The sequence below is a fragment of the Paraburkholderia sp. HC6.4b genome (genome assembly GCF_014200875.1).
GTDB lineage: Bacteria > Pseudomonadota > Gammaproteobacteria > Burkholderiales > Burkholderiaceae > Paraburkholderia > Paraburkholderia tuberum.
This window is the reverse complement of the sequence record NZ_JACHDC010000013.1, coordinates 1-57,671: the sequence shown is the minus strand read 5'-3', so window position 1 is coordinate 57,671 and position 57,671 is coordinate 1. Positions and strand designations below refer to the sequence as shown.

Below are 57,671 nucleotides of genomic sequence, written 5' to 3'. Positions count from 1 at the left end.
AAACCGCAGGGGCTCGGATTGGGTCTTTCGATCAGCCGCACGATCGTCACGGCGCACCGCGGCCGGCTGTGGGCGGAAAACAACGAGGGCAAAGGGGCATCGTTTCACGTCACGCTTCCGGTCGCGACCGATATCCGACAGAGACTCGTGCCCCGATCATCATGAACCAGACCAACACTCGCGTCTTCATCGTCGACGACGACGACAGCGTGCGCAGCGCGCTCGCCCGCTTGCTGCGCGCCTCCGGCTACCAGGTCGAATGCTTCGACAGTCCTGAGGCCTTTCTCGAACGAGCCGATCTGACGAGCATGCCAGCCTGCCTCGTTCTCGATCTGCAGATGCCGGGCATGACGGGACTCGAAGTGCAGCGCAAGCTCGATCAGCTGCTGCCGATCGTATTCCTGACCGGGCACGGCGACATCGGCTCGAGCGTCGACGCGATGAAAGGCGGAGCGGTCGACTTTCTGCCCAAGCCGGTGCGCGACTCGCTGTTGCTCGCCGCGGTGGATCGCGCGCTCGCGCGCGCGTGTGTGGAAAGCAGGCGGCGCCACGAACGCGAGGAAATAGAAGAGCGGATGCGGCATCTGACCCGCCGCGAACGCGAAGTCATGGAACTCGTCGTGACTGGCCGCCTGAACAAACAGGTTGCGAGCGATCTGGGCGCGGCCGAAAAAACGATCAAGATTCATCGGGCCCGCGTGATGGAGAAGATGAAGGCCCGATCGATCGTCGACCTCGTTCATCTGGTGCGAAAGGGCGGCGTTTGTACGGCCGACGAAGAATAATCGCCCGAACCAGGCGCCGACTCCCGCGTTGCGCCGCCACTTTCAGCGGCGCTGGCCGACACCGCTAGTGGACCAAAGTCTTATATCTCATCGGGGTTTCAACCAGTACGCTAAGGCATCAGTGGTCCACTTTCCGGAGCGACTGCGCGTTCGCGCTGTCATATGGTCAACCCTAACCAATTCGTTGCGGTGGTCGACGATGACGAGTCGGTCTGCCGAGCCATCAAGCGTTTGCTGCATTCCGAAGGTATCAGGGCGGAGACGTTTTGCAGCGGTGACGAGTTCTTGAATGCGCTTGTGGCAATTCCGTCGTATCGGCCTGCCTGCGTGATTCTGGATGTCCAGATGCCGGGAACCAACGGCCTGGAAGTCCAGCGTCAGCTTGCGCAAATGGGCGTGCCGGTCATCGTGATTACCGCCTATGACGATCTCTCCGTCCGCCAGAGCGCGCTCGCGGCCGGTGCGGCCGCGTATCTGCGCAAGCCTTTCACCAGCGCGATTCTGTTCAAGGCGGTCGAGGTGGCCATCGGCGGTCCGCCGACACCCTGAACGCGCGTCTTCGCGCCGGATGATATGAGACCAAGGTCCGATTGTCGCCGTTTCTTCGGACCACCAAACTGAACTCAGTCAACGCGTCGAACCGAACACCGGCTGCGCCGCACCGAATTCGAAACCGGACAGGTTGCGGCGCGTGCGTGCCTTTGCGCGTGCGATGCGCCGCGCGGAGTGCGGCAGCGTTCAAGGATAAAAGCGGGAGCGCACGTGATGAAATCAATTTCGGTTTGTCTCGCGATTCTTCTCGGTACCGCTGCGATGCAGGTGGGCGCGGCGGACTTCGACGGCAGCAAGCGGCTGATCTGCGCGACGATCGACGCGCACGCCTGCGATCCGGGCATCGCCTGCACGCGCGCGTTGCCCGCGGATCTCGGTCTGCCGAAATTCCTGACTCTCGACTTCGACAAACGCGCGGTCGTCGGTCCCGCGCGCACGACGCCGATGCTGTCGGTCACCAAGGAGGCGGATCAGCTCCTGATCCTCGGCAATGAGTTGGGCTTTGGCTGGACGCTGGTCGTCGATTCGACGGACGGCGAGATGACGCTGACGATCGCGAACAGAAACGATGCCTTCGTGCTGTTCGGCAACTGCACGCCTTTGTGATCAGGCGGAGTGCGCGATGAAAACCGTACCCGTTTCCCTGGTCTCGCCGCGGCCGGATTCTCGCGGCGCTCTGCCATTGCTCGCCGTCGTCGCGGCGATGACGCTGCTCACGTTGCTCGCGTCGTGCAAGAAGGCGCCACCGCCGCCGGTCGCCGCCGCGCCGGAAGTGACCGTGATGACGGTGACGCAACAGGACACGCCGGTCGACTTCGAATTTACCGCGCAAACGCAGAGTTCGCGTGAAGTCGAGATCCGCTCGCGGGTGGACGGCTTCCTCGACAAGCGCATGTACACCGAAGGCGCGTTGGTCAAGACGGGACAAACGATGTTCCAGATGGACCGCAAGCCGTTCGAGGCCGCGCTGCGGACCGCGAAAGGGCAACTGGCCCAGCAGCAGGCGCGTCTCGAAGTCGCCAAGGCCAATCTCGCGCGCGTGGTGCCGTTGGCGGCGCAGAACGCGTTGAGCAAGAAGGATCTCGACGACGCGGTCGGCAACGAGAAGCAGAGCGCCGCCGCGGTGATCGCCGCCCAGGGCGAAGTCGACACCGCACTGCTGAACCTCGGCTACACGACGATCAAGTCGCCGCTGAACGGCCTGTCGAGCTTCGCGCGTCTGCAGGATGGCAGCTACGTGACGGCGACCTCGAACGGTTTGCTGACCTACGTGTACCAGCTCGATCCGATGTGGGTGAATTTCAGCATCTCCGAGAACGAGATGCTGAAGTACCGGGATGACATCGCGGCAGGACATCTGCGATTTCCCGCGCACGACAATTTCTCCGTGCATCTGATTCTCGCCGATGGCTCGCCCTATGCCGAGCAAGGCCAGATCAACTTCGCGAACCCGGCGTTCAATACCGAAACGGGAACCTTCCTCGTGCGCGCGACCTTCGAAAACCCGAAGGGCACCTTGCGCCCCGGCCAGTTCGTGCGGGCCCGCGTTTCCGGCGCGATCCGGCCCAATGCGACGCTCGTGCCGCAGCGCGCGGTGTTGCAGGGCGCGAAGAGCAACTTCGTGTGGGTCGTCGATAGCGCCTCGAAGGCGCATCAGCGCGTCGTCGAAGTCGGCGACTGGCAGGGCGATAACTGGTTTATTTCCGACGGACTCAAGGCGGGCGAGCGCATCGTCGTGGACGGCGCACTGCGCGTCACCGCGGATTCGCAGCTGAAAATCATCAAAACCCTGGCGGCCGGCGGGAAAAGCCAGGCGGCGGTGGCGACCGCTGCATCGCAAGGCGCCGCGGCAGCGCCCGCCGCCGAGTGACGGGGCAGTCGCCATGAACATTTCGCGCTACTGCATCGATCGGCCGATTTTCGCGTCAGTCATTTCGATCGTCATCACGCTCGGCGGCGCATTGGCGATGTTCTCGCTGCCGGTCGCGCAGTATCCCGACATCACGCCGCCGCAAATCACGGTGTCCGCCACCTATCCGGGCGCCAGCGCCGAGGTCGTCGCGAACAATGTCGCCGCACCGATCGAGCAGCAGGTCAATGGCGCGGACAACATGATCTACATGAACTCGTCGAGTTCGTCGACCGGCAGTATGACGCTCAACGTGTACTTCCAGATCGGCACGAACCCCGAACTGGCCCAGGTCGACGTGCAGAACCGCGTGAATCTCGCGCTGCCGCAACTGCCGCAATCGGTCCAGGCGCAGGGCATTCAGGTACAGAAAAAGTCACAGGCGTTCATGATGGTGATCGCGATCTATTCGCCCACCAACCGCTACGATTCGACGTATATCGCGAACTTTACGAACATCTACGTGCTTGACGCGATCAAGCGGATTCCGGGCGCGAATCAGTCGAGTATTTTCGGCAATCCAGACTACGCGATGCGCATCTGGCTGAAGCCCGACCGAATGGCGCAGCTCGGCGTGACGGCCGCCGACGTGCAACGGGTCGTCGCGAACCAGAACCAGCAGTTCGCGGTGGGCAGTATCGGACAGTCGCCGACCAGCGGAGAGGTCCAGCAGTCGTTCGCCGTCACGACCACGGGGCGCCTCGCCGAGCCTTCGCAGTTCGACAACATCATCGTGCGCGCCGCGAACGGCGGCGCGGCGATCGTGCGGCTCAAGGACATCGGCCGCGCCGAGCTCGGCCAGAAAGACTACTCGATTCGCAGCCGCTTCCAGGGCAAGCCGGCCACCGTGCTCGCCGTGTATCAGCAGCCGGGCGCCAACGCGCTCGACGTGGCGAAGCAGGTGCGCACGACACTCGCGGAACTGAAGAAGTCGTTTCCGGAAGGCATGACCTACGAAATCGCGATGGACACGACCGAGTTCACGCGAGCGTCGATCTCGGACGTGATCCATACGTTCTTCGAAGCGCTGGTGCTCGTCGTGATCGTCGTGTTCGTATTCCTGCAAAGCCTTCGCGCGACGCTGATTCCGATCATCGCGGTGCCGGTGTCGATCGTCGGCACCTGCATGTTCATGCTGCTGCTGGGCTTTTCGATCAACATGCTGACCTTGTTCGGCATGGTGCTCGCGATCGGTATCGTCGTCGACGATGCGATCGTCGTGATCGAGAACGTCGAGCGCAACATGACGGTGTACAAGCTGTCACCGAAAGACGCCTCGAAGAAGGCGATGGACGAAGTCGCCGGCCCGGTCGTGGCGATCGTGCTGGTGCTGTGCGCGGTGTTCGTGCCGGTCGCGTTTCTCGGCGGCATCACCGGCCAGATGTACAAGCAGTTCGCGATCACGATTGCGATCTCGGTGGTGCTGTCCGGCATCGTCGCACTGACCTTGTCACCGGCGCTCGCCGCGTTGCTGCTGAAAAGCACGCACCACGAGAAGAAGGGCTTTTTCCGCTGGTTCGACAATCAGTTCGCCCGCATGACGTCGGGCTATACCCGCGCGGTCAAGCTCATCATCAAGCGCTTTGTCATGGGGCTCGTGTTCTTCGCGGCGATGATCGCGCTGGCGGTGCTGATGGTGCGCTCGATTCCGTCGGCGTTCCTGCCGCCTGAAGACCAGGGTTATCTGCTCGGCGCGGTCATCATGCCGGACGCGGCTAGCCTCGACCGCACCGGCCAGGTGTCGCAAGTCATCACTGACTATTTCATGAAACAGGAGGCGGTCGGCAGCATCACCACGGTCGATGGTTTCAGCCTGCTCGACAGCCAGAACAAGAACAATGCCGGCACCTTCTTCGTCGGTCTGAAGAGCTTCGACGAACGCTATACGCGCGCCAACCGCGCGACGCAGAACGCGCGCCAGGTGCTGCTCGACGCGTATCGCCACTTCGCGAACGTCCAGGAGGGCATTATTCTGCCGGTCAACCCACCGTCGATTCCGGGGCTCGGCACGACGGGCGGCACGGAGGTGTGGATTCAGAGCAAGGGCGACGCGACCATCACACAGCTTGCGGGCGTGACCGACCAGTTCGTGCAGAAAGCGCGGGCGCGCAAGGAGTTGACCGGCGTCACGATGACGTTCAATGCGGCGTCGCGGCAACTGCTGGTCAACGTGGATCGCGACAAGTCGGAGACGCTCGGCGTGCCGGTCGAAGACGTCTATAGCGCGATGCAGACGATGTTCGGCTCGCTGTACGTATCGCAGTTCAATCGTTCGAGCCGGCTGTGGCAGGTGATCCTGCAGGCGGAGCCGCGGTATCGCCTGAAGCCTACTGATCTCGATCAGATCTTCGTGCGCAGCACGAACGGCACGATGGTGCCGATCAAGTCGGTGGCAAGCTACCGCTTTACGACGGGCCCGGACCTCGTCACGCGATTCAATAATTTCCCGGCCATCAAGGTCACGGCGAACGCCGCGCCGGGCTACAGCTCCGGACAGGTGATCTCGACGCTGGAACAGATCGCCGCGCAGATGCCGGAAGGCTACGACGTGGCATGGAGCGGCGAAGCATTCGAGGAACGGCAGTCGGGCGGCACGTCCGGGCTCGTCTTCGTATTCGGTCTCGTGATGGTGTTCCTGATCCTCGCCGCGCAGTACGAGAAGTGGTCGCTGCCGTTCGGCGTGCTGATGGCGGTGCCGTTCGCGTTGTTCGGCGCGCTGCTCGCGATCATGCTGCGCGGCCTTTCCAACGACGTCTACTTCCAGATCGGTTTGACGATGCTGGTCGCGCTCGCCGCGAAGAACGCGATCCTGATCTTCGAATTCGCGGTGCTCAATCGCGAGACCGGCGCCTCGGTGTTCGACGCGACGATGACTGCGGCGGAAGAACGGCTGCGCCCGATCGTGATGACCTCGCTCGCGTTCATTCTCGGCTGCGTGCCGCTCGCGATCGCGACGGGCGCGTCGGCCAACAGCCGTCATTCGATCGGCACCGGTGTGATCGGCGGCATGTTGGGCGCGACGGCGATCGCCGTATTCTTCATCCCGATGTTCTATTACCTGCTCGAAACCATGTCGTCGCGCTCGAAGGGTGGCAAAAAGCCGACGCCGGGCGTGGAGCCCAGCGGCGGCGCAGGACGCGAACCCTCGGCGGTGCCGGGGCCCGGTGCGTCGAGCGAGGCGCCGTCCGCGCCGCAGGAAGGTGAATGAGATGCACGGCACTGCACCGGCGCGTTTGCTCGCATCCGTCATGCTGCTCGCGCTGAGCGGATGCCTGCTAGGCCCCAACTACCAGCGCCCGGCGGTCGACGTGCCGGCCACTTATCGTTTCGCCCAGGGCGAGGCCGCGGGCATCGCCAACGCCGTGTGGTGGGAGCAGTTTCAGGACCCGGTGCTCGATCAGCTGATCGCCGCCGCGCTGCAGGACAATCGCGACGTGAAGGTCGCGGCCGCGCGGGTCGACGAGTTTCGCGGGCAGTTCGTGACCACGCGCTCCGGGCTGTTCCCGCAGCTTTCGGCAGGCGCCGACGCGTCGCGTCAACGGGTCTCGCAGGACGAAGGCGTGCCGGTGCCGAAGGGCGTGAGCCCCGTCTACAACCAGTTCGACGCGACGCTGGCGGTGTCCTGGGAACTCGATCTGTTCGGCAAGGTGCGCCGGGAAACCGAGGCGGCACGCGCGAACCTGCTCGCAAGCGAAGAGGGCCGCCGCGCCACGATTCTCACGCTGGTGAGCTCGGTCGCGTCGGCCTACATCAATCTGCGCAGTCTGGACCGGCAGCTAGTGATCGCGAAGGAGACCGTGCAAAGCCGCGCGGAATCGGTGCGCGTGTTCGAGGCGCGCTTCCGCTACGGCGAGGTCTCGCAGATGGAACTCGCGCAAAGCCAGTCGGAGTATCAAGCCGCGCAAGTCACGATTCCGCAGCTCGAAGCGCAGATCGCCCAGCAGGAAGACGCGTTGTCGGTGTTGATCGGCAGGAATCCCGGCGCGATACTGCGCGGCCGTGAGCTGTCGCAGATGGGCACGCCGCCGATTCCCGAGGGGCTGCCGTCCGATCTGCTCGAACGCCGTCCCGACCTGCTGGAGGCCGAGCAGACGCTGGTCGCGCAAAACGCGCTGATCGGGGCGGCGCGCGCGCTGTACTTCCCGTCGATTTCGCTGACCGGGCTGTTCGGTTCGGTCAGCGCGCAGTTCTCGAATCTGTTCACCGGCCCGGCGCGTGTGTGGTCGTTTGCCGGCAGCGTCACGCAGCCGATCTTCACGGCGGGCAACATCACCGGCCAGGTGCACCAGGCCGAAGCGCGCCAGCAGGAATCGCTGTACTCGTACGAAAAGGCGATCCAGGTAGCGTTCCAGGAGGTCGAGGACGCGCTCATCTCCGTGCAGAAGACGCATCAGGCACTCGATGCGCAAAACCTCCAGGTCGAGGCGCTGCACACCTATGCGCACCTCGCGCGGCAGCGCTACGAAGGCGGCTATACGAGCTACATCGAAGTGCTCGATGCGGAGCGCAGCCTGTTCAACGCGCAACTGAACTATGCGCAAACTCAAGGCGCGGTGCTGGCCTCGTACGTCACGCTCTACAAGGCGACGGGCGGTGGCTGGGTGGCCGAGGCGGAAAAACTGACGGCGCCGCCGCCCGCGCCGCAAAACTCGCCGGCGATGGCGCCGGTCTCGCAGAACGCGCCCGCGCCGGCTGGAACGTCGGGTGCAGTGGAGGCGAGATGACGGGCAACGAGCTGATTGCGTGCGAAGAGTGCGACCTGCTTCAACTCGGCGCGCCGCCGGCCGCCGGCAATGCGTTGCGCTGCCAGCGTTGCCGCGCGGAGCTCAGGCGCGGACGCTCGAACGGGCCGGAGTATGCGCTCGCGTTCTCGTGCGCGTCCGCGGTGCTGCTCGTGATCTCGAACGTGTTTCCGATCGTCGGTCTGTCGCTGAACGGCCATGTCGTGCAGACGACGCTCGCGGGTTCGGTGCGCATGCTGTACAGCCACGGCTCGTGGCCGCTCGCCTTGCTGGTCGGCCTCACGACGATCGTCACGCCGGTGCTGCAAACCGCGGCGATGCTGTGGCTGCTGCTGCCGCTGCGCTTCGGGCGCGTGCCGTGGCGGCCGGCCGAGTGCTTTCGTCTGTTTCAGCTCGCGCGGCCGTGGGGCATGACCGAGGTGCTGATCCTCGGCTTGCTGGTCGCGCTGGTCAAGCTCGCGCATATCGCCAAGGTGGTGCCGGGCACTGCGCTGTGGTCGTTCATCGCGCTGATGCTGCTGCTCGCGGCCGCGGCGGCGACCTTCGATCCGCATGAGGTGTGGGCGCGCATCACGGCAGCGCGTGGCGCGCAGGCGTGGCAGTTGCCGCCGATCCGCGTGCGCCGCAACGCCATCACGGCGTCTGCCTACGGGCTCGTGCTGTGCGAAGAATGCGGCCTGCTGCTCAAGCAGCCCAGCGGCGCGGTCAAGCACGTCTGTCCGCGCTGCAAGGCGCCGTTGCACCAGCGCAAGCCCGCGAGCCTGTCGCGCACGTGGGCGTATCTGGTGGCCGCGATGGTGCTCTACATTCCGGCCAACGTGCTGCCCGTGATGGACACGAGTTCGCTGTTCGGCACGCAGAAGGACACGATCCTGAGCGGCGTGGTGTATCTGTGGGTATCGGGCTCGTGGCCGCTCGCCGTGCTCGTATTCATCGCGAGCATCGTCGTGCCGATGCTGAAGATTCTCGGCATCGGGTATCTCGCGCTGTCGACCCAGCTTCGTTGGCAATGGCTGCCCGGGCAGCGCACGCGGATCTATCGCCTGATCGAGCTGATCGGTCGCTGGTCGATGCTCGACATCTACGTGATCACGATGCTGGTCGCGCTGGTGCAATTCCAGGCGCTGGCGACGATCAAGGCGGGGCCGGCGGCGATCGCGTTCGGCGCGGTCGTCGTGCTGACCTTGCTCGCCGCGATGGCGTTCGATCCGCGCCTGATGTGGGACGCTTTGGAGACCGAACGTGTCCACTCCGACTGAAGAGCCCGAGCTGCCCGCCGCGGAGCCGGTGCCGCGCTCGCGCTGGCGGATGCAACTGGTCTGGCTCGTGCCGATCGTGGCGATACTGATCGGCGGTTGGCTGGCGGTGAAGGCGGTGATGGAGCGCGGCGAGCAGATCAGCATCAGCTTCAAGACCGGCGACGGTCTCGAAGCGGGCAAGACGAAGCTCAAGTTCAAGGACGTCGATATCGGTGTGGTCGAAGCGGTCTCGCTGACGCCGGACCACAAGCGTGTGGTGGCCAAGGCCGAGGTGACGCGCGACGTGTCGGACCTGCTCGTCGACAACACGCGCTTCTGGGTCGTGCGTCCGCGCATTTCGGGCGGTACGGTGTCGGGGCTCGGCACGCTGCTGTCGGGCTCGTATATCGACGTCGACGTCGGCAATTCGCCAAAAGCGCGCCGCGGTTTCGTCGGCCTCGAGGAGCCCCCCGTGATCGCGAGCGACGTGCCGGGGCACGAGTACACGTTGCACGGCACGGGACTCGGCTCGCTCGACGTGGGTACGCCCGTGTTTTTCCGCAGAATTCAGGTGGGCCAGGTCGCGTCGTACCAGTTGGACCCCGACGGCCACGGCGTCACGGTGAAGGTCTTCGTCAACGCGCCGTATGACCGCTTCGTCAGAACCGACACGCGCTTCTGGCACGCCAGCGGTGTCGACATGTCGTTCGACAGCAGCGGCTTGCGCGTCGAAACGCAGTCGATCGTGTCGATCATCATCGGCGGGATCGCGTTCGAATCGCCGCCCGATTCGCAGGTAGAGACGAGCGCCGATACCAGCACCCGTTTCGAGCTGTACACCACGCGCGCCGACGCGATGAAGATGCACGATCGCATCGTCGTCAAATACGTGGTGAACTTCGCGGATTCGGTGCGCGGTCTGACAGTTGGCGCGCCGGTCGATTTCCGCGGCGTCGAAATCGGCGAAGTGACGGCGATCTACACGCGCTTCGATCCGGACACCCGCCGCTTCAGCAGTCCGGTCGAGATCAATCTCTATCCGGAGCGGTTCACGTCGCGCTATCAGAACGACGGCGCCGGCGGACACCTCACCAACGACCCGCGCGGTCTCGCGAACTATCTGGTCGAGCACGGCTTCCGCTTCCAGTTGAGAACCGGCAATCTGCTGACCGGCCAGCAGTATCTCGCGCTCGACTATTTCCCCGACGCGCCGAAGGCGTCGATCGACTGGAGCAAGACGCCGCCCGAAATGCCCGCGATTCCGCGCACGCTGCAATCGCTGCAGGAATCGGTCACGCGACTGCTCGCCAAGATCAACAACATACCGTTCGAGGATATCGGCAAGGACGCGCGCTCGACGCTGCGCACCACCAACGCGATGCTCGGGCAGCTCAACACGCAGGTCGTGCCGAAAGCGCGCGACACGCTGCTGTCCGCGCAATCGACGCTCGATTCCGCGAATGCCGCGCTGCAGCCCGACTCGTCGCTGCAGCAATCGACGGAGGACGCAATGCGTGAATTGACTCGCACCGCTGCCTCGCTGCGCACGCTGGCCGACTATCTGGCGCAGCATCCGGAATCGCTCGTGCGCGGCAAGTCCGAGGACAGGAAGCCATGACAGATGCGATGCGCCGCTTCGCGGCCGGCCTGATGCTCGCGCTCGCCGGCGCTCTGCTCGGCGCCTGCAAGTCGCCGGCGACGAACTTCTACACGCTGAGCCCCGACGAGTCGTTGAGCAGCACCGGCGCGAGCCGGCCGATCGCGGCGGTGATCGGTCCGGTCACGATACCCGAGATCGTGGACCGGCCGCAGATCGTCACGCGGATCGCTAACAACGAGGTCGCGGTCAACGAATTCGACCGCTGGGCGCAGCCGCTCGGTGGCGACATCGGCCGCGTGATCGCGGCCGATCTCGGCGCGCTGCTGAACTCGCAGCAGATTTCGGTATTCGATGCGGTACGCGATCCGTCCGTCGTCTGGCGCGTGCGGATCGACGTGATGCGCTTCGAGTCCGTGCCGGGGCGCGACGTCACCGTCGATGTGCTGTGGGCCGTGCGGCCGCCCGGCAAGGTCCGCGCCGTCACCGGCCGCTCGGTCGCGCGCGAGAGCGTATCCGGTCCCGGATTCGAGCCGATCATCGCCGCCCACGATCGCGCGCTCGCCTCGGTGAGCCGCGATATCGCCGCAGCGGTGCAGGCGAAACCCGTTCAATGAGACGTCGCGCTGCGTCACGTCGACACGCGCCGCGCCCGAACCCGTGCGCTGCACCGGGTCGCGCGCATAATAAGACCTTGGTCCGATTGCTAGAGCTCTGGCCCAACTCCACGATTCAATCAATGCACGGCGCGTGCCTCGGCACCGATCGTGACGCGCACCTTTCAGGAGTCTTCCGATGGACGCTGAAACGCTGTTGTCACAAAGCCAGGACATTGCCTCGAAAATCACCCACGTGCTGCAGAAGCGCACGCAAATCGCCCAGCGGCATCTGAATGAACGGGTCACCGAAACGCTGGGGCTCGATCACGATGGCGCCCCGACCGCAAGCGCGATGCCCGCGCCATTCGATCCGCTCAGTGCGTGGCAATACACGGTAGATGCCGCGCAGCGCTCGCTGCTGTTCTGGGACACGCTGTACCGGCGCGGCAACGAGTTCGTCGAACGCAGCGTCAGCGGTCCCGCGCCGGTGCTGCATTTCGAGTACGACATGGTGCTGGACGGCCGCAAGTTCGAACGGCCGGTCAACTATGCGCTGCTGCAACTTCGTCCGCTCGAAGGCGTGGGCGTGGACGTGCGCAAACGCCCGTATCTGATCATCGATCCGCGCGCGGGGCACGGCCCCGGCATTGGCGGCTTCAAGGACGATTCGCAGGCGGGCATCGCGCTGCGCGCGGGCTATCCCGTCTACTTCGTGGTGTTCTTTCGCGACCCCGAGCCCGGTCAGACCCTGCTCGACGTGTGCAACGCCGAGCAGCTATTCGTGCGCAAGGTGCGCGCGCTGCATCCCGACAGTCCGAAGCCCGCGATCATCGGCAATTGCCAGGGCGGCTGGGCGGCGATGATGCTCGCCAGCTCCGACCCCGAGGAGACCGGCCCGATCGTCATCAACGGTGCGCCGATGTCGTACTGGAGCGCGGCCTGGAGCGAAGGCGAGGGCGACAACCCGATGCGTTACGCGGGCGGCATGCTGGGCGGCGCGTGGCTCGCGTCGTACGCGGCGGATCTTGGCAACGGCAAGTTCGACGGCGCCTATCTGGTGGAGAACTTCGAGAACCTGAATCCCGCCAACACGTTCTGGGACAAGTACTACCACCTGTTCTCGAACGTCGATACCGAGCCGCCACGCTTTCTGGAATTCGAGCGCTGGTGGGGCAGCTACTACCTGATGAATCGCGAGGAGATCGAATGGATCACGCGCAACCTGTTCGTCGGCAACAAGCTGTGGTCCGGCGGAGTGACGAACAGCAGCGGCCAGGCTTTCGATCTGCGTGAAATCCGCTCGCCGATCATCCTGTTCGCGTCGATGGGGGACAACATCACGCCGCCTCAACAGGCGTTCAACTGGGTGGCGGACCTTTACGGCAGCACCGAGGAGATCAAGTCGCGCGGCCAGGTGATCGTCGGTCTGACGCACCAGAACATTGGGCATCTGGGCATTTTCGTGTCCGGGAAAGTCGCGAAGAAGGAGCACAAGCAGATCATGTCCGTGCTCGAGACCATCGAAACCTTCCCGCCGGGACTCTACGGCATGACCATCAACGAGGCCAGGAACGCGGCCGGGGAGATCGAATACGAAGTCGAATTTCATGAGCGGCGGCTCGAGGAGATTTCCGCGCATCTCAACCGCTTCGGCCGCATCGACGAAAAGCCGTTCGAAGCGGTCGCCGCGGTGTCCAATCTGAATCAGCGCATGTATGAACTGCTCGCGCAGCCGTTCGTGCGGGCGATGTCGAACGAAACGAGCGCCCGCCTGCTGCGCCAGTTTCATCCGCTGCGCTGGCAGCGCTGGGCCGTGTCCGCGATGAACCCGTGGCTTGGCTGGCTGCCGGCGGCCGCGCAGTCGGTTCGTGAGAATCGCCAGCGGGCCGCCGCCGATAACCCGTGGAGCAAGCTCGAACACAACGGCTCGCAAATGATCAGCGCATCGCTGGACTATTACCGCGCGATGCGCGACGCGGGGACCGAGGCCAGCTTCTTCAGCGTGTACGCGAATCTGTATGCGACGTATCTGAGCAAGCCGGCCGCCGATGGCGTGGCCGCGCAAGCCGGCGCGATCGATCCGCGCGAGCTGCCGTTCGTGCGCACGGCGTTGCAGGCGATCGGCGACGGCGGCTACACGGAGGCACTCGCGCGCGCGGCCTATCTGTTGTCGCGCAAGGGCGGGTCATTGCCGCTCGCGCGCCTGGAGATGCGCAAGGAGATCGCCGAAAGTTACGCGGAGTACCTGCCCGACATCAGCCCCGATCACTGGCGGCGGATCCGGGGCGAGCAGGAAATCATCGTCAGCTTCGAACCGGACGAGTCGATAGCCACGCTGCCGAAGCTGCTTTCCCACAGCGAGGACCGCGAGCGCTTTCTACAACTGCTCGACAAGCTGGCGAGCGACGAGCGCGTGTTGAACACCGCGCCCGACGCCGCGCAAAAGGAGGCGTTCGAACGCATCCGCGCGGTGCTGGGTTCGCGCGAGAGCCGCAAGCGCAACGCACGTTTGCCTGACTCTACTCGCACGTGAGCAACTGGCGCGATGCGCAGCAGGACGCAAGCGTGACGGAACCGTGTGCACGGCGCCCGTATGCACGGCGCCCGTCAGCATGGCGTGCCACGCGTCACGAATCCAACGCACCGTACACACGAGGAATACGCCGATGGAAAAGCACGCGAAGTATCAGCGTCTGATCGATTTCTGCCGGACGCTGCCGGCGATGCCGACAGCGGTCGCGCATCCGTGCGACCAGAGTTCGCTCAATGGCGCGGTCGAAGCAGCCGGGATGGGACTGATCGCGCCGCTGCTGGTCGGGCCGCGCGCGCGCATCGAAGCGATTGCCGCCGAACACGGCATCGACATTTCGAACTTCACGATCGTCGATGCGCCGCATAGCCATGCCGCCGCGGCAGCAGCCGTGCAACTGGTGCGCGAAGGCAAGGCGGAGGCCCTGATGAAAGGCAGCCTGCATACGGACGAGCTGATGGCCGAGGTGATTCGCCGTGACACCGGCCTGCGCACCGAGCGGCGCATCAGCCATTGCTTCGTGATGGACGTGCCCGGGTACGAGAACGCGCTGATCATCACCGACGCCGCGATCAACATCTTGCCGACGCTCGAAGAGAAGGTCGACATCCTGCAGAACGCGATCGATCTCGGGCACGCGCTGAAACTTGACGAAGTCCGCGTGGCGATCCTGTCCGCGACCGAGAGCGTCAATCCGAAAATTCCATCGACGGTGGAAGCGGCGGCGCTGTGCAAGATGGTGGACCGCGGGCAGATCACCGGCGGGCTCGTTGACGGTCCGCTCGCACTCGACAACGCGATCAGCATTGAAGCCATGCGCATCAAGCAGATCGAGTCGCGGGTGGCCGGTCGCGCCAATGTATTGATGGTGCCGGACCTCGAAGCGGGCAACATGCTCGCGAAAAGCCTGTCGTTTCTCGCCGGCGCGGACGCGGCGGGCATCGTGCTCGGCGCGCGCGTGCCGATCATTCTGACGAGCCGCGCGGATTCCCTGTCGACGCGTCTCGCGTCGTGCGCGGTCGCCGCGTTGGTGGCCAAGGCACGGCGCGAGGCCGGCAAGGTGGTCGGGTGACGTCATGGCGGATGTGATCCTCGTATTGAACGCAGGTTCGTCGAGCCTCAAGTTCAGCGCCTTCGACGCGCAACAAGCGCAACTCGAGCTCATTTTGCGCGGTCAGATCGAAGCGCTCTACACGAGCCCGCGTTTTCGCGTGACGGACCGCGACGGTAATGCCAGCTCGCACGAATGGGGCGATGGCCATCGGCTCGGCCATCAGGGCGCGATCGAATATCTGGGCGGTTTTTTGCGCGACCACGGCGGCGGCAATCAACTGAAGGCGGTCGGGCATCGCGTCGTGCACGGCGGGCAGCGCTTTGCCGGCCCCGTCCTCGCGACTTCCGAGGTGATCGACCAGCTCGACAGCCTGAGCCCGCTCGCGCCGCTGCATCAGCCGCATAACCTGACCCCGATCCGCATCCTCGCGCAGCTGCGTCCCGACCTTCCACAGGTCGCGTGCTTCGACACCACGTTTCATCGCACGCAGACCGAGACCGCGCAGGCCTATGCGCTGCCCCCCTCGATTACCGACCGCGGCGTGCGGCGCTACGGTTTTCACGGGCTCTCGTACGAATACATCGCGAGCGTGCTGCCGGACATCGCACCGGCCGCGGCGGCGGGGCGCACCGTCGTCGCGCATCTGGGCAACGGTGCGAGCATGTGCGCGATGGTCGCGGGCAAGAGCGTGGCGAGCACGATGGGCTTCACGGCGGTGGAAGGCCTGCCGATGGGCACGCGTTGCGGCAGCCTCGACCCCGGCGTGATGCTCTATCTGCTCGACGAGCTGAAGATGGATACGCAGTCGATCGCGGACCTCATTTACAAGGGCTCGGGGCTGCTCGGCATGTCGGGCATCTCGGGCGACATGCGCGTGCTGCTCGACAGCGACGACCCGCGTGCCCACTTTGCGATCGACGTCTACACCTACCGGATCGGGCGCGAACTCGGCAGTCTCGCCGCGGCGATGCAAGGTCTCGACGCACTGGTGCTGACGGCCGGCATCGGCGAGCACGCCGTCGCGATTCGCGAGCGCATCGTGCGCGATGCCGCGTGGCTCGGCGCCGAACTCGACGAAGCGGCCAATCGGGCGGGCGGCCCGCTGATCACCCGCGCCTCGAGCAGGCTGCCGGTCTGGGTCGTGCCCACCAACGAGGAACTGATGATCGCCCGCCATACGCGCGCTGTCGCCCCATAGAGGAGTTTCACCATGTCTGTCGAGCAACCGAGTTTGATTCTGCGAGGAGCGAAGGCCCTCGTGACCGGCGTCGCCAACGAGCATTCGATTGCCTACGGATGCGCGAAGGCGTTTCACGACCTCGGCGCGAGCGTTGCGCTCACCTATGCGAACGACAAGGCGCTTCCTTATGTGGAACCGATAGCCAAAGCACTCGACGCCGAGATCTTCATGCCGCTCGACGTAACGGGCGAGGACGAAATGGAGGCCGTGTTCGACCGGATCGAGAAGACATGGGGAAGCCTCGATATTCTCGTTCACGCCGTTGCATGGGCGCCGAAAGCGGATCTGCAGGGCGGCTTGCTGCGATCGTCGCGCGAGGGCTTCCTGAGCGCGATGGACATCTCCTGCCATTCGTTCGTGCGGATGGCGCGCCTCGCCGCGCCGCTAATGAAAGACGGCGGCACCATGCTGACGATGAGCTACTACGGTGCGAACAAGGTCGTGCCGAACTACAACCTGATGGGCCCCGTCAAGGCGGCGCTCGAAGCCTGCGCGCGCTATCTGGCGTTCGAGCTGGGACCGAAGGGCATCCGCGTGCACGCGATTTCTCCCGGGCCGCTGCAGACCCGCGCCGCTTCGGGCCTGAAGGATTTCGAGCTGCTGCTCAACGAAGCGGTGCAGCGCGCGCCGCTCGGCGAACTCGTCGACATCATGGATGTCGGCTATACCTGTGCGTTTCTGGCCACGCCGTATGCCCGGCGGGTGTCCGGTTCTACCTTGTATATCGACGGCGGATTGAACATCGTCGCATAGAGCCTGGAGGAGTAAGCATCATGGCTGAACTGTTTCTTGGAAACGTCGAGGAAAGCGTCTCCGACGAAGAGATCGGCGAGTTCCTGATTCGCTACGGGTTCCCGCGCTTCAGCTCGATCCAGCGGGTGCACGGCACGGGCTCGCGGCCAGGCGCGGTGGTCGTCTTCGACGACGTGTCCGCGGACGGGCTGCGCATACTGCAAAGCCGCGTCCATAACCTGTTCTGGAAGAACCACACGATCGTCGCGCAGCTGCTGCCGGAGCGCGACGAATCGTGACGGGCGACGGGAGCCGGGCATGGGTCTGCTGTCGCGGTGGCTGACCAGGCGCAACGCTTCCGAAGAGAGCGACGATCAGCAGACGAAGGAAATCGTCGAGCGGATCGTCGGGCTCTGTCCGTCGTTGCGGCTCGCGCGCAACTATGCGTCGCGCCTGCGGCCCGCCGTGCAACACACGACCGCCTATCTGCTCCGGCTCGCCGATGAAGTGCCGCCGACGCGCGAAGCGAACGCGGGGGCGTGGGCGACAGACCCGTATATCCACGCCTTTTTCGCCACACCCGACGACGTCTGCCCGGTCTTCAACCGCTCACACGAGCTGAACACGTTCTTCAGCGACCATCCCGCTGCCGATCAGGTATTCGCGGTGCTCGGCATGGCCATGGACGAGCGGCGTATTTTCGGCGTCGGGCAACACGGCGAAACGACGCAAACCGATCTCGCGCAGACGACCATCAACTTCAGCGATCACCAGGTGCGCGTGTGCGAAGAATCCGAAGCCGCGTTGCGGCGCCAAATCGTGTTGCGGATCGTCGATCAGCTCGTGCTCGAAGCCCTCGGCAAGATCGAGGCCGACACCTCGCGGCAGGACGAATTGCAACGCGAAAGGGCGCTGCTGAAAACGCGCCTGACGATTCTCGAACGGCAAGGGGCGGGCGTGCGCTCGCTGCTTGGTAGCGACGCGACGTCGAATTACGCGGAAGTGGCGAAGCTGCAGGTGCAGATCGAAGAGAACGATCAGGCTCTGGCGCAGTTGGGCCTGAAGACAGAGGCGCTGGAGCGGCATCTCGACGTGATGTGCGGTGTACTGGGGGCGCCGGATGCGCATTTCTACGTGCGCAAAAGCATGTACCGGCTCGACCGGATGAACGTCGTCCTGGGAGAGGGAGATACGCGGCCCGCGCACGAAATCGAGTTTCGCCTTGCGCGTCTGCCGGCGAGTGCCAATGCGATACGGGTTTTCTCGACGGTGCGTTTTCGACGCGCGGACTTTACGCCTCCCCTCAGCGGCCTCGCGCAAGCGCACCGCCTGATCTGACGCGAGCCATGCTCGCTATTTGCCGGCGACCGGCTCCACGGAGATGGCCACGGCCTCGGTATAGACCGCTTGGATCTGGTCGCCTTTTTTGATCCGCTTGAGCTGTTCGGGATCCTGCACGATCAGATCCACCGTATTGCCTTGCGGGCCTTTTAGCGTGACCGCGCCGCTCTGGTGATTGACCGCGATGACGTTAGCCATGATCGTGACTTCACGCGAGGCCGAGCCGCCGGGTTTCGCGCCCGCCGGTGTGCGTTCGAGCGTCTGCGTTTCGTTGGCGGTCAGCGGCGCGTTGCCTTTTTTCAGCATGATGGTCAGAGCCTGCGAATACTCGGCCTTGACCACGTCGCCGACCTTGATCTGATCGAAGTTGCGCGCTTCCTCGCCGACCACGACCTGCACGACCTTGCCCTTCGGGTCCTTGAGCAAGACGGTGCGCGTTGCCGGCTCGATGCCGACGACCGTCGCGGTCGTTTTGACCGTGCCCGACACGGTGACTTTGCCGGGCTCGCTCTTGACCGTGACGGGTGCCTCCGTCTGAGCGAACCCCGTATTCGCGAGACACACGAGCGCCGCCGCGATGATCAGTTTGTGGTTAATCATTCTGCTCTCCTTGCGCGATCAATTGACCGTGTAACCCCGCCCCGACATGCAGGCGGCGAAAGCGCGATTGAACGTGTCCATCGAGCCCTGCGTTTGCGACTGCGATTGTGCCGCGGCCGCGCGCCGGTTCTGCCGCGCGCGCGACCCGCCGACCATCGTGCCGGTCGCCGCGCCGATCGCCGCGCCCTTGCCGGCGTCGCCCGCAATCGCGCCGATGATCGCGCCGCCGGCCGCGCCGCGCGCGGCGCCCTGCACGCGCTCGCCGCCTCCCACCGCGGGGCCGGAAGGCGGGGGCGGGGCATTGGCGACCATGGTCGGGTCGATGCCGGTATTGCTCTTCGCCCACGAATAGCAGGCGCCTTCGTCCTGCTGCTGTTGCTGCGGGCTTTGCCCTCTGGCCGGATAGGCAATCGGCCTCGATTGCGCCAGGCCTTCCAGCGATAGCGACGCGCTCAACGCGGCGACAACGGCATATTTCGTAGACTTGTTCACGACAGCTCCTTGCGTGGGCACACGCGGGTGCGAGTCGCCGGCTTCCTGTTTGCTCAGGCGTGAGGGCGCAACCGGCACCCGTGAATGGGAATTCTGGTGGGACCGGTTGCCGCGCGGTGGATGCGCAGCAATGGCAGGTTCGCGTTCATCATGGTGTCGCGGGCCTGTCGCGCGCAATCGGACCAAGGTCGTATTTGCAATTTCGTCCATGGTTTCCAAACTGTATTCATGCGACAGGTGCAGGTCGTTTTCATTGCTTCGGACAACTGTCTGTCAAAGATCATGGCCATGCCGCCCGGGGCCGCTGACGAAGCGCAAGGGGAAGCATCGATGGACCGCGATTCGCGTGCTCGTACACGCATCATCCCGATTGCAACGGCGCTCGACGACGAGGCGAAGCGCGCGCGACGCATCAGCCATGTACTGGGCGCCGCGCTTCTGGCGTGCTGCGGCGCGTTCTCCACTGCGGTGTCGCTGGCGCAGGCGCCGGCCGCGAACGCTCCGGCGAACTCGGCCCCGAACGCACCCGTTTCCGCGGCGACGCTCGACAAGCTCGTCGGACCGATCGCGCTATATCCGGACGATCTGATCGCGATCATTCTTCCTGCCTCCACCTATCCCGTCGAAATCGTGCAGGCTGATCGCTTTCTCGACCAGTACAAAAACGATAAGTCGCTCAAGCTCAACGACGCGTGGCACGATCCGGTGAAGGCGCTGCTGAATTACCCCAGCATCGTCAAGAACATGAGCACCGATCTCGACTGGACGATCAATCTCGGCGAGGCCGTCGTTGCCGACCAGGGCTCGGTGCTCGAAGCGATTCAGCGCTTCCGGCGGCAAACGCAGTCGGCGGGGCATCTGAAATCCGACGACAAGCAGGTCGTGGTCGTCGAGAAGGAAGTGATCAAGATCCAGCCGGCCGATCCGCAGGTGATCTACGTGCCGCAGTACAACCCGCAGACCATCGTGGTGGCCAGCGCGCCCGTGACCTACGCCTACGCGCCCACGCCCTATCCGGCCTACTACTATCCGTACGCGCCCGGCGCCGCGCTCGCGACGGGGCTGATCTGGGGCGCGGCGATTACCGCCGCCTGGAACGGCGGGCACTATGAAACGCATTACGGAGGCGGCGGCAACAACAACATCAACATCAACCGCGAAAGAAACGTCGAACGCGGCGATAGAAACGTCGAGCGCGGCGATAGGAACGTCGAGCGCGGCAATATCAACACGGGCGACATCAACCGCGGCGGTGGTCGCGGGCAGGGAGGGGGCACCTCCGCGTGGACCTCGGACAAGAAGCCGGGCCAGGTCAGCGGTATCTCGGATCGCTCGGCGCGCACGCAACGGGTCGGCGATTCGCCGTCGCGCGGCGGCGGCGCGGGTGCAGGCGCGGGCGCGGGCGGTGGGTTGGCGGGCGGCAACCGCGGCGGCGCGGGCGGCGGCGCAAACTATGCAGGTGGCGGCGCGGGTGGCGGCGCCGGCGCAAACTTCGCGGGCGGCGGTGCTGGCGCGCAAGGGCGGCCGCAGCCGTCCCAGCGTCCGACGGCGTCGGCGGGCACACGCGAGGTGAGTCAGCGCGCGTCGCCCGGGGGCGGCGGCGATGCGTTCAGCGGCTACGGCTCGGCGCGCGACGCGCAAGCCAACAGCGCGCGCGGCGCGGCGAGCCGTCAATCGACGCGTGGCGGCGGAAATTCCGGTGGCGGTGGGTTCTCCGGCGGTGGCGGCCGTGGCGGGGGCGGTGGTGGATTCTCGCCGCGGCCCGGCGGTGGCGGTGGCGGTGGCGGCCGCGGCGGCGGACGGCGATAAGGAGCAGCCATGAGCGGACAAAGCATCACCGGAAAGCGCCCACGCGACGATTCGCGGCGACGTGTGGCCACATCGCGCCGGCTGTGCGCGATGGTGCTCGCGCTGTCGATTCCGTTGGCCGCGCTCGCCGCGGGGCAGCGCACTTTCGCCACCCCGGAAGACGCGGTCGCCGCGCTGTCCAGCGCACTGAAGACCGACGACGAAGCGTCGCTCGTCGCGATCTTCGGCGAAGCGCACAAGAGCCTCGTGGTATCGCCGGATCAGGCGGAGAACGAGGCGAACTGGGCCAAGGCGAGCAAGGAGCTCGAGGCCTATCACGTGCTCGACGACAGGGGACCGAACCGGCGGATTCTGCTGGTCGGCGACGAGGCGTGGCCGATGCCGATACCGATCGTCAAAGAGGACGGCACCTGGCACTTCGCCACCGAGCAGGGCGAAGAAGAACTGATCAATCGACGGATCGGCGCCAACGAACTCGAAGCGATCAAGGTGCTGCACGCTTATATCGGCGCGCAGCGTCAATACGCGTCGCGCGACCGGAACCACGACGGCCTGCTCGAATACGCGCAGAAGCTGGCCAGCACACCCGGCAAGCAGGACGGTCTCTACTGGCCCACCGACGAAAACAGCGACGAAGAAGAGAGTCCGTTCGGCCCGCTCGTCGCCGCGAGTTCCGAATATCTGAAAGGCCACGCGGCGGGCGATCCTTACCGGGGCTACCATTTCCACATCCTGACGCGGCAGGGCAAGAACGCGCCGGGCGGCGCGTTCAGCTACGTGATCAACGGCCACATGATCGCGGGTTTCGCGATGGTCGCTTATCCGGCGCGGTACGGCACGAGCGGCGTGATGACCTTCGTGGTCAGCAACAACGGCGTCGTCTACCAGAAGGACCGTGGCGCGCACGCGCCGCCTGTGACCGAGTTCAATCCGGATCACACGTGGCAGCGCGTCAAGGATTCGCTCTGAGCCGCTCCGGGTTGGCTGAGGCGATGGCCGCACAGCTCGCCCGTGCTTCCGTCAGGTCCGCTTCCGTACTCGAGGCGCTACGTTGAACCATCCACAGAGCGTCACCGGCCGCGCGTCTTCCACGCCACCCGCGCGCGGGTGGCGCTGCGCGTTTCCTCCCGCGCAGTGGCTGCGAAGCTATCAGCCTCGATGGCTCGCGAAGGACGCGGTCGCCGGCGTGACGCTCGCGGCTTATGGCATTCCGGTATCGCTCGCCTATGCGTCGCTCGCCGGCTTGCCGCCGCAATACGGCATCTACGGCTATCTGGTCGGCGGCCTCTGTTATGCGCTGTTCGGCTCGTCGCGCCAGCTCGCGATCGGCCCGACCTCGGCGATCTCGATGCTCGTCGGCGTGACGCTCGTGCCGATGGCCGGGGGCGACCCGTCGCGCTGGGCTTCGATCGCGGCGCTCACGTCCGTGCTGATCGCGTGCATGTGCGTGATCGGCTGGCTGCTGCGCTTGAGTTCGCTCGTCAGCTTCATCAGCGAGACGATCCTGCTCGGCTTCAAGGCGGGCGCCGCGCTGACGATCGCGATGACCCAGCTGCCGAAGCTGTTCGGCGTGAAAGGCGGCGGCGAATTCTTCTTCGAACGGATCGCCGTGCTGTGGGGGCAGCTTCCGCTGACCAACCTCGGCGTGCTCGGTTTCGGCCTCGTTTGCATCGCGTTGCTGCTGCTCGGCGAAAAGTTTTTGCCGGGGCGTCCGGTGGCGCTCGCCGTCGTCGCTGCCTCGATCGTCGTGCTGTCCGTCACGCCGCTGGCCAGCCGCGGCTTCACGCTCGTGGGCGCGCTGCCTCAAGGCTTGCCTGAATTCCGTCTGCCGGGGCTGCGGCTGCGCGATATCGACGGCATCGTTCCGCTGGCGTTCGCGTGCCTGTTGCTGGCATACGTCGAGAGCGTTTCGGCCGCGCGCGCGCTCGCGCAGGCACATGGTTACGAGATCGACGCCCGCCAGGAATTGCTGGGTCTTGGCGCAGCCAATCTGGCCGCGGGATTGTTCCAGGCCTTCCCGGTTGCGGGAGGGCTTTCGCAATCGTCGGTGAACGACAAGGCCGGCGCGAAAAGCGCGCTTGCGCTGGTATTCGCGTCGCTGGCGATCGGCTTCTGTCTGATGTTCCTCACCGGACTGCTCGCGAATCTGCCCAACGTCGTGCTGGCGGCGATCGTGCTCGTTGCCGTGAAGGGCCTCGTCGACGTCGGCGAACTGCGTCACGTGTGGCGCGCGAGCCGCTTCGAATTCGCGATTTCGATGGTGGCGTTCGCGGCGGTGCTGTTGTTGGGCATCCTGAAGGGCGTCATCGTCGCCGTGCTCGTGTCGATGCTGCTGATCATCCACCGCGCCGCGCATCCGCATGTCGCGATGCTCGGGCGTATTCCCGGCACGCGCTATTTCTCGGATCTCGAACGTCATGCCGAGAACGAGACGATTGCGCATGTGCTGGCGGTGCGTGTCGAGGCGTCGTTGCTGTACTTCAACGTCGAGCACGTGCGCGAGACGATCTGGCGCATGATCCACGCCGCACCCGAACCGGTCCGGCTCGTGATTTGCGACCTGTCCGCATCGGCGGTCGTCGATCTGGCGGGCGCGCGCATGCTCGAAGCGATGCGCGGCGCGCTGGAGGCCGCGGGCGCCGCGATGAAGGTCGTCGGCGCGCACGCGGACGTGCGCGACATGCTGCGCGCCGAGGGGCTCGAAGTTCGTGTCGGCCACATCGGCCGACGCGGCTCGGTGGCCGACGTCGTCGACGCGTTCCAGCAAAACGGCGATTTCGCGGACGACGCGGATCGCGGATGAACTCGAGGAGAAACCCATGTCACGTCAATTTCGTCCTGGCGCAGGCGCGCCCGCACTCGCCGCCGCGTACGCCCACACGATCACGCAGTGGCTTGCGGCAGCGGCGCTGCTCGCCAGCCCCATGTTGTGTTACGCAGCGAACCTGAACTTTCTGAAAGACACGCCCGTTACTTACATGCGCGAGGCCGACCGTAAAGCGCTCAACGACGCGGCGCAAAAGGCGCTCGATACAAAAAAGGATGGCGAATCGTACGAGTGGAGCAATGCGGGCACCGGCAATTCCGTTTCGATCAAGGGCACGGTGACGCCGCAGGACACGACGAAGGACGGCGATCGAACCTGCCGGACCGCGACGCTGACCGCGGTCGCGAAAGGACAGACCCAAACGTGGACGCCGATCGTCTGCAAAACCGGCAATGGGCCGTGGAAGATTCTGAAGCAATAAACGCATGCGTGTCGCTTCGTACGCCTCCGAACATGGCGGCGCCGCCGCGCCGCCCGAGCTGCACGAGCACGTACCATTTGCCCTGTTGATGCATAATTTGTCCAGCGTTTCGCGGCTCATGCACAAGGCAAACACATGGAACACTCTTACGCTAACGACGATACCGGCAATCTGATCCTGCTCGAACACGTCAACCTGAAAATCCCCAACCAGATTCTCGCGACCGCCTTCTACGTCACCGGCCTTGGGCTCACGCGCGATCCGTTCGTGATGACCGGGGTCGAGAATATGTGGATCAACGTCGGCCGGTCGCAGATTCACTTGCCGCACGGGGCGGCGCAACGTCTGCGCGGCAGTGTCGGTCTCGTGGTCGGCGAGCTCGAAGCGCTGGTGAGGCGGCTGCGCTCGGTTGAACCGCTGCTCGCCGGCACCGCGTTCGGCTGGACGGAGCGCGCAGGCAGTGTCGAAGTGACGTGTCCGTGGGGCAACCGCTACGAGTGCCTCGATCCTCTCCATCGATCCGCGTCGGCTCCGTGGTCGGACATCGATCTGGGCATCGCGTTCGTGAAGATGGATGTGCCGGTCGGCAGCGCGTTGCCTATCGCGCGCTTCTACCGCGATATGTTCGATGCGAGCGTCGACATCGAAGAGAAGCATGGATTGCACCGCGCGGTGATCGATATCGGCACGCATCAGCAACTGCTGTACGCGGAAACGACCCAGCCCATTCCTGAATACGACGGACACCACATCGCCATTTACACCGCTGCTTTTTCGGGGCCGTTCACGCGGCTCGCCGAAAAAGGTCTGGTATATGGAGAAGAGCCGCATCAATACCGGTTTGCCGACCTGCTCGATCTGTCATCCGGAGAGCGTTGCTTCCGGCTCGAACACGAAGTACGGAGCCTGCATCACCCACTTTACGCGCGCCCGCTGGTGAACCGGAATCCAGAACAGACCAACCGGAACTATCAGCAGGGGGCCGATTCGCGCGGCGGCCGGTTCTGATCAGCTCAACGAGCGGCGGCAACGCGAAGCGACCCAGGTGAAAACGCCACGACCAGGGCGGCGGTCAGCGACCACAACGGTGCACGCTGATCGCTCGCCACTCCTTAACGATTTAATCTAGAAAATCCACAACACATCGCCTACCCTTAAACGAGCCGGTTTTCCGCGGACCCGTGCATCACTTCTCCCCTCTCTGCGAAGCCGACCCGTCCTGACAAAGCTAACAACGATTCGAAGTCGTACGCTTTTGTTGTCTGCGAGGGTTGCGCCATCGTGCTCTTTCACGCTGTCGTCCGCGTGGATCCATGTCGCACTCCTGCGCTGCAATTCATAGGAACAATAAAAAGCTAGGAGACGCTCATGCCATTCAACCGTATTCAGGGAATTGTCGGCCTGCCACTGCTCGCCATCGCGTTCGGCTTGCCTGCGGCTCATGCCGCCGACGAAGTACAGAACAGCTCGACCACCACCGCCGCGCCGGTGCCATCGACGCTTCAGCCCGTGACCCAGGATCAGCTCGATCGCGCCGGCAGCATGACGGCGGTCTGGCTCCATCCGAACGGCTCGTACGCGCAGACGCGCTATTACCCCGGCGCGCAGATCAACCGGACGAACGTCGCGAAGCTCAGGCCGGCGTTCATCTTCCAGACGGCCGTCAACGAGTCGATGGAAACGGCGCCGATCGTGAAGGACGGCGTGATGTTCCTGACCACGTCGTTCAATCACGTATACGCGATCGATGCGACGACGGGCAAAGAGTTCTGGCATTACAAGCACAAGATGGGTCCGGTCACGACGTTCTGTTGCGGGCCGAACAATCGTGGCGTCGCGATTTCGGGTGACCGGCTCTATATGGGCACGCTCGACTCCAAGCTCGTCGCGCTCGACGCCAAAACCGGCAACGTGCTGTGGCAAAGCCAGATCGCCAATCCCGACGAGGGCTACTCGGAAACGATGGCGCCGACGGTCGTCGACGGCAAGGTGCTGATCGGCACGAACGGCGGCGAGTACGGCATTCGTGGCTTCGTGAAGGCGTACGACGCGAATTCCGGCCAGTTGCTGTGGACCTTCTACACGATTCCGGAAACCGGCCAGGAAGGCGTGTGGGCCACCAAAGACGCGACCGGCCGCGACGAGAAGCGCGACATCGACGCGGAGAAGAAGCAGTTGGCCGACAAGGGCGGCGACTTCTACAAGACGCTCGGCGGCGGTGTGTGGATGACGCCGGCGATCGACCGGAAAACGCACACGGTGTATTTCGTGGTCGGCAACCCGTCGCCGGACCTGTATGGCGCGATCCGGCCGGGAGACAACCTCTATACGGATTCGCTCGTCGCGATCGATCTCGACACCGGCAAGTACAAATGGCACTACCAGTACGTGCCGCACGACGTCTGGGACCTCGACGCAGTGAGCCCGCCGGTGCTGATCGACGTGCGCGACAACGACGGCAAGATGATCCCCGGCATCGTGCATGCGGGCAAGACCGGTCACGTGTACGTGCATGATCGTGCGACCGGCCGTCTGATCCGCTTCTCGCAGGCGATGATTCCGCAGGAAAACATGTGGACCCTGCCGACAGCAGCCGGCGCGCGCATGCTGCCGGGCGCGAACGGCGGCGTCGAGTGGTCGCCGATCGCGTTCGATCCGCAAACGCGCCTCGTCTACGCGGCCAACCTGAATCAGCCGATGACGTACCAGGTCGAGGACGCCGCCTATCCGGGCGGCAGCAAGCTGTGGCTCGGCGGCGCCTTCAAGCTGATTCCGTCCGAGGCGCAATGGGGCAAGCTGTCGGCCGTCAACGTCGACACCGGCAAGATCGCGTGGGACTACAAGACCGACCAGCCGCTGATCGGCGGCGTACTTGCAACGGCGGGCGGTCTCGTGTTCAACGGCGAGGGCAATGGCCTGTTCCGCGCGTTCGATGCCGCCACCGGCAAGAAGCTGTGGGAGTTCCAGTGCGGCGCGGGCGTCAACGCGCCGGCCGTGTCGTACACGGTCAACGGCAAGCAGTACATCGCGGTCGCGGCGGGCGGCAATACGCAGATCGACTTCAAGCGCGGCAATAGCGTCGTCGTGTTCGCGGTGCCATGAGGCGGCCGGCGCCGCGGGGAGCGCCGGGTGGGGCGCGCGCTGCATGGGTGGCGCTGCTGTGCGGCGGACTGATCGCCGCATGGCTGCCGTCGGGCGCGCGCGCCGACGCCGAGGCGGGCAAGGCGAAAGCGCAGGTGTGCGTGGCCTGTCATGGGCCGATGGGCAATTCGACCAATCCGGACTATCCGATTCTGGCCGGGCAAACCGCGCGCTACCTGTATCTGGAGCTGAAGGACTTCAAGCAGGGACGGCGCAGCGATCCGCGCATGTCACCGATGGCGGCGAACCTGTCGAGCGAGGACATGCAGGACCTCGCCGACTACTTCGCCGCGCAGAAGCCCGTATCGGTGCCGTTCAACGCGGATGGCGCGAGCATCGAGGCGGGCAGCAAGAAGGCCGCCGAGCTGTTGTGCACGATGTGCCACCTGGGTGGCTTTTCCGGGCAGAACGAGATTCCGCGCGTCGCGGGCCAGCAGTATCAGTACATCGTCAAGCAGTTGCAGGACTTTCGCTCGCACACGCGCACCAACGATGCGGGCAACATGACCAGCGTGACGCGTAATCTGTCCGACGACGACATCCATCATCTGGCCGCTTATATCAACAATCTGCATTAGCACGGGGAAGACACCATGACAGACATGTTCACTCGGCAGCTTGCGGCCGCCGTTCTGCTCGCCACCGCATTCGGCGCATGGGTGCCGGCGCTCGCCCAGGACCAGGGGGAAATCAACCGCCAACTGCTCGCGGCCGCGAAGGACGACGATCAGCAGTCGGTCGTCGCGGCGCTGCAGCGCGGCGCGTCGGTCGATGCGATGAACCGGATCGGCGACACCGCGCTCGTCACCGCGTGCAAGAAGGGCGATACGGCGATGGCGCGCACGCTGATCGAGCGCGGCGCGAACGTGCAGCATGCGAACGCGCCGGGCGATACACCGCTGATGGCCGCAGCCTACGGCGGCTTCGACGAGATCGTCGCGCTGCTGCTCGCGCATGGCGCCGAGCCGCTCGCGACCGATCGCGTCGGCAAGACCGCGATGGAATACGCAGCGGGCCAGGGGCAAACGAAGGTCGTCGGTCAGTTACTCGATGCGGGCGTCGACGTGAACCGGACCTACAAGAACGATCTGACCGCGCTGATGTGGGCGGCGGGATACGATCGCGCGGAGACCGCCCAGCTGTTGCTCGCGCGCGGCGCGAACCGGTCGTTGAAGGACAATCGCGGGATGACGGCGAAAGATATCGCGGTGCAGACGAAGTCGGAGCGCGTCGCGGGGTTGTTGTCGGCGGGTTAGCGGCTCGAATCACGCACGCAATGCCGGCCGCGCTTGCGCCAGAATCGCCGGCAATGCCTCGAACGAATCGATCAGCGCATCGCAGCGCGGCAGGTCGGCGCCGCTCGCGCTGCCATAGCCGTAGCTGACGATGAAGACCGGCAGACCGGCCGCGCGCGCCGCCGCGACATCGACCGATGAATCGCCGACCAGCACGCAACGTTCGGGCTCGACGTCGAGCAGCCGGCACGCGTGCCAAAGCGGCTCGGGCGACGGCTTCATGCTCGCCACGGTGTCGCCCGCGACCAGCCCGTCCAGATAAGCGGCAAGCCCAGTTTTGTCGAGCAGCGCCGCCGCCAGCGCCTGCGGTTTGTTGGTCACGCACGCGCAGCGGTACCCGTGCTGCTGCAACGCGCGCAGCCCGGCCATCACGCCAGGAAAAACCCGACCCAGCGCCGCGTTGGTCACCGCGTAGTGCCGCTCGAACACGGCCTGCGCGTGGTCCAGTTCGACGTGCTCGCCGAGGCCCGCCGCATCCAGCGAGCGTTGCACGAGCTTGCGCACGCCGTTGCCGATGAAGCCAGTCACCCTGTCGTAAGGCAGCGGCGTGGCGCCGAAGTCCGTCAGCATCAGGCCGGCAGCCGCGACGATGTCCGGCGCGGTATCGACCATCGTACCGTCGAGATCGATCAGGACAGCGTGGTAGTCGCCGTTCATTGCCGTGACGCGCTCGCGTTCGCCTGGTCCGCGTTCAGTGCGGCGTGCGCAGCCGAATCGGGACGACGCGTGGCGTCTTGATGCCAACGGCGCAGTGTCGCCAGATCCACCCAGCGATGCCATTCGCCGCGCACCATCGGAACGATCGGCGCGTGCGGATCGCCGAGATGAGGCAGCACGGCCAGCGCGCCATCGAAGTCCTCGCGCGCGGTAAAAGCGCTCGGCGTGACGATGACGGGCACGCGCGCGGCGCGCGCTGCCAGCAGGCCGTTGCGCGAGTCCTCGAAGGCGAGACAGGCCGCGGGCTGCAAGCCGAGCTGTTCGAGCACGTGGCGATAGACGTCGGGGGCGGGCTTTTTTGCCGGCGTGGTGCCGGCGTCGCCGATCGCCGCGAAGCGATGGCGCCAACTGGCGCCGAAATGCGCTTGCAGCAGCGCGTCAAGGTTGGCGGGCGTCGTGGTCGTCGCGATCGCCACGCGTAGACCGGCCTCGTTCGCCTCGTCGATCAGACGCGCGATGCCGGGTCGTAGCGGCACGCCGCGCTCGCGCATGCGCTCGGTGTAGTGGCGCGTCTTCAGCGCGTGCAGCGCGTCGACGGCCTCTCGCGCTCGCGGGCCCCCGGCTTCCTCGCACTCGACCGTGCGCCAGTAATGCAGCAGACGCTCCTTGCCGCCCGCCACTTTCAGCAAGCTGGAATAGAGCGCTTCGTCCCAGAACCAGTCGAGGCCCGCTTCGGCGAACGCGGCGTTGAATGCGTGCAGATGAGCAGTCTCGGTGTCGGCGAGCGTGCCGTCGACGTCGAAGATGAGGGCTTGCATCGTGCGGTCCTCGCAAGGGTGGGGTGCCGTTCAGACACGCACCACGATAGCCGAGCCGTCCGCCGATTCAAATTCAGAGATTCTTTCGCCGCCGATAAGCGGGACTTTGTGTGCCGGCACGCACCGAACACGCACGCCGCGCCGCGTCATTTGCCCAACTGCGGATCGGTCACGAAGCCCAGCTTCGTCAGTCCGCCGCGCTGCGCCGCCGACATCACGATCGCCACCCGCTCGTACGCCACCTTGCGATCGGCGCGCAAATGCAGCTCCGGCTGCGGCGTCGCGAGGGCGGCTTGCGCGATGCGCGCGCGCAAGGCGTCGTCGGTCACGGGCTGACCGTCCCACAGCACCGTACCGTCCGCCTGCACCGCGACGTCCACGTGCGCGGGCTTGAGCGCTTCCGGCTGACTGCTTGCGTGCGGCAGATCGATCCTGACCGCGTGTTGCAGCGCCGGAATGGTGATGAGAAAAATGATCAGCAGCACCAGCATCACGTCGACGAGCGGCGTCATGTTGATCTCGTTCATCAAACCCTGATCGTCGTCGGAGAAAGGGCTCATTGCCATTCGAGGTCTCCGTCGCGGTTTGCGTTCGTCGCGTTGGTGCCACGCGGCACCACACGCATCTGCGGCCCGGCGCTCGACGGCAACTGCGAGCCGGTCACGAAGTACGCGTGCAAGCCGTGCGTGAAGCGCTTCAGGCGCGCGACGATCGAGCGGTTCGCGCGCGTCAGACCGTTGTAGCCGAGCACGGCGGGAATTGCGACGAAGAGCCCGAACGCCGTCATGATCAGCGACTCGCCGACCGGGCCGGCGACATGATCGATCGAGGTCTGACCGGTCTCGCCGATCACGATCAGCGCATGGTAGATGCCCCACACGGTGCCGAACAGCCCGACGAAAGGCGCGGTGCTGCCGATCGACGCGAGAATCGCGAGGCCGCTTTGCAGGCGCGCGATCGTCTCGTCCATCGTGTCCTGCAGACGCCGGGTGATCCAGTCGGACACGTCGATGCGGTCGTGCAGATGCTGCTGCGTCTGCCGATGGTGCGTCGCGGCTTCATGGCCCGCCAGCGCGAGCGCGAGCAGCGGGTTGTCGTGCGCGCCCGATTCCGGATGACCGAGGCTGCGCAGCCCGTCGTCGAAGCGGTCCGCGCTCCAGAAGCGCGCGTCGCTCCGGGTTGCGCGCCTGAGGCGGATCAGTTGCCACAGCTTCACGATGATCACCGTCCACGACAGCACCGACATGATCACGAGCACGCTCAGAATGCCGCGCGTGACGATATCACCTGAATCCCAGACGTTTGCGAGTCCGTAGTGTTGCATGGCGAGTTCCTTCGTTTGGTGTCCCTGGTCTGTTTGGCGGTGCGCTCACCCTGTCGCGTCACTCGGTCAGTCCGAACACGAACGACTGCGAGTACGCGGCGCGCACCGGCGTGCCGTTTTCGGTGTACGGCTGGCAGGCGCCCGCATGGACGGCGGCGAGCGCCGCGTCGTCGAGCCGCGCGGAGCCGCTGCTGGTTTGCAGCTGCGCCGTTTCGATATGCCCGCTCAGCCCGACGACGAAACGCACGATCGCCGTGCCATGCTCGCCGCGCCGCTTCGCGATGTCGGGATAGTCGGGCTTCGGAATCGAGCAGTCGACGTGCGACACGTTGCGCGGCTCGGTCGACGCGGGCACCGCCGGATGGACGGCGGGAGCCGATGCCGCCGATGGCACGGCGGCTTGCGTGACGGGCTGCGCGGTGCTTTCGCGTGTCGGAGACGGTGTCGGCACAGGCTTTTCCACACTGCGCGGCACCTGCGCGCGAGGCTGCGGCGCCGGTTTGACGCGCACGGCGGGGTGCGTGACCGGCGGCGTTGGCGCCGTCGGAACGACAGCGGCGGGTGGGGGCGGCGCGGGAGGTGAAACAACCGGAGCGGGAGGCTCGGGGCTCAGCAGCGACGCGGTGATCGTGCGCGGCTCGACCGGACGCTCGACGATCCGGTTACGCGCGCTCAACGCGATGGCGAGCAGCACCAGATGCGCGGCGATCACGGCGCCCAGCACGATGGCCGCGCGACGGTAACCGGCCGCGGCATTCGTAGGACTTGCTGGGCTCACCATGGCAACTTGCAGCATCATCGCCACCTCCGCGCTCATTGTCCCCCGCCGACCCCGCTTTTCAAACCCGCGACGGCCGGCGCGAAGCAATTCGGGAAAATCTCCCGCCGATCCGCGTTGTCAAACAATCGCCCGGTGGGCTACCTTGAAATGATGACGCGAACCATCGCGGCGCCGCCATATCAACCCGGAGTACAACGATGCTGGAGACACGGATTTTCCCCCGACCACCACGCCGTTCCCTCGCGCTGGCCTGCGCGCTCGTGCTGGCCGCGAGCGCCGCGCATGCCGCGGCCGCGCCGCTCGCCTACGTGACGAGCGAGAAGGCCGGCGTCGGCGTGATAGATCTCGACCAGATGACGCTCACGCAGACCTTTCCGGTCGGCGCCGGTGGCCCGCGCGGCCTGAGCCTGAACGCCGACGGCACGCGTCTGCTGGTCGCCAACAAGAACACGAACGATCTCGCGGTGATCGACACCGCCACGGGCAAGGTCGTCCAGCGCGTGAAGATCGGCAAAAACCCTGAATATGTGCGGGTGCGCAACGGCTACGCATACGTGACCTACGAGCCCGGCGAGGACGGCGGGCCGCCGGGAGCCAAACCCGACGCGAAGGGGGACAATAAGCCCGCAGCGAACGCGGGCAACAAGCCCGGCGCGGACGACGACGACGCGAACAAGCCGCCCGCCGAAATCGCGATCATCGATATGAAAAACTGGCACGTGATCCGTTCGGTCACGAGCGGCCACGAAACCGAAGGCATCGAATTCTCGCGCGACGGCCAGATGATGCTGGTCACCAACGAAGGCGACGATACGGTGTCGATCTATCACACACGAACCGGCGCGCCGATCCGAACCGTGAAGCTCGCGGCGGGCGGCCGGCCGCGCGGCATCCGGCTGTCGCCTGACGGCAAGCATTATGTTGTCACGCTGGAGTCGCTCAGCAAGTTCGTCGTGATCGACGCGCACACGTTTGAGGTAGTCAAGACCGTCGACACCAAACTCGGGCCCTATGGCGTCGCGTTCGGTCCCAACGGTCAGCGGCTCTTCGTGGCCGCCGCGCGCGACAGGGTGGTGCAGGTGTTCGACGGCCACACGTACGAACATGTCGCCGATGTGCCGGTCGGCCAGCGCTGCTGGCATTTCAGCTTCACGCCGGACGGCTCGAAGCTGATGGTCGCTTGTGGTCGCTCCGACGCGGTTTACGTGCTCGACGCGAAGAGCTATCAGCCGCTCAAGCAGATCGGTGAGCTGCCGCTCGCGTGGGGCATCGTCACGTATCCGCACAGCGACGGCTCGATCGAATCGCATTGAGCGAGGCGGGCGAATGAGCTGTTATCGGGTCTTGCCATACCAGTACGTTCGCGCGCAGCACCGCCGCCGCGAGCTGTTCGCGGGTGAGGATCATTGCGCGTCTCCAAAAACGAAACAGCCCCGTCGAAGCGGGGCTGTGTTGATGAAACAGGCGGGGAAATCAGGAAGTGCGACGCGTCGCGAGTGCCCGGTCGATGAACCAGAAGGTCACCGTCCCGCTAAAAATTTCCATGTCACTTGACGTCCAGATGAGATCCGTCGCATCCGCAAGCGATGCAACGAGCTCGTTCAAGAAGAAGGACTCCCTAAGTCAGCAACCTATATAAGAGAGCAGGCGAGCCGCCGCGCAACCGACTACCTTTTGATGAGCCGCCTGACGGCGAGTCGGACAGACTGCGGGAGCCTGGAAAAAGCCCCGCGGGAGAGGCGATACAAAACATATCTCGTCATCACGCGGATAATCTTCTTGTCGAGGGGCAAGGAGTTCAGCGTGGTTTTTGGAAAGACCTCATAGTCGGACGGTTGCCCAAAGCCCAAAAACATCGAGATCTGGTCATTCAACCGGGTGATGAATTCGGTGTTGACGATAATCGGCTCGGACCTTTGGATTTCGCTGTCTACCTGGAGGAAGACGCTTTTCCTGACGAAATTCTTGTTGTTGACGGGCCTCGCTCTGTGTATGCCGTATGTGTTGTAGATCAGCAAGGAGCCACTGGGCATCTTGAAGCTCCTGATCGCGGACTCGTAGTTCGCTTCGATAAACTCGTCGGTATAGTCGCTATATGCCTTTTCGCCCGACCAAAGGTGAGAGCCTTCGATATATTGAAACTCGCCATCCTCGACATCCGAGACATAAAAAATAAAAATGATTCCCGGAATATGAGCGAATGCTTTGTCAGTCTTGTTGTCGGTGTGCCACTGCATATGGTGTCCACCATATGTTTCATAATAACGCAGCGCTTTCAGCCGGAATTCGTTGCCCAGATATCGCTCGCAGATTTTGAGCACTAACGACGAGGTGGCAAAGTTGTAGAAGGTCTTCGAAACTGCGAGAAGATTGGTCAGGTAGTACTGTTTCTCGGAGTAGACGCCGCTGATGGAGTTTTCATTCAGCCCAAGTCTCGTTTGTGTCGCGTCGCGCTCGATGGTTTTCAGCGTGTATTGCGATATCGCCGAGGGGAAGGCGTAATATCCATTTACATTTAGATCGCTGACGATCTGATCGATGTCGACAGAGAGAAACTCACTGCAAAATAATGCTGCTTCATTTTTCTTGTCACCGGCCCGGACACGACGTGAGCTTGCCGGTGTCTCGTCGACGCTGATTTCAAGGCTGCAGCCCGAATCGTCAATATTGAGGGGCGCGCTTGCCATTGCTTTCTCCCGTGGTCTTTTCGACCTCTCACTGCCCGTTTGTCGAATCGAAATGGACAAATGGATGTTAGTTGCAGGGACGTCGTCGAAATCGCGGAGTCGGAAGACGACAAGATTTTGGCCAGCCGAGACCCGAGGCTGCGCCAGTTAGCGAAAAGATCACGAGCCGTGATCTCTGATCGTCTCCCGTTTGTGTGACGAGAACCGTGCCTGGCGCCGCGAAGCCGAAACCGGAGCTGCGGCAGCTGAAGAGGCACCGGCGCGCGCAATCGCATCCCCAAGCTTGCCGAATGGCAGTTTGGGGTCGAGTTTAAGCATTCAGCGAGGCCACGGTGGCAGCCGTTCGAAGTCGTCGCGCGGTGAATGGCCGATCTGGAGCGATGGGCGGATGCGTTAGCGTCGATCGACGAACGTCGGCAAAGGCCGAAACGCAGCGTTCGACTCTGCGAAATGAATGGCCGTTTGCTGAGCGGAGCCGACTTTCGAATGTCCCAGCTATGGTGCGGGCGAATGACGCTTCATGGCCGAACGCGGCCGACGGCGAACGCACCAGATCGACCCACTGCCGCCGCTGAACACCGGCGGGACTCGGCGGCAGCTTTCAAGTCCGACAACGGCCACTTGTCCTGCCGCATCGGACGGCAATAAACCGGCCTTCGCGGGCATTGGAGTCCGCTCGCATCCTGGTCAGTCGCGCAGTCGATTTATTTGCTGATTTTGGGAATGGCCTGACGGTATCTTCGGCAAGAAGCACTGGTCACCGCGGACAGCTGGGAAATGCGCGCTGGCGACCGCGTCCCCGATGCCCGAAATTGACGTCAATTTTTCCACGCTCGGCTTTCTACGGCGGCTGAAGTCTCAGCCTGCACGGCCGGCGGATTCTGACTTTCGAGAATCGGTTCGTCTGCCAGTCATTTTCAGGTCAATGAAATCCATATAAATCAATAAGATACGCGACCTCCACGTCAGGCGATCGATGGCACGGGCCTTGCGTTGTTTAACGCATAGAGCATTCAACGCCATTAAAGCAGTCCACATAGGACTCACCTGCGGAGACGACATCCATGATTCGATTTATCCCCCCGCGCTCACGCGCGCGGCGCTACTAAGCCGCAACTCGACTTTTCCCACTCTGCCCTGGTCACCGACTGCCTCCCGCGGACGGCGCGACAGATGCGTCCGTCGATTGTTCGTCACTGTATCCGGCACGCCCGACGATGCCACCCCGCAGTCCATTCAGAAAGCAACCCACAAGGAGACGATATGCAAGTCACTGGTATGTTGTACGGCTCAAGACTGTTGAAATTCGGTGGTTTTCCCACTGCCGAAGTTCTCGGCCCTGACGCAAGCGAAGAGCAGATCAAAGCCCTGATCGATCGTCATGGCTCGGTATTCGTGAAGCCGATGTTCAAGGGTGGGATAGGCAAAAAGGGCAAGGCGGGACTCATCGGGCGAGCGAGCGACCTGAAAACCGCACTGAAGGAGAAGGAGCGCCTGTATTTCACCGAACATCGGCATGGAAATCAGACCGCCAAGGCTAATGGCGTGACCTTCGAAGGCGCAGTGCCGGCGCAGCACGAAGTGTATTTCTCGATCACTGATTCGACGCGCTTCAGGGCGCCCACGATGACACTCACGCATCACGGCGGCGTCGACATCGAAGAACTTGATCCGAGCATGATCGTGCACGTGCCGTTCGATCCGCTCACCGGACTGAAGGCGTTCGTCGTCGCGAACGCGCTGTCGCGCCTGAACGCGCCTAAGGAAATCATCTCGCCGCTGGTGCAACACCTGCCGAAACTGTGGGAGCTCTATCACAACTTCGGTATGACGACGCTCGAGCTGAACCCGATTCGCATGCAGCCCGGTCGCGATGGCCGGCTGACGCCAGTCGCATGCGATTTCAAATGCGGCTTTGATCGCGACGACGTTCGCTGGCAGCGGCTCGACATACCCGCGCACGTGTTCTCGGTCGACTATTCCGATTTCGAATCAGAGATCAACCAGTTGCGGACCTACCAGGGTCAAAGCGACGTCTACGTGATCAACGAAGGCGGCACGATCCTCGCGCCGACTTTTGGCGGCGGGGCCAACTCGCTGGTGTCGGAGATTCTGGGCGACGACGCGATCATTTCCTCGGACTTCGGTGGGAATCCTCCCTACGAAAAGATGAAGGAAGTGGCTCGCATCTGTTTCAAGCACTGGCTGAAACAGACCAACGTGCTGTTCATCATCGGCGGGAAGTCTAACAACACCGATATCTTCGAGACGCTGCGCGCAATGGCCGATGCGTTGCGCGAGCATTTCAGCAAGAACGGACCGACGCCGCTTTACGTGGTGATCGGGCGCGGCGGCCCTAATCTTGTACGCGGCATGGGCGCAATGCGTGACACCTGCGATGCGCTCGGCCTGCCCTACAGCATTTTTGGGTTCGATTCGGATATCAGCGAAGTCATCCAGTACGCGAAGGCGGCGGACGCGTGGATGAAAGCAGGCGGCCGCGAGCTGGTCACCGCGACGCTCAACAGTGCGCAAGGCGCGCCCGCCCAAGCCTGAGCCGTCATGACTCGAGCATAAATCAATCTGGAGGAAGACCATGTACAGGCAAGGTGCAGGAGATTTCAAATACTACGTCGGCATCAGTTCGCTCGCGCAGGCTGCCTGCCGCGAGGACCGCGTGTGCGTGCTGAACATACTCGGGGGCGAGTCGCGGCAAGTCACGCCGGTGGGCCACGCGTATTCGGGAGGTAACGTCGTTTTCGGCACGTCGCCCGGACGCCGCGGACAGGTGCTGGAGACTTCGCTTGGCAATATCCCCGTGTACAACAGCGTGCTGGAAGGGCTGCAGGACGGCCATCATTTCAACTGCGGCGTGATCTATTTGCCGCCATCCGCCGCGCGCGACGGTGTGGCCGAACTGATTCGCGTTAATCCAGAACTGAAGAAGATCTTCATCGTCACGGAGAAATTGTCCGTGCACGATTCGCGCGAAATACGTGCGATGGGACAGCAAAACGGCATTGACATCTTCGGCGGCAATAGCCTCGGTATTGCCGATGCGTGGAACCGCGTGCGCATCGGCGGCGCACTCGGCGGCGATAACCCTGACGAGGCACTCAGGAAAGGCTCGATCGCGATCTTCTCAAACTCGGGAAACTTCACGACAACGATCGCGACATACCTGCGAATGGCCGGCTGGGGAACGACTACGCTGATGTCGAGTGGGAAGGACGTTTATATCCATTTCGCGGCGCCGGAGTTCGCGTTCGCGCTCGCCAATGACGCGCGCAGCAAGGCGGCCGTGCTGTACTCGGAGCCGGGCGGATACTACGAACTCGAAGCGAATTTCAGCAAGCCGGTGGTCGCCTGCGTGGTCGGCCGCTGGAAGCAGAAACTGACGCGCGCGGTCGGCCATGCGGGAGCATTGGCCGGCGGCAACGACGACGCTGCATCAAAAGAGCGCTGGTTCATGGAGAAGTTTGGCGTCGATCGACCGTTCACACCGGACGATCCGGTGTGCAGCGCAAAAGGCGCGCTCGTAACCAATATCGCCCACATTCCGGCGGCTCTGACGGCGGTGATGCATGAAAACGGCGCGCGGCCCGACTTCGCGCCAGAAGGCAGTCTCGCGCTCAAGCCATGGTTTCGCTCGTCAATAGGAATTGCATTGCCGCCCGAGCTCGACCTGCCGGTTGTCACAGCGTTGCCGCCGTATGACGCACAGATCGCCGCGCTAAACCAACAGGTCGGCATCGTGTTGCCCCGCCAGAATATGAAGGACGCTTCGGGCGCATCGCAGATGGACCCGGACACGCAGGTGACAAGTCTGCACGGCGTGCCGGTGCTACAGGCCGCGCAGTATTCGCTCGAGGGCAACCTTTGCCTCGCGCTGTTGCACGAACCGGGGGGCACAAACGACGCGAAACTCGTCAGTGTTGCGGTCGGTGCCGAACTCAACCTGCATGGCGATACGACGCTCGCGGCGGCGCAGGCCGCTCGTGACGCGGGCAATGCGCCAAACAGCGTACTCGCGGCGGCGGCGAGCATTGTCGGCCCGGGTCGCGCCGACGGCGCGCGCCGGGCCGCGCGAGCGTTGGTCGAACTCGGCACCACGGCTGCCTTGCGGGACGCGCTCGACGAGGGGCTCGAGTTGTCGTTGCGGCAGTCCGACGATGCCGAGACGCGAGCCTTGCTCACGTGTGAGGTGCCTGACGAAAAGGCCCAGGCGATGCTCGCTGGCCTGACGGATAGAGAGGCGAAGTCCGCGTTCATCCGCTATTTACAGGGCCTCGACGGACACCCGAGCGCCGATGCCGTGCTGGCTGCAATCACCACGACGCTCGCGTGGGGGCCGTTGATGCGCAAACGCGTATCGCGGATGACCGTCGAAAACCTGCCATGGTGGATGCGCCTGTTCGGAACGCTGATCGGCGCGTCGGTCGACGCCGGACAACATGAAGCGGGACGCTTCTGCGGTATCGCGATGGACGAGGTGCTAGGACAGCGCTCGCTGACCGATGTTGCGTGCGCTGCGTTGATTGGGGGCAAGCCGGATGAAGCTGAGCTGTTTGGATTTCAGACACTCGTGGGCCTGCTGCTCACGAACGGACCGGGCGCGATTTCCGCGCAGGGCGCGAAGGGCGCGGTATCGGCGGACGGTCCCGAAACGCCGGAACGAGTCCAACTCAACAAAGCGATGGTCGGCTTTCTCACCCACGCGGGCTACGCGCATGGCGGCAATGGCTTCGAGGGGGTGGCGTTCCTGCTTGAGCGTTTCAAGGAGGTCGCGATGACCGATCCCGGTGATCCGGCGCACGGTCTCGACCTGAAAGCGATGGCTGCCGGATTCGCACGTGCATATGGCGAGGAGCGGACACAACGCAAGGAGGTCGGCGCACAGCAAGCCACGGCACTGCCCTGCATCAACCATCCGGTGTTCAAGGGCAAGCCCATCAACGTCGATCCCCGTGAGGCGTTCGTGCGTCAACGCTTCGAGGCTCGGGGCGAGTACAACGTCTTCCACGACTACTACCGTGCGCTGGTGCAGGCGTTGTACGACGAAAACGTGACGCGCAACGTGTTCGCGGTCAACGTGGATGCAGTGATTGCCTCGGTGTTGCTGAAGATGCTGTGGGCGCGCCATCGGGCTGGCGAGTTCTCCAGTCAGGCGCTGGAGACCGCGGCCTTTACCGTGTTCCTGTATGGCCGGATGATCGGCTGCGCTGCGGAGGTTGACGACCACTTGAATCGCGGTCGCAACCTGGACACTCGCACACCTCAGGCAAACGTGCGATTCGTCGCGTGAGAGCCAAAAGCTGTATTACGATCGACTGATCAGTCCGAAGACCGGGCCGCATTCGACTGATTTATCGGAATGCAGCACCGGGCTTCAAACGCCGAGGAGACACGTCGTGCCAGTCACTCCACACACATCACAGCCGGTACCGGTGCCGGCGCCGCAACCCGAAATCAAGCCCCGATTCTGGCCTGAGGGCTGGTGGAAACTGATGGAATACCGGATCGGCATTATTCCGCTGCCGGTCTACGTTATCCTGCTCGCGCTGATCGCGGGTTTCGCGATCACCGGAAAGGTGCCCGGCGAGATATCAATGGCGATCGCCGTATTGGCCTTCTTCGGTTTCACCTGCGCGGAGATCGGCAAGCGCCTGCCGATCGTGCGCAATATCGGCGCGGCCGCGATCTTTGCGACCTTTATACCTTCCGCGCTGACCTACTACCACCTATTGCCCAAGCCAATCCTCACGCTTACCACGGATTTCACGAAATCGACCAACTTCCTGTACCTGTTTATTGCGTCGATCATCGTGGGCAGCATTCTGAGCATGGACCGGCGTGTGCTGATTCAAGGCTTCATCAAGATCTTCGTTCCGCTCGGGCTCGGCTCGGTCGCGGCGGGCATCGTCGGGACGCTGGTCGGCACGGCACTCGGGCTCGGCGCGCGCCATACGTTGTTCTATGTCGTGGTACCCATCATGGCGGGCGGCATCGGCGAAGGCGCGATACCTTTGTCGATCGGCTATTCAGAAATCCTTCATCTGCCGCAGGGCGAATTGTTCGCCCTGGTGCTGCCGCCCGTGATGCTTGGCAGTCTCACCGCGATCATCTTCGCGGGCGCGCTCGATATGGTCGGCAAACGCTTTCCGCATCTCACGGGTCAGGGGCGTTTGCAAGCCGGCGAGGTGGACCAGATGAACCCGGTGGAGGAAGAAATTCGCGGGCACGTCGACGTCTCCCACATCGCGGCGGCTGGAATCACTGCCATTACGCTGTACCTGCTGGGGCTGATGTGTCGCAACATGTTCGGGCTGCCCGCGCCGGTGGCCATGCTGTTTCTCGCGGTGCTGGTCAAGCTCGCGCGGGCGGTATCGCCGCCATTACAGGAAGGCGCGTTCGTCGTATATAAGTTTTTCTCGACGGCCGTGACCTATCCGCTGCTGTTCGCGATCGGCGTGGCGATGACGCCGTGGGACAAACTGATGGCTGCGTTCACGCTGGCGAACATCGTCACGATCGTCGCGACGGTGGCCACACTGATGGGGACCGGCTTCCTGGTCGGGCGCATGTTGAAGATGTACCCTATCGACACAGCGATCGTGAACGCCTGTCACAGTGGGCAGGGCGGGACCGGCGACGTCGCCATCCTCACGGCGGCCAACCGCATGCAACTGATGCCGTTTGCGCAGATTGCCACCCGCATTGGCGGGGCGATTGTCGTCACGGTCACGCTGATCGTTCTAGCGCGCATGGGATGATGAGTTGCTATTGGCAAGCGTCGGGACGCCGTTCCCCACGTCGGGATCGGCAGTCATTCTGCAATTGAGCGCCGCGGGGCGACCTTGGGCATGAAAATAAGCGGTATTCCGTTGTGGGGATGGATGGCCGCCGCCGCGCTTTACGTCGGTGTGGCTGCCGCCGCGGTCGAGTTTGCGTGGGACCGTTCGATCGGTGCGCTTGTGGAGATCGGCGCACACCGGCTCGACCTGTATGCTGCCAGCCTCGGGAGCGAGTTCGGACGCTACGAGATGATGCCTTCGATCGTCGCCAGGCAGGAAAGCGTGCGCGCGTTGTTGAGTGCGATGCCCCACCCACCGGCCGGACTTCTACAGACGGTCAATACCTATCTTGACGCAGTGAATCGCGACGCCGGCAGCGTTGCCGTAGACGTGATCGACCAGCACGGTCTGGTCATCGCCGCGAGCAACTGGAATCGGCCAGAAAGCTTCGTCGGCACCAACGTGTCTTATCGGCCGTATTTCCAGGACGCGCTCGCACATGGATCGGGCCGGTTCTTCGGTATCGGCACGAACACCGGCATGCCTGGCCTCTATTTCGCGAGCGCGGTGCGAGAGGATGGCGGGCCGATCGGGGCCACGGCCGTCAAGGTCAGCGTAGACGCGCTTGAATCCGCGTGGAGAGTGCCGGGCGTCGCGGCGATGGTGATCGATAGTAACGGCGTGATTGTCATTTCCACGGTTCCGGCGTGGAAGTTCACGTCGCTTAGACCGATAACGGCACAGCAGCAACGCCAGATCCAGGCATCGCGGCAATATGCCGGCCGTAGCGTAGAAGCGCTGCCATACCGGCGTCTCGGTGACTGGGACACTTCGGCGTGGTTTGCACGCTTTCCCGACTGGAGTCGCCCAGGCCACGAGCGGCGATACCTGGCAATGTCGCGAACCGCGCCCCAGGCCGGCGATTCGATCATGATTCTGCTCGACGTGTCCAGCGCGCGGCGCCAGCAACAAATCGCGCTTGCGTTCGTCACGGGGGGCTTCCTCATCATCGGACTGTATTGCCTCTACGCGATCCAGCGCCGCCGCGCCATAGCGGAAAAACTCAGGGCACAGGACGCGCTGCGCAGCGCCAATGATCGGCTGGAGATCACGGTTCGCGAGCGCACGGCGGCACTGACGCAGGCCAATGAAAGGATGCGGGAGGAGATTGTCGAGCGCACACGCACCGAGCAGCTACTGCGGGATTCCCAGCAAGAGGTCGTGCATGCGGGCAAGCTCGCGGTGCTCGGACAAATGGCGGCCGGTCTGACGCATGAACTGAACCAGCCGCTCGTTGCCATCAAAACGCTCTGCGACAATGCACGGACGTTTTTCGAACGCAATCAGCCTGCGCCTGCCATCGGAAACCTCGAGCGAATTTCGCGGCTCGTCGACAGCATGGCGATACTCACAAGCGAACTTAAGACCTTCGCCCGCAAGCCTGAATTCGAACGTGTCGCGGTGTCACTGAATGAAGCGGTCGCGCATGCGGTGCTGATCTACGAAGCACGGATTCGCGATGAGCAGGTGCAACTCGATGTCCTGATCCCGGCCGGCACGACGATATGCGCAGAGCCGAGCCAGCTGCAGCAGGTGATCGTCAACCTGCTCGGCAATGCGCTGGATGCCGTCGCGGATCAGGATAAGCGCGTGATCGCCATCGAAGCTTCCAGAACCGAACGGCCGAGCCGTGTGCGGTTCACCGTCAGCGACAGTGGCGCGGGCATCGCGCCGGAGGTTCTGGCGCATCTATTCGAACCATTCGTGACGACGAAGCCGCGAGGCCGCGGCCTGGGTCTCGGGCTCGCGATTACCTCGCGTCTTGTGGACGGCTTTGGGGCGCGAATCTCCGCTGCAAACCGACCCAACGGCGGCGCACAATTCACGATTGAATTCTCCGTGGCGACGGAGCAGGAGGCAGCCAATGGGCGATGAGATCAGCGTTGTTGTGGTCGAAGACGATGAGAACGTGCGTCTCGGCGTCGAGCAGGCGGTTGCTTTGGCTGGCTTTCCAGTGCGGGCGTATGAGTCGGCGGCCGCGGCGCTGGCGGAGGTCGCACCGGGTGCACCGGTGGTGATCGTGTCCGATGTACGGATGCCGGGCATCGACGGTCTGAAATTGCTCGAACGTGTCCTTGCGATCGATCCACAGATCCCTGTTGTACTGATCAGCGGGCACGCGGACATCGCGACAGCGGTGGGGGCGATGCGAACGGGCGCCTATGATTTCATCGAGAAGCCTTTTTCGTCGGACCACATCGTGAGTCGTGTGACACGCGCAGTCGAGAAGCGCCGTCTAACGCTCGAAGTGCAGGGTTTGCGCGCGGCATTGCACAACTGGCAGGGAATAGAGGCGCTTGTGCTCGGCAAGTCACCCGCGATCGTCGAGGTTCGACGGAAAATCCTGCGGCTGGCGGATACCTCAGTGTCGGTGCTGATTACCGGCGAAACGGGCACGGGCAAGGAACTGATCGCCCGTGGACTGCACGATTTCAGTGGGCGCCGCGATCATCATTTCGTTGCGCTCAACTGTGGCGGCTTACCGGAGCAGCTATTCGAGAGTGAGCTATTCGGTCATGAGGCCGGTGCGTTCACGGGTGCAATCAAGAACCGCATCGGCAAGATCGAATGGGCCACCGGCGGCACGCTCTTTCTGGACGAGATCGAAACCATGCCGATCGCATTGCAGATCAAGATGCTGCGGGTATTGCAGGAACGCCAGATTGAGCGACTGGGCTCGAACGAGGCGATAGCTGTCGATTGCCGGATCGTGGCGGCATCGAAGGCAGATCTCGTCGAACTTGCGACAGACGGACGTTTCCGCGCTGACCTGCTGTATCGGTTGAACGTCGCGCTGATCGATTTACCCCCTCTGCGCGAACGTCGAGAAGACATACCGCTGCTATTCGAGCACTTCGTACTCGCTGCCGCACTTCGTTTTGGGCTGTCGGCTCCGATTGTGTCTGCATCCCAGGTCTCGGAGCTAATGACGCATCAGTGGCCGGGCAATGTGCGGGAATTACAGAACGTCGCGGATCGCTTTGTCCTTGGGCTCGATGGCGACCGCCTGCTGCCGGCCGGCGGGCAGCGGATTAAAACCGGAACGCTTGCGGAGCAACTTGCCCATTTCGAACATATGCTGATCGCGGATATGCTGCGGCGGCACAACGGGAATATCGCCGAGGCCAGCGCTGAACTGGGAATGCCGAAAAAGACGCTCTATCACAAGGTGCGTCAACTGAAGTTTCCGGGCGGAGACGAGCAAAGCGAAGGACTCGACGCTTGAGGGAGCGCCCCGATCATGCAGCGCTCAATATCGCGAATCGTGGCTGCTTCCTGGGTGGAACGGACGTGTGAATGTCCGAGTAACGACGCGAACGAATGACGGTTGATGGCCGCACTGAGACCGACGATCTGACGTCGTCTGTCTGACCAAGTCCTATTTTCTACGCAGCGACTGACTACCTGGCAACGGCGATGTCGCAGCCGAATGGACAAACCGGCACAGCCGGTCGCACGATTCGATATAACGATATTTCGGCACACTGCCAAGCACCTCGTCGTAACGCGACGCGACCTGTCCGACAGTGACGGTATGTTCCGTCGACACCTGCCAGCAATGCCCCTGTGCGGCAGCGGAGATGCTGCTGTCCAGCACGGTCCCCGCTTCGCGAAAAAGCGCGACGTCTGCTTCCGGGCAAGCGGTTCCGAGCATGAAGTACGTCATATAGAGCATCCGCAGCAGACTCACCATCGTCTCTGCCGTCCCGTGCCCGGATCGAAAGACTGCCAGAGCAAGATGGCCTTCCAGAGAAAGATCGCTCAAGAAAGCCACACGCACCATAAAGCCCTCGATTGAAGAGATCCTGCATAGAGACCGGCAGCTTTTGCGTCAGGAATACAAATGCGGTGCCGTCGACAACCCAGTACCGTACGAGCCATCTGCCGCCACAGCCAGTCCCTGCTGATCGAGGATTGTTCAATCAGTGCCGTATTGAGGTGACCGTGGCCCGTAAAGCAGCCCGTTCGGCGGCCCGGCATGCAGAAGCCGATAGCTCGTCACTCCGGCAATATCGTGCCCCCTGTCCGTCAGCGAATTCGCAACCTGCTTGATCGCTGCCATGACCAGCATGCCGATCAGGCCACCGCCAGCATTGTTGTTGCCCTCATTGCTGTTGGCGCTCGCACTACCCTGCCATAGCACGTCACCGGTCTTGAGATCGACCAGCCTGGCGGACGCCGTTACTACTGTTGCACTGTCGACGATGTGGTACACGGAGCCGTACTGTGTGATCTTCGAATACAGCGCGGCGTCAGCACCGAAGATCTCCCGAAGCTTCGCGGGGGAGGTTGCCTGAATATCGGCCGGGACGGTCAGGCCGTTCTGGCGGAATGTCTCATCCATCACCGCCACTGGCACCACGTAGTAACCCGATTCGGCGAGTGGCATCGTCATCTGCGAAAGCATGCTGTTCGTCGCCTGCACGTCGGTCGTGTCGTTTTCGGGCGGTAGAACGAGGATTGAGTGCGGCCGGCTGTTCCTGAAAGCGGTGTAATCGGCATGCTTGACGGGTTGCGCACACGCGGACAGCAGTGCAACAGTCGATAGCGCAAACCAGAGTTTGAAGGAAAGGATCTTGGACATGGCGGCTCGCTCAGGGCTGTTTCGGTTTCTTCATCAGGAAGTCCATGTAGGTCGAGGACTCCGGAAACAGCTGCTTCTCGGACTCGAACTCCTGCATGGCCTGGGTGTCGTTCCCGACACTCGCGTACAGCATGCCCAGTTGCGCATGAAATCCCGGGGGCGGCATGTGCCCCTTGCCGCTGATGTCCTGGAGGGCCTTTTCCAGCGCATCGATCTGCTCCTGCGGAGCCTTTTCTCCCTTGAGATAGTCGTACACGGCTGGCTGGTAGCCGGTCCACTGGTAAAGCGGCTGGGGGCGGTTCGCCGCGCATCCCGTGAGGAGCATGGCTGTCGCCATTACTGGCAGACAGATTCCCCGCATCATGCGGCTATGTTTCATCGTGAATCGCGTCATTATGTTTATTGCAGCTACGGTTGAAAGTGGATGGACGCAATGGCCCGGCGCACTTACTGTGCGGCCTTGAGCGTGCCTGCATCGACCTGCTCGACCAGGTGATTGACGGCCTCCTGGATCGCCAGATCGAGCACCTTGCCGTTCAGTGTCGAGTCGTAGCCGGCGGTTCCGCCAAAGCCGATGACTTCACGGTTCGAAAGGCTGAACTCGCCCGCTCCCTGGCTCGACGCCACGACTTCCGATGTCGTCGTGTCGACGACGTTCAGGCTGACCTTTGCGTAGGCCACCTGACTCTTGCCACGGCCGAGGATGCCAAATAGCTGCCGGTCGCCAACCTCCTTGCGACCGAACTCCGTTACGTCCCCGGTGATGACGAAGCGCGCCCCCTTGATCGATTGTGCTTTTTTGAGGAAGCCTGCTTCCTGGCGGATTTCGTCGAGGTTGTCGCGATCGAGCACATTGAAGCGCCCAGTCTGCTGGAGCGCCGTAATCAGGATGGTTTTGGACTGACCACCGAGACGGTCAACGCCGTCCGAGAAGATGCCGCGCATATAGCTCGACCGGTTGTCGAACTTGCCGACTGAAATGCCGATGGGTTGGCCCACTGCTGGCTTCTGCGCACTGGCGACGGGGGGCACCGGCAGCGAGCGCGACGACTCGGTTGCACATCCGCCCAGCGCCACCACAACGGCAACAGCAACGGCTCCAAGCCCATTCGTTTTCGATAACTTCATTTTGTTTTCCTCTTTGTTGAAACGCCGAAAACCCGGATAGCGTCGGCGGGGTGAATTTCAGAATTGAGCGGTCAACTGGAAACCGAGCGTCACGCGCGCAGTGGGAAAATCTGACGGCTTGTAGATCGGCGTCCCGGCGAACAGGTCATAGGCGAGCGCGCCAGCCTTTGCTGATGCACTACCGCGCACACCGATCACCGCACCTGCCAGCTGTGTACCGGCGAGATATGCAGCGTTCGGTCCGAATACGTGCCCGTAGTCGATGCCTGCGTAAAGTGACTGTCCGGTCGATCCAACCGGTAGCTGCAAGTCGTTGCGCCAGAAGAAACCGCGTTCGGCCGCGAGCATCGTTTCGCCGTCGAAGCCGCGCACCGTGTAGCGGCTGCCGATGGTCAGGTCATCGATGTAGTTCAGCGTGTTGTTCGTGAACTGCCCATGCACGCTCGTCACGTAACGCAATGGCTGGCTTGCTATCCTGAACGGCATTGACAGGTTCGCGTCGAGGATGGCCATGCGGAAGCGGTAAGTCGGGCCATTCTCGTAGAAGTCTGGTGTCGCCCCGAGTCCGCCCACACCCTGACGGTACCCGAGGCTGCCGTCGAACTGCGAGCTGCCGAAGTAGTGGCGATCGGTAAGGCTGGCCTCGATGAACGTGTTGTTGCGCCGCTGCTGCGGGATGTCGGTGTCTTCAATGAAGCTTTCACCGAAGCGCTTCGTCAGGCGGAACTGCGCGCCAAGTACGTTGTTCTGGCTGCGCATCAATACCCGCTGAAGTTTGAAATCGACGGTCTGCGAGTTGCCGCTCGACACGAACGTCTGGTTGGCGCCCGCAATCTGCTGGTAGTACGTGTTCGTATAGGCCGATAGCGTGCCGGTCCAGTAGCCCCACGGAACCGAATAGAAGCCGTTCCAGCCGTGCGAACCGAGACCTTTGTCACCGAATTGGAGGTCCTGACTCACACCGACGTTGAAAATGTCGTTCAGCCCGAGCGGATTGTCGATGCCAAGGCTCAGGTTGCCTTGCAGCTTGCCGGTCGCCCGCGTGCCTGAGTTGTCCACCGAGGCGACTACCGTCCAGGGCTTCGCGCGCTTTACCGTCACGACCACATCGCTTTCGCCCGGTACGTCGGTAGGCTCGATTTTCATGTCCACGTCCTGACTGCTGACGCGCTTCATCTGTTCGAGTCCCTGTTCGAGGTCACGCAGGTTCAGCATGTCACCCTCGCGGGCCGGGAAGGCGGTTTTCCATGTGCCGCGCGTGGCGGGATCGGCAAAGCGGATCGTCCGCACGACACCCGGCACCAGTGCGAACTTCAGCACGCCGCTTGACAGGTCCTGCTCAGGCAGCAGTACGCGTGTGGTGATGTAGCCGCGACCGAGAATAGCCTGCTGCAATCCTTTCGTGAGCGTGTCGAGTCCTGCCTTGCCGATGCATTGCCCCCGGTAATGGTCGAGCCATTCGCGTGCGAACGCGAAGCGGGCGAGCGGCAACGCGGATGCACCCTGTTTGCGCACGGCATCAGGTAACGTGGCAGGCACGTCGAGCACGAACGAGTCAATGCGGAAGCACGGCGTTTCAGCCGGCAGATCAGGCCAGCCAGAGGCACGCTCAACCGTCGAACGCACGGATGGCGCGTTGACAGTCGCATCACGTTCCTGCGCATTGCGTTGCTGCTCGACCTGCTGGTTCTGTTCTGCGCTGGCGCGTGCCGCCGCTGCCTTGTCCTCTGGTGTGGGCGTCGGGGTTTGTTGCGCGAAGGCGAGCGATGCCAAAGCTGTGAGCGGCAAAGCCACCAGCCTCTTTCTAATCTTCATTGTTGTTTCAGAAATTTTTATTCGTCGATGCTGACAACATTGCTACTCAGCAGCAGCTCACAGTTTTTTGTGAATCAAGGGTCTGCTTTCATTCACGTCGAAATTCATTAAATGTCACGCCGCAATGCGCGCCAGTATCGGGGGACTCCCCACGGCTACAAGTCCAACTTGAGGATCATCGAAAAAACCCACTCGCTGGAATACGATACCGCCGTGATCTACGATGCTAGCAACTAGTCGGCTGTCTTCGTTCAATTGGCCTGACCATCCGAGTGAAAGCGGAAACCGAAAGTCACTGGGATTCGGCAGTGCGACGATGTAGGTACATGACCGTGGCGTCGTTGTCAGTGGCACAAGATGGATTACGGACGCTTCCAGTCGAACAGCACCAAAAAACTTTAGTTTCCCGTCATGTTCGACCATTGATTCGTAGCGCTCTGGTATCGCTTCGAAATCGATGCCCTGTACCTTGAGTGCATTAAACCGCTTCCGGTAGCGCACAATCCTCGTATCTGGTTGCCAAGCTGTGTCTCCAGTGAGCAACCATATTTCATAGCCTTTCAACCGCTCTAGGATCTGCGCGAATACGAAGTTCAGGACCTCCAGAAACGAGCTTGACGCGTGGTGTCTCTGCACCGTCCATTCGGTGGCTGAGAGAGAAAGATTGTCCGGGAATGCTGTACGCTGAAGTCGAACGACCTTGTCATCTGAAAATGCATCTGCGCTCGAAAGGACCGTAGTCTCAATAGTCATAGTGATTCCCTGCAGGGTCGTTGAAGTGAGGGCCTCGATTTTGTAAGTCGTTGTCACCATAATAGTGACCAGCAGCATCGTCGCGAATGATAACCGTCTGTGTTCCGCCACCGGGCGCCGGGACAGTAAACTCGTACTGATAGCCCGGCTGCGGGTCCCCACGCCTATCCGTGTTTGGATAAACAGCACTCGGTTGTTGGCTAACAGGGATGCCAGCGGCGCGCTTTGCTTCGTTGAAAGCCCCGCTACGCCCCGCACCGTCCGGCGTCAAATTAGGCGGCGCTCCCCCGGTTGCCTTGTCACCGCTGACCGACGTAATAACATAGTCAACCAGCCCCTTAGCCACATCTACAACTGGCGGGGTTTTGAAAATGTCGTCGATCACGCCCGATCCCGAAGGCGTCGTCGTGGGCGTACCCGCCTTGATCGTCGGATCAAGCTCGGTGGCGGGGTCGGCGATCACACCATCGCCCTTGCTGGCCGTTTCCCCCTTGAAGCCAGGCAGCTTGCCAAGTTCCACCAGCCACCCCGGCAATGCCGAACTCGCCGCAGGTACCGCAACGGAAAACTGGTTGTTCTCCCCTTCGATCTGTCCCGCGCCGGTCGCCGTCGCAGCGTTCACACCGGACGCCGTGGCGATGCCCGCCACCAGGCTCGTCACCAGATTCTCCCGCGCCTGGCGATCTTCCGCCGACATTCCGTCTGTCGGTGCCAGCAGACTACCAATCACCGAACTCGCCGACGCGCCCAACGCACCCGCGCCGCAGCTCTGGCTGCTGGCCGCCGCACCTGCACATCCCACGATCGCATGCAGCGCCGCGCGTGCCGTGTCACTGTCCAGGCTGTCCGCGATCTGCTTGACTTCAGCCGCGCCGAGTTGCTGGATATATGCAATCGTCGCGCTCTGCGCGAACTGGCCTGCGCTGCCCGTCACGTTGCCGCCCGCCGCCACCGTCAGCGCGGTCAGCACCTGCCGGTAGTTGCCGCCCGGCCCCCATTCGGCGGTGAGCTGGTCGGCCTGCTGCTGCGCCGCCGCGCGCTGTTCCGGCGTCAGGTTAGGATCGTTGGCCGCTGCCTTCGCGGCATCCGCTTCCTTCGCCCGGTTGTTCACGAACGTGCCAACCTGATTGATGAACTGGCTGGTGATATCGAAGCCAGCCTCGATCTTCTCCTTGTCGAAGATCGGCGCGACCGACCCCAGCGTATCCGACGTATCCCGGCTGATCCCCGCAACCGCTTCCTCAGCCGTTTGCCCGGTCAGCTGCTGCTGTTTCGCGCCATCGGTGACCGTGATGGTGCCGCCACTGATCGCGCTTTTCGTCGTCCCGCTCGCGTCACCCGACGCGCTCATGACAATCGGGGGCGCCATCGAAAGACCGCCACTCTTCGGCAACGTTGTGCCGGGCACCGGATTGGTGTTATCCGCCTTGCCGGCCTGGCTCTTGCCGATGTCGCCGCCATAGCCTCCGCTGATGCCAACCGACTGCGCACTGTATTCGGCCGTGTTCTCGATGTCGCTGTGCGTGAGCGTCGCCGTCGTCAGGCTATTGGCGCCGCTCTGAACGGCCGCATCGCTGCTGGCAATCACGGCACCCTTGAGATCCGTATTGCCCTTCACATCGATCTGGAAACCGCCGTCGCCTGCGCTGATGCCCGACTGTTCAGTCACGCTCGCATAGTCGCTGTTCATCTTCTGCTGGCTGATGTTGCCGGCCACGCTCGATGCGCCGTAGCAGAGCGGCGGCACGCACACGCTCACCGACACTCCGCCGCTCTGCTGCTTCGAATCGTAGGTGCTGGTGTCCTGAAGGCTCTCGATATTCAGGTTCCCGCCCACATTGGCAATCACCTGCTGGCCGTCAGCCACCGCGCCCTTCAGGTTCGTATCGCCACCCGATTGCAGCGTGAGCGTGTTGCCCGCGTTGACGTGTGTGTTGGTCCACGTCGTATCGCTGCCGTTACCGTTGCCCTTCGTACCCGAGACACCTGCCTGGAACGAGATGCCGTTCGATTTGCCGACGCCGAACGTCACGCCAATACTCGCGCTCGATCCGCTGTTCGTACTCTGCTGGCTATCGGTGTTCTGTGCGGCCTGAAGGTTGATGGCGCCTTCGGCATTGAGCGGCGCGTTATTGCCTGCGGTGAGGTTGCTGCCGGTGACACTAATGTTGCTATCGGCTCCTGCACCAGCGGCCGCGATATTCAGGTTGTGTCCTGCCGATATGGTGCTGCCCACCGCCGTAGTGGAAGATGCCGCCGAGTTGCTGTTGCTGTGGCTGGTGCCGAGCGACACATTGATACCCACGCCGCCGACCGCTGTCGGATCGCTCATGACGGCGTCATAGGCGTTCTTCGCTGCAAGCCCGGTCGTCGCAGCGGCGAGGGCATCGAGCCGCGCGTCGCCGTTCGTCTGCTTCACATCCTTGCGCATCTGGTTCGCGGTCTGCACCGCCGCAATGACCGGGTTGCTCACGCCCGCAGATATCGCCGTCTGTTTAAATGACTGCTGCTCGTTCTGCGTCGCGGTATCCTGCGCGGCATCGATCGTCACGGTCTTGCCCGCGAGATTCAGGTCGTTGCCTGCGTGCAGCGTACTGCCCGTCACTTGCAGGTCATTGCCGGACGTGACGGTGAGATTGCCGTTCAGCGAGCCGATCATACTGCCATTGTTCGCGACCTGCGTCGCCTGCTGGGCATCGGTGGTGGTGCGCGTGCCAATGGTGTAGCCCTGCAAGCCGCCGTCAAGCTGGTTCAGCGGATTCAGGCCCGACAGGAAACCGTATTCCCGCTTGCTATAGTCGCTCTGCGATTGCTGCGTGTCCTGCGATGCCGTGATGTTGACATTGCCGGCCGCGCCAAGCTTCACATCGTTTGTCCCGACCACGTTGCTACCCTGAATGGTCAGGTCACGCCCCGCCTGCACCGTCACGGCATCGCCCGACACGGTGCTCGCGACGCCGATATTGGCCTGCGTGGCCTGCATCGTGTCGGTAGTCGAACCGCTGACGATACTGCCGCGCTTCGACTGGACCGCCTGATAGCTGTCGTGTTCTTCGCGGGCCTCATTGAGCGTCACGTTACCGGTGGCCGCGATGGTCGCCGCACCTGTGCCGTTTTCCATGCCGTTCGTTACGCCCGCCGTGAGCGTCGAGCCGGTCAGCGTCACATTGCCCTTGCTGGCGTCCGTGCTGACTGCGCCAAGCGTCGCATTGCCGCCTGCGGTAAAGGTCGCGCCGACCGACCGCTCGTCGTACGTATGGTCAACCTCCTTGCGGGAGGGGCCGTCCGTTGCAACGTTGTTGAAAGTGGCGGTGTCCGTCACCGTGGTAGCCGTCAGGTTGCCGCCCGCCACCACCGCCATGTCGGCGCCCGCGGCAACGGTCGCGCCCCTGAGCGTCGTGTCGTTGCCGCTCTGCATCGCAAGACTGCCGCCTGCCGTGATTGCACCCGTCTCGTTGACCGTGCTGCTGGCCTCCCAATGGTGCTGCGCGTTCTGCATCCCCGACTGCGACGTTGTGGACTGCACCGCGTCAACCGTGATGTCATGTCCTGCCGTGATCTGCGCGTCACCGCCTGCGGTGATATTCGCGCCGTGCATGGTCAGGTCATTGCCCGCTGCAATCACCATGTCGCCGGTCGAGGCAATCGTGCCCTGTGCGCCAAGCAGGGTGGTGTTCATCCTGCTGTCGCTGGCCGCGTTGCTGACGCCCACCGTGTCGACCAGCGTCGTATTGATGATGTTGTTGCCCGCCAGCACCGCAACGCGGTTGCCGCTGATCGTCCCGGACGCATTGACCACATCGTTCGTCGCGGCCACGACCGTGGTGCCGTTCGTCCCGCTGCTGCCGATGGTGCCGCCACGGTTCAGGATATCGGTGGCGCTGACGACCGTCTGCGTACCGCCTTTGATCACGCCGCTGTTCGTGGCGCTGCCGGTCGCATGAATCTCGACGTCATCGGCGGAAATCAGCGCGCCGGTCGGTTGCAGGTCGTTCGCATGGGTCTGCGCGAGATAGACAACGGGCGCGAGGACCTGCTGCGTGCTGCCATCGGGCAGCGTGACGGTCTGACTGACCAGCCACACGATATCGCTGGTCAGTGCATCCATCTGCGCGGCCGTCAACGCGATACCGGGCTCAAGCCCGAACTGCTGCGCGACGTTCACGCCGTTCGTCATCAGCGCCTGATACTCGTCCAGATTGTTCGTATAGCCCTGGAGGTACACGCGGCCCGTCAGTTGGGTGATCTGGTCGCGGACAAGCTGTTCCTCATACATGCCGTCGCCCAGGCGCTTCTCGACGCTCTGCGGATTCAGCCCCAACTTGCCGAGCATGTAGTCGCTGGAAATGAAGCTGGTGTAGCTGGTCAGGCGAGGGTCGGTCACCACCAGATACGACGCGCCGGGCGCGGTCTGATACGTGTAAAGACCACTCTTTGGCAACGTGACGTTCAGCGCGCCGGTGCTGCTCGCGACCGTCTGCGGGGCCTTGACCTGCTGGCCCGTCAGCGCCTGATTCGCGCCGAGCGTGCCGCCCGTCGCGCCCGTGGCCGAATTCGTCGCTGCAACATTCGTATTGTTGATGTCGGTGCCGCTGATCTGGACCGCGTTATTCGCGATGATCGTGCCGCCCGTGCCACCGATCGCCACAGGCGTCAGTACGATTGACGGCTCCGTCACCGTCTGCCGGTCCTGGCTGGTGTCCACGTTCCACGCATAGGTGGAAACGATGTCCTGACGCTGATACTGGTACAGCGTCTGTCCGGTATTGTTCACCAGCGTGCCGCCGTAATTGCCGCTGCCGTTGGCAATCTCGCCGTCCTGCTGGCTGGCGCCGATCTGGATCGAGCCGCCCGCTGCGATCGCACTATAGCTGTTGTTGAGCGTACCGACGTTCGCCAGCGTCAGGTTGCCGCCCGCCAGCAGTTGCGCCTGCTGGGCCTGCGGACCGGTTACCTGGTCCTGCTGCGTGGTGGTCGTCGTGTCTCTCGCGACTTCGACGACCTGATAACCATTATGTCCACCGCTGAACGTCGGGTATTCGGTCGACGGCAGGTAGTTGATGTTCGGGTCGTAGTCGTCCCAGTAGTTGACGGTGACCGAACCGTCAGCGTTCTTCGTCAGTGTGTTGTACCAGATCGTCTGCTGCTGGCCGTTGACGTTGACGACCAGCACGTTGTCGGTCGCATTCGGCCCCGAGGTCTGCGACACGATCTGCGAGGCGCTGAACGTTGCGTCGAGCGGATTCCTGTAGCCATCGCTCCAGGTAGGATTGGAACAGGCCGGAATCGGACCACCGGTCGGACAGATGATGTACTTGCCGCGCTTGGTCTGGTGTTCAGTCTCAACATCGGTTGTCACTGTCTCAACCGTGGGCGCGGGCCGCGAGTTCGTCAGCGTCTGCGTCGCGACTTCGATATTGCCCTGCGCCTCGATGGTGGACTGGTCGTTGGTGACTGAATTACTACGGTTCGCGAGCAGACCGTTACCGTCGCGCGTCGCGTCGGCGGCGATGTTGATATCGCCCAGGCTGAACAGGTTCGCGCCGCCCGTGTTCGAGATATCGCCGGGCGAGTACAGGTTCAGTTGCGAAGCGGCGGCCATGATGGCAGCGGGGCCGGTGTTCACAATGGACTGGCTGGCGTTCGCCGTGACGGTATTGCCGATGAGGGTGGCGGTGTTGGTCAGAGTGGCGCTATTCGTCGTAACGGTGTCGCCCTCGATGCGGCCTTCATTGGTGATCGCGTTCGCCGCGTTGACGGTGGTGCTGGCCGAATTGAGGTCCGCGCCCGCCTGGTTGTCCACGTTCGCCGCATTAACCGTCAGCGCGTTGACCGCGCCGAGGGTCCCCTGGTTCGTGAAGCCGCCTGCCGTCGTGAAGCTCAGATCGTGATTCGCCTGGATCAGGTTGGCGGTGTCGAGCGTGTAGTCGCCATTGATGGTTACTGCGCCGTCACGGCCCGCCACGATGCGGCCGTCACCGGTCAGCTGGTTCGTCGTGACGCTCAGGTCCTGGTCGCTGCCGATTGCACCGCCCTGGTTCGTGAGCGTGCCTGCGGTAATGGCAACGCTGCCGCTGCTACCGGCATCGTTGCCGATCCTGCCCGAGGTGTTATCGAGCGTCGCGACGTTCAGCCCGAGCGCACCGTTGGCGTGGATCGAACCATTCTGGTTCACGACCGTCGCACCCGCCTGATCGAGCGTGAGGTTATTCGCGCCGGAAAGCGTGCCGCCGCTGTTATCGACCGACTGCACGACATTCAGCGTCAGGTCCTGACCCGATACGACCTGTGCGCCCTGAGTGTTGGACAGCGTCTGTGCGGCCAGCGTCACGTCGCCGTTGCCGCCGATGGTGCCCGCGCCTGCAACGCCGCCCGCGTTCGAGTTCGTGATGGTTGCCGCGTTGACGGTCGTCGAGCCCGTGCCGATATTGGCAATCCGGCCATCCGTATTGTCGAGCGATGCGCCCGACACCTGCAATGTTGTACCCGCGCCGTCCGATTCGATCTGGCCACCGGTATTGACGAGCGCGCCCGATGCCGAGGCCGATACGCTGCCGTTGCCCTGGATCAGACCCGCTGAATTGTCGAGCGTGCTGCCGGACTGCACGGTTGTCGCCCCGGATGCGGTGACCGTACCGCCCGCATTGTTGACGCTGCCTCCCGCGACGGACACGTCACCGTTGCCGCCGATCAGTCCGTTGCCGGTGTTCGTGAGTGCGCCGCTGGCGCTTACCGTCGTGGCTCCGGTGCCGCCGTTCGCAATCGTGCCGCCGTCGTTCGCGACGCTCTGCGCTGACACGTCGAGCACGTCGTTGGCCTGCACCGTGCCGCCCGCATTGTTCAGCGCGCCCGTGCCGGTTATCGATACGTCGCGTGCGCCGACATAGCCGCCTGCGCTGTTATCGAGCGAGGCCACCTGAAACGTCGCGGACGATTGCCCCGCCAGCGTCCCGCCCCGGTTCGATACCACGCCCCCGTGGACATCCAGCGAGCCATTCGTGGCGATGGTGCCCGCGTTGTTCGACAGCGAACCGGTGGCAATGGACAGGGTGCCGGTCCCGGAATCCGTAATTCTGCCGCCGTCGTTGATGAGCGCAGCGGGCGCGAGCGTGAGGCTGGAACTATTCGTCGCCAGCGATCCGTGCGTGTTGTCGAACGTACCGGATACATTGACGGTTGTCGGCCCGGTGCCGGTCTGCGTCAGCGTGCCGCCGTGGTTGGTGAGGTTCGCTGCCGCCAGAGATAGCTGCGTCGCGTTGAGCGTTGCCGCACTAGACATAATGGTCGCTGCTGAGTGAAGACCGCAGGGGCCCGTCTCGGGTATCGTGGGTTGCGCACCGAAGTGTGCCGAGCCACATACGCCTG

At 63.4% G+C, this 57,671-nt stretch carries 46 protein-coding genes and 1 pseudogene (1 of these 47 running past the window's edge); 30 read left to right on the top strand and 17 right to left on the bottom strand.

All coding sequences use genetic code 11. The features are described 5' to 3' along the window. The 16 genes from HDG34_RS20185 to HDG34_RS20110 form a co-directional block, all read left to right on the top strand. On the top strand, positions 1 to 165 hold the end of the coding sequence (locus tag HDG34_RS20185) for a PAS domain-containing sensor histidine kinase (RefSeq protein ID WP_184061878.1). It extends 1,296 nt beyond the left edge of the window; 165 of the gene's 1,461 nt are visible here — the last part of the coding sequence; its start codon lies off the left edge, out of view; the stop codon is at positions 163 to 165. After that, positions 162 to 785, top strand: a complete 624-nt coding sequence (locus HDG34_RS20180) for a response regulator transcription factor (protein WP_018424532.1) — start codon at positions 162 to 164, stop codon at positions 783 to 785. The genes HDG34_RS20185 and HDG34_RS20180 overlap by 4 nt, the downstream gene beginning before the upstream one ends. Before the next feature lie 162 nt (positions 786 to 947). Beyond that, the gene (locus HDG34_RS20175) at positions 948 to 1,334 is read left to right on the top strand and encodes a response regulator transcription factor (RefSeq protein WP_184061877.1); all 387 of its coding nucleotides are present in this window, start codon (positions 948 to 950) and stop codon (positions 1,332 to 1,334) included. Between the two features lie 216 nt (positions 1,335 to 1,550). Continuing rightward, positions 1,551 to 1,943, top strand: coding sequence for a hypothetical protein (locus tag HDG34_RS20170; protein ID WP_090808966.1), 393 nt, complete (start codon positions 1,551 to 1,553; stop codon positions 1,941 to 1,943). A 16-nt stretch (positions 1,944 to 1,959) separates the two neighbouring features. After that, positions 1,960 to 3,207: an efflux RND transporter periplasmic adaptor subunit gene (locus tag HDG34_RS20165; RefSeq protein WP_184061876.1), complete on the top strand. Its 1,248-nt coding sequence runs from the start codon at positions 1,960 to 1,962 to the stop codon at positions 3,205 to 3,207. 13 nt (positions 3,208 to 3,220) lie between these two features. Next, positions 3,221 to 6,454 (top strand): efflux RND transporter permease subunit, encoded by a 3,234-nt coding sequence (locus HDG34_RS20160; protein WP_184061875.1) that lies wholly within the window; start codon positions 3,221 to 3,223, stop codon positions 6,452 to 6,454. Position 6,455: 1 nt separating this feature from the next. Further along, complete coding sequence (locus HDG34_RS20155; RefSeq protein ID WP_184061874.1) at positions 6,456 to 7,970, top strand: efflux transporter outer membrane subunit; 1,515 nt, start codon at positions 6,456 to 6,458, stop codon at positions 7,968 to 7,970. Beyond that, positions 7,967 to 9,247 carry a paraquat-inducible protein A gene (locus tag HDG34_RS20150; protein ID WP_184061873.1) on the top strand — a complete coding sequence of 427 codons (1,281 nt, stop codon included), beginning with the start codon at positions 7,967 to 7,969 and terminating at the stop codon, positions 9,245 to 9,247. The genes HDG34_RS20155 and HDG34_RS20150 overlap by 4 nt, the downstream gene beginning before the upstream one ends. Next, positions 9,231 to 10,844, top strand: a complete 1,614-nt coding sequence (locus HDG34_RS20145; RefSeq protein ID WP_184061872.1) for an MlaD family protein — start codon at positions 9,231 to 9,233, stop codon at positions 10,842 to 10,844. Before HDG34_RS20150 ends, HDG34_RS20145 begins: the two co-directional genes overlap by 17 nt. After that, positions 10,841 to 11,440, top strand: coding sequence for a membrane integrity-associated transporter subunit PqiC (locus tag HDG34_RS20140; RefSeq protein ID WP_184061871.1), 600 nt, complete (start codon positions 10,841 to 10,843; stop codon positions 11,438 to 11,440). The genes HDG34_RS20145 and HDG34_RS20140 overlap by 4 nt, the downstream gene beginning before the upstream one ends. Positions 11,441 to 11,618: 178 nt before the next feature. Beyond that, positions 11,619 to 13,955 carry a DUF3141 domain-containing protein gene (locus tag HDG34_RS20135; RefSeq protein ID WP_184061870.1) on the top strand — a complete coding sequence of 779 codons (2,337 nt, stop codon included), beginning with the start codon at positions 11,619 to 11,621 and terminating at the stop codon, positions 13,953 to 13,955. A gap of 79 nt (positions 13,956 to 14,034) precedes the next feature. Next, positions 14,035 to 15,024, top strand: a complete 990-nt coding sequence (locus HDG34_RS20130; RefSeq protein WP_184061869.1) for a phosphate acetyltransferase — start codon at positions 14,035 to 14,037, stop codon at positions 15,022 to 15,024. 4 nt (positions 15,025 to 15,028) lie between these two features. After that, the gene (locus HDG34_RS20125) at positions 15,029 to 16,204 is read left to right on the top strand and encodes an acetate/propionate family kinase (RefSeq protein ID WP_184061868.1); all 1,176 of its coding nucleotides are present in this window, start codon (positions 15,029 to 15,031) and stop codon (positions 16,202 to 16,204) included. Positions 16,205 to 16,216: 12 nt separating this feature from the next. Beyond that, on the top strand, positions 16,217 to 16,999 hold the full coding sequence (gene fabI, locus HDG34_RS20120) for an enoyl-ACP reductase FabI (RefSeq protein ID WP_184061867.1): 783 nt from the start codon (positions 16,217 to 16,219) through the stop codon (positions 16,997 to 16,999). 20 nt (positions 17,000 to 17,019) lie between these two features. Beyond that, the gene (locus tag HDG34_RS20115; protein WP_184061866.1) at positions 17,020 to 17,277 is read left to right on the top strand and encodes an RNA-binding protein; all 258 of its coding nucleotides are present in this window, start codon (positions 17,020 to 17,022) and stop codon (positions 17,275 to 17,277) included. Positions 17,278 to 17,296: 19 nt separating this feature from the next. After that, entirely contained in the window at positions 17,297 to 18,316 is a 1,020-nt protein-coding gene (locus HDG34_RS20110) for a hypothetical protein (protein WP_184061865.1), read from the top strand. A gap of 15 nt (positions 18,317 to 18,331) precedes the next feature. Here HDG34_RS20110 and HDG34_RS20105 read toward each other — a convergent pair whose 3' ends face one another. Together HDG34_RS20105 and HDG34_RS20100 are read right to left on the bottom strand one after the other, a co-directional pair. Continuing rightward, entirely contained in the window at positions 18,332 to 18,919 is a 588-nt protein-coding gene (locus tag HDG34_RS20105) for a hypothetical protein (RefSeq protein WP_184061864.1), read from the bottom strand. 18 nt (positions 18,920 to 18,937) lie between these two features. Beyond that, positions 18,938 to 19,411, bottom strand: coding sequence for a glycine zipper family protein (locus HDG34_RS20100; protein WP_184061863.1), 474 nt, complete (start codon positions 19,409 to 19,411; stop codon positions 18,938 to 18,940). 330 nt (positions 19,412 to 19,741) lie between these two features. Here HDG34_RS20100 and HDG34_RS39855 point away from each other — a divergent pair, with 330 nt between their 5' ends. The 8 genes from HDG34_RS39855 to HDG34_RS20060 all read left to right on the top strand — a co-directional run bounded on the left by HDG34_RS39855 (position 19,742) and on the right by HDG34_RS20060 (position 28,865). Then, entirely contained in the window at positions 19,742 to 21,220 is a 1,479-nt protein-coding gene (locus tag HDG34_RS39855; protein ID WP_311734807.1) for a DUF3300 domain-containing protein, read from the top strand. A 9-nt stretch (positions 21,221 to 21,229) separates the two neighbouring features. Next, positions 21,230 to 22,189: a DUF2950 domain-containing protein gene (locus HDG34_RS20090; protein WP_184061861.1), complete on the top strand. Its 960-nt coding sequence runs from the start codon at positions 21,230 to 21,232 to the stop codon at positions 22,187 to 22,189. An 82-nt stretch (positions 22,190 to 22,271) separates the two neighbouring features. Next, entirely contained in the window at positions 22,272 to 24,023 is a 1,752-nt protein-coding gene (locus tag HDG34_RS20085) for a SulP family inorganic anion transporter (RefSeq protein ID WP_184061860.1), read from the top strand. Between the two features lie 16 nt (positions 24,024 to 24,039). Then, complete coding sequence (locus HDG34_RS20080) at positions 24,040 to 24,468, top strand: RT0821/Lpp0805 family surface protein (RefSeq protein WP_184061859.1); 429 nt, start codon at positions 24,040 to 24,042, stop codon at positions 24,466 to 24,468. A gap of 135 nt (positions 24,469 to 24,603) precedes the next feature. Continuing rightward, positions 24,604 to 25,476 carry a VOC family protein gene (locus HDG34_RS20075; protein WP_184061858.1) on the top strand — a complete coding sequence of 291 codons (873 nt, stop codon included), beginning with the start codon at positions 24,604 to 24,606 and terminating at the stop codon, positions 25,474 to 25,476. Between the two features lie 360 nt (positions 25,477 to 25,836). Continuing rightward, on the top strand, positions 25,837 to 27,570 hold the full coding sequence (locus tag HDG34_RS20070) for a PQQ-dependent dehydrogenase, methanol/ethanol family (protein WP_184061857.1): 1,734 nt from the start codon (positions 25,837 to 25,839) through the stop codon (positions 27,568 to 27,570). Further along, the gene (locus HDG34_RS20065) at positions 27,567 to 28,187 is read left to right on the top strand and encodes a cytochrome c (protein ID WP_184061856.1); all 621 of its coding nucleotides are present in this window, start codon (positions 27,567 to 27,569) and stop codon (positions 28,185 to 28,187) included. The genes HDG34_RS20070 and HDG34_RS20065 overlap by 4 nt, the downstream gene beginning before the upstream one ends. A 15-nt stretch (positions 28,188 to 28,202) precedes the next feature. Then, on the top strand, positions 28,203 to 28,865 hold the full coding sequence (locus HDG34_RS20060) for an ankyrin repeat domain-containing protein (protein ID WP_184061855.1): 663 nt from the start codon (positions 28,203 to 28,205) through the stop codon (positions 28,863 to 28,865). Between the two features lie 9 nt (positions 28,866 to 28,874). On the opposite strand, the gene gph is transcribed toward HDG34_RS20060, so the two are convergent. The 5 genes from gph to HDG34_RS20035 all read right to left on the bottom strand — a co-directional run bounded on the left by gph (position 28,875) and on the right by HDG34_RS20035 (position 32,502). Beyond that, positions 28,875 to 29,561, bottom strand: coding sequence for a phosphoglycolate phosphatase (gph, locus tag HDG34_RS20055; protein WP_184061854.1), 687 nt, complete (start codon positions 29,559 to 29,561; stop codon positions 28,875 to 28,877). Further along, a complete protein-coding gene (locus HDG34_RS20050) occupies positions 29,558 to 30,379 on the bottom strand; it encodes an HAD family hydrolase (protein ID WP_184061853.1) in 822 nt (273 codons plus the stop codon). The genes gph and HDG34_RS20050 overlap by 4 nt, the downstream gene beginning before the upstream one ends. Before the next feature lie 146 nt (positions 30,380 to 30,525). Beyond that, positions 30,526 to 30,945 (bottom strand): biopolymer transporter ExbD, encoded by a 420-nt coding sequence (locus HDG34_RS20045; RefSeq protein ID WP_184061852.1) that lies wholly within the window; start codon positions 30,943 to 30,945, stop codon positions 30,526 to 30,528. Further along, positions 30,936 to 31,703 carry a MotA/TolQ/ExbB proton channel family protein gene (locus HDG34_RS20040; protein WP_184061851.1) on the bottom strand — a complete coding sequence of 256 codons (768 nt, stop codon included), beginning with the start codon at positions 31,701 to 31,703 and terminating at the stop codon, positions 30,936 to 30,938. The genes HDG34_RS20045 and HDG34_RS20040 overlap by 10 nt, the downstream gene beginning before the upstream one ends. Before the next feature lie 58 nt (positions 31,704 to 31,761). Then, positions 31,762 to 32,502: a TonB family protein gene (locus HDG34_RS20035; RefSeq protein ID WP_260321256.1), complete on the bottom strand. Its 741-nt coding sequence runs from the start codon at positions 32,500 to 32,502 to the stop codon at positions 31,762 to 31,764. A gap of 179 nt (positions 32,503 to 32,681) precedes the next feature. Between HDG34_RS20035 and HDG34_RS20030 the strand changes: the two genes are divergently transcribed. Beyond that, the gene (locus tag HDG34_RS20030; RefSeq protein WP_221309203.1) at positions 32,682 to 33,797 is read left to right on the top strand and encodes a beta-propeller fold lactonase family protein; all 1,116 of its coding nucleotides are present in this window, start codon (positions 32,682 to 32,684) and stop codon (positions 33,795 to 33,797) included. A gap of 160 nt (positions 33,798 to 33,957) precedes the next feature. Here the strand turns inward: HDG34_RS20030 and HDG34_RS39310 are convergent, their stop codons facing one another. Then, the gene (locus HDG34_RS39310; RefSeq protein WP_260321254.1) at positions 33,958 to 34,089 is read right to left on the bottom strand and encodes a hypothetical protein; all 132 of its coding nucleotides are present in this window, start codon (positions 34,087 to 34,089) and stop codon (positions 33,958 to 33,960) included. Positions 34,090 to 34,151: 62 nt separating this feature from the next. Beyond that, entirely contained in the window at positions 34,152 to 35,171 is a 1,020-nt protein-coding gene (locus HDG34_RS20025; protein WP_184061849.1) for a phytanoyl-CoA dioxygenase family protein, read from the bottom strand. A gap of 1,263 nt (positions 35,172 to 36,434) precedes the next feature. On the opposite strand from HDG34_RS20025, the gene HDG34_RS20020 reads away from it, so the two are divergent. From HDG34_RS20020 to HDG34_RS20000, 5 genes are all read left to right on the top strand, one after another. Next, positions 36,435 to 37,727, top strand: a complete 1,293-nt coding sequence (locus HDG34_RS20020; protein ID WP_184061848.1) for an ATP citrate lyase citrate-binding domain-containing protein — start codon at positions 36,435 to 36,437, stop codon at positions 37,725 to 37,727. A 40-nt stretch (positions 37,728 to 37,767) separates the two neighbouring features. Next, complete coding sequence (locus HDG34_RS20015) at positions 37,768 to 40,476, top strand: CoA-binding protein (protein WP_184061847.1); 2,709 nt, start codon at positions 37,768 to 37,770, stop codon at positions 40,474 to 40,476. Between the two features lie 142 nt (positions 40,477 to 40,618). Further along, on the top strand, positions 40,619 to 41,944 hold the full coding sequence (locus HDG34_RS20010) for a 2-hydroxycarboxylate transporter family protein (protein WP_311734819.1): 1,326 nt from the start codon (positions 40,619 to 40,621) through the stop codon (positions 41,942 to 41,944). Between the two features lie 90 nt (positions 41,945 to 42,034). Further along, positions 42,035 to 43,900, top strand: coding sequence for an ATP-binding protein (locus HDG34_RS20005; protein WP_184061846.1), 1,866 nt, complete (start codon positions 42,035 to 42,037; stop codon positions 43,898 to 43,900). Next, on the top strand, positions 43,890 to 45,251 hold the full coding sequence (locus tag HDG34_RS20000) for a sigma-54 dependent transcriptional regulator (RefSeq protein WP_184061845.1): 1,362 nt from the start codon (positions 43,890 to 43,892) through the stop codon (positions 45,249 to 45,251). Before HDG34_RS20005 ends, HDG34_RS20000 begins: the two co-directional genes overlap by 11 nt. A 153-nt stretch (positions 45,252 to 45,404) precedes the next feature. On the opposite strand, the gene HDG34_RS19995 is transcribed toward HDG34_RS20000, so the two are convergent. The 8 genes and pseudogenes from HDG34_RS19995 to HDG34_RS19965 form a co-directional block, all read right to left on the bottom strand. Then, the gene (locus tag HDG34_RS19995) at positions 45,405 to 45,809 is read right to left on the bottom strand and encodes a hypothetical protein (protein ID WP_260321252.1); all 405 of its coding nucleotides are present in this window, start codon (positions 45,807 to 45,809) and stop codon (positions 45,405 to 45,407) included. 135 nt (positions 45,810 to 45,944) lie between these two features. Further along, positions 45,945 to 46,610 carry a DUF799 domain-containing protein gene (locus HDG34_RS19990; RefSeq protein WP_184061843.1) on the bottom strand — a complete coding sequence of 222 codons (666 nt, stop codon included), beginning with the start codon at positions 46,608 to 46,610 and terminating at the stop codon, positions 45,945 to 45,947. A 10-nt stretch (positions 46,611 to 46,620) separates the two neighbouring features. Next, positions 46,621 to 46,974 carry a DUF4810 domain-containing protein gene (locus tag HDG34_RS19985; protein ID WP_184061995.1) on the bottom strand — a complete coding sequence of 118 codons (354 nt, stop codon included), beginning with the start codon at positions 46,972 to 46,974 and terminating at the stop codon, positions 46,621 to 46,623. An 83-nt stretch (positions 46,975 to 47,057) separates the two neighbouring features. Further along, the gene (locus HDG34_RS19980; protein WP_184061842.1) at positions 47,058 to 47,738 is read right to left on the bottom strand and encodes a CsgG/HfaB family protein; all 681 of its coding nucleotides are present in this window, start codon (positions 47,736 to 47,738) and stop codon (positions 47,058 to 47,060) included. A gap of 57 nt (positions 47,739 to 47,795) precedes the next feature. Further along, positions 47,796 to 49,553: a ShlB/FhaC/HecB family hemolysin secretion/activation protein gene (locus HDG34_RS19975; protein ID WP_184061841.1), complete on the bottom strand. Its 1,758-nt coding sequence runs from the start codon at positions 49,551 to 49,553 to the stop codon at positions 47,796 to 47,798. Between the two features lie 114 nt (positions 49,554 to 49,667). Then, the gene (locus HDG34_RS19970; RefSeq protein WP_184061840.1) at positions 49,668 to 50,306 is read right to left on the bottom strand and encodes a hypothetical protein; all 639 of its coding nucleotides are present in this window, start codon (positions 50,304 to 50,306) and stop codon (positions 49,668 to 49,670) included. Further along, positions 50,296 to 51,003, bottom strand: a complete 708-nt coding sequence (locus tag HDG34_RS40185; RefSeq protein WP_409259471.1) for an HNH/endonuclease VII fold putative polymorphic toxin — start codon at positions 51,001 to 51,003, stop codon at positions 50,296 to 50,298. Before HDG34_RS40185 ends, HDG34_RS19970 begins: the two co-directional genes overlap by 11 nt. A gap of 465 nt (positions 51,004 to 51,468) precedes the next feature. Continuing rightward, positions 51,469 to 57,671 (bottom strand): annotated as a pseudogene (locus tag HDG34_RS19965) (hemagglutinin repeat-containing protein); the annotation flags it as partial.

Coding starts and splice junctions, on each gene's coding strand:
- HDG34_RS20180 (WP_018424532.1), top strand. CDS start 162: ATGAACCAGACCAACACTCGCGTCTTCATCGTCGACGACGACGACAGC.
- HDG34_RS20175 (WP_184061877.1), top strand. CDS start 948: ATGGTCAACCCTAACCAATTCGTTGCGGTGGTCGACGATGACGAGTCG.
- HDG34_RS20170 (WP_090808966.1), top strand. CDS start 1,551: ATGAAATCAATTTCGGTTTGTCTCGCGATTCTTCTCGGTACCGCTGCG.
- HDG34_RS20165 (WP_184061876.1), top strand. CDS start 1,960: ATGAAAACCGTACCCGTTTCCCTGGTCTCGCCGCGGCCGGATTCTCGC.
- HDG34_RS20160 (WP_184061875.1), top strand. CDS start 3,221: ATGAACATTTCGCGCTACTGCATCGATCGGCCGATTTTCGCGTCAGTC.
- HDG34_RS20155 (WP_184061874.1), top strand. CDS start 6,456: ATGCACGGCACTGCACCGGCGCGTTTGCTCGCATCCGTCATGCTGCTC.
- HDG34_RS20150 (WP_184061873.1), top strand. CDS start 7,967: ATGACGGGCAACGAGCTGATTGCGTGCGAAGAGTGCGACCTGCTTCAA.
- HDG34_RS20140 (WP_184061871.1), top strand. CDS start 10,841: ATGACAGATGCGATGCGCCGCTTCGCGGCCGGCCTGATGCTCGCGCTC.
- HDG34_RS20135 (WP_184061870.1), top strand. CDS start 11,619: ATGGACGCTGAAACGCTGTTGTCACAAAGCCAGGACATTGCCTCGAAA.
- HDG34_RS20130 (WP_184061869.1), top strand. CDS start 14,035: ATGGCGTGCCACGCGTCACGAATCCAACGCACCGTACACACGAGGAAT.
- HDG34_RS20125 (WP_184061868.1), top strand. CDS start 15,029: ATGGCGGATGTGATCCTCGTATTGAACGCAGGTTCGTCGAGCCTCAAG.
- fabI (WP_184061867.1), top strand. CDS start 16,217: ATGTCTGTCGAGCAACCGAGTTTGATTCTGCGAGGAGCGAAGGCCCTC.
- HDG34_RS20115 (WP_184061866.1), top strand. CDS start 17,020: ATGGCTGAACTGTTTCTTGGAAACGTCGAGGAAAGCGTCTCCGACGAA.
- HDG34_RS20110 (WP_184061865.1), top strand. CDS start 17,297: ATGGGTCTGCTGTCGCGGTGGCTGACCAGGCGCAACGCTTCCGAAGAG.
- HDG34_RS20105 (WP_184061864.1), bottom strand. CDS start 18,919: ATGATTAACCACAAACTGATCATCGCGGCGGCGCTCGTGTGTCTCGCG.
- HDG34_RS39855 (WP_311734807.1), top strand. CDS start 19,742: ATGGACCGCGATTCGCGTGCTCGTACACGCATCATCCCGATTGCAACG.
- HDG34_RS20090 (WP_184061861.1), top strand. CDS start 21,230: ATGAGCGGACAAAGCATCACCGGAAAGCGCCCACGCGACGATTCGCGG.
- HDG34_RS20080 (WP_184061859.1), top strand. CDS start 24,040: ATGTCACGTCAATTTCGTCCTGGCGCAGGCGCGCCCGCACTCGCCGCC.
- HDG34_RS20075 (WP_184061858.1), top strand. CDS start 24,604: ATGGAACACTCTTACGCTAACGACGATACCGGCAATCTGATCCTGCTC.
- HDG34_RS20070 (WP_184061857.1), top strand. CDS start 25,837: ATGCCATTCAACCGTATTCAGGGAATTGTCGGCCTGCCACTGCTCGCC.
- HDG34_RS20065 (WP_184061856.1), top strand. CDS start 27,567: ATGAGGCGGCCGGCGCCGCGGGGAGCGCCGGGTGGGGCGCGCGCTGCA.
- HDG34_RS20060 (WP_184061855.1), top strand. CDS start 28,203: ATGACAGACATGTTCACTCGGCAGCTTGCGGCCGCCGTTCTGCTCGCC.
- gph (WP_184061854.1), bottom strand. CDS start 29,561: ATGAACGGCGACTACCACGCTGTCCTGATCGATCTCGACGGTACGATG.
- HDG34_RS20050 (WP_184061853.1), bottom strand. CDS start 30,379: ATGCAAGCCCTCATCTTCGACGTCGACGGCACGCTCGCCGACACCGAG.
- HDG34_RS20045 (WP_184061852.1), bottom strand. CDS start 30,945: ATGGCAATGAGCCCTTTCTCCGACGACGATCAGGGTTTGATGAACGAG.
- HDG34_RS20040 (WP_184061851.1), bottom strand. CDS start 31,703: ATGCAACACTACGGACTCGCAAACGTCTGGGATTCAGGTGATATCGTC.
- HDG34_RS20035 (WP_260321256.1), bottom strand. CDS start 32,502: ATGATGCTGCAAGTTGCCATGGTGAGCCCAGCAAGTCCTACGAATGCC.
- HDG34_RS20030 (WP_221309203.1), top strand. CDS start 32,682: ATGCTGGAGACACGGATTTTCCCCCGACCACCACGCCGTTCCCTCGCG.
- HDG34_RS20025 (WP_184061849.1), bottom strand. CDS start 35,171: ATGGCAAGCGCGCCCCTCAATATTGACGATTCGGGCTGCAGCCTTGAA.
- HDG34_RS20020 (WP_184061848.1), top strand. CDS start 36,435: ATGCAAGTCACTGGTATGTTGTACGGCTCAAGACTGTTGAAATTCGGT.
- HDG34_RS20015 (WP_184061847.1), top strand. CDS start 37,768: ATGTACAGGCAAGGTGCAGGAGATTTCAAATACTACGTCGGCATCAGT.
- HDG34_RS20005 (WP_184061846.1), top strand. CDS start 42,035: ATGAAAATAAGCGGTATTCCGTTGTGGGGATGGATGGCCGCCGCCGCG.
- HDG34_RS20000 (WP_184061845.1), top strand. CDS start 43,890: ATGGGCGATGAGATCAGCGTTGTTGTGGTCGAAGACGATGAGAACGTG.
- HDG34_RS19995 (WP_260321252.1), bottom strand. CDS start 45,809: ATGGTGCGTGTGGCTTTCTTGAGCGATCTTTCTCTGGAAGGCCATCTT.
- HDG34_RS19990 (WP_184061843.1), bottom strand. CDS start 46,610: ATGTCCAAGATCCTTTCCTTCAAACTCTGGTTTGCGCTATCGACTGTT.
- HDG34_RS19985 (WP_184061995.1), bottom strand. CDS start 46,974: ATGATGCGGGGAATCTGTCTGCCAGTAATGGCGACAGCCATGCTCCTC.
- HDG34_RS19980 (WP_184061842.1), bottom strand. CDS start 47,738: ATGAAGTTATCGAAAACGAATGGGCTTGGAGCCGTTGCTGTTGCCGTT.
- HDG34_RS19975 (WP_184061841.1), bottom strand. CDS start 49,553: ATGAAGATTAGAAAGAGGCTGGTGGCTTTGCCGCTCACAGCTTTGGCA.
- HDG34_RS19970 (WP_184061840.1), bottom strand. CDS start 50,306: ATGACTATTGAGACTACGGTCCTTTCGAGCGCAGATGCATTTTCAGAT.
- HDG34_RS40185 (WP_409259471.1), bottom strand. CDS start 51,003: ATGTCGGCGGAAGATCGCCAGGCGCGGGAGAATCTGGTGACGAGCCTG.